Source organism: Micromonospora rubida (assembly GCF_009908295.1).
Taxonomy (GTDB): Bacteria; Actinomycetota; Actinomycetes; order Mycobacteriales; family Micromonosporaceae; genus Micromonospora; species Micromonospora rubida.
Map to the genome: position 1 here is coordinate 226,027 of NZ_JAAALO010000003.1, position 57,189 is coordinate 283,215.

46 protein-coding genes and 1 pseudogene (2 of these 47 cut by a window edge) are annotated in these 57,189 nt (G+C 74.2%); 27 read left to right on the forward strand and 20 right to left on the reverse strand.

Annotation, left to right across the window (positions count from 1 at the left end):
• Together msrA and GVV04_RS10780 are read right to left on the reverse strand one after the other, a co-directional pair.
• Positions 1-158 carry the start of a peptide-methionine (S)-S-oxide reductase MsrA gene (gene msrA / locus GVV04_RS10775; RefSeq protein ID WP_161687156.1) on the reverse strand. The gene continues 505 nt to the left of window position 1, outside the view, so the window shows 158 of its 663 coding nt (coding positions 1-158); the start codon lies at positions 156-158; the stop codon falls past the left edge of the window.
• 147 nt (positions 159-305) lie between these two features.
• A complete protein-coding gene (locus tag GVV04_RS10780) occupies positions 306-725 on the reverse strand; it encodes an HIT family protein (RefSeq protein ID WP_161687158.1) in 420 nt (139 codons plus the stop codon).
• A 198-nt stretch (positions 726-923) separates the two neighbouring features.
• Here GVV04_RS10780 and GVV04_RS10785 point away from each other — a divergent pair, with 198 nt between their 5' ends.
• From GVV04_RS10785 to ilvA, 4 genes are all read left to right on the forward strand, one after another.
• Positions 924-2,066 carry a cystathionine gamma-synthase gene (locus tag GVV04_RS10785; RefSeq protein ID WP_161687160.1) on the forward strand — a complete coding sequence of 381 codons (1,143 nt, stop codon included), beginning with the start codon at positions 924-926 and terminating at the stop codon, positions 2,064-2,066.
• Positions 2,067-2,082: 16 nt separating this feature from the next.
• On the forward strand, positions 2,083-3,492 hold the full coding sequence (locus tag GVV04_RS10790) for an amidase (RefSeq protein WP_161687162.1): 1,410 nt from the start codon (positions 2,083-2,085) through the stop codon (positions 3,490-3,492).
• Between the two features lie 133 nt (positions 3,493-3,625).
• Positions 3,626-4,651: a DUF4328 domain-containing protein gene (locus GVV04_RS10795; protein WP_328822304.1), complete on the forward strand. Its 1,026-nt coding sequence runs from the start codon at positions 3,626-3,628 to the stop codon at positions 4,649-4,651.
• The gene (gene ilvA, locus GVV04_RS10800) at positions 4,648-5,868 is read left to right on the forward strand and encodes a threonine ammonia-lyase (protein WP_161687166.1); all 1,221 of its coding nucleotides are present in this window, start codon (positions 4,648-4,650) and stop codon (positions 5,866-5,868) included. The genes GVV04_RS10795 and ilvA overlap by 4 nt, the downstream gene beginning before the upstream one ends.
• 52 nt (positions 5,869-5,920) lie before the next feature.
• On the opposite strand, the gene greA is transcribed toward ilvA, so the two are convergent.
• Both greA and GVV04_RS10810 read right to left on the reverse strand, forming a co-directional pair.
• Positions 5,921-6,421: a transcription elongation factor GreA gene (greA, locus tag GVV04_RS10805; protein WP_161687168.1), complete on the reverse strand. Its 501-nt coding sequence runs from the start codon at positions 6,419-6,421 to the stop codon at positions 5,921-5,923.
• A gap of 140 nt (positions 6,422-6,561) precedes the next feature.
• Positions 6,562-6,996: a DUF4307 domain-containing protein gene (locus GVV04_RS10810; RefSeq protein ID WP_161687170.1), complete on the reverse strand. Its 435-nt coding sequence runs from the start codon at positions 6,994-6,996 to the stop codon at positions 6,562-6,564.
• A gap of 216 nt (positions 6,997-7,212) precedes the next feature.
• Here GVV04_RS10810 and mca point away from each other — a divergent pair, with 216 nt between their 5' ends.
• The 3 genes from mca to GVV04_RS10825 all read left to right on the forward strand — a co-directional run bounded on the left by mca (position 7,213) and on the right by GVV04_RS10825 (position 11,122).
• The gene (mca, locus tag GVV04_RS10815) at positions 7,213-8,073 is read left to right on the forward strand and encodes a mycothiol conjugate amidase Mca (RefSeq protein ID WP_201753383.1); all 861 of its coding nucleotides are present in this window, start codon (positions 7,213-7,215) and stop codon (positions 8,071-8,073) included.
• 48 nt (positions 8,074-8,121) lie between these two features.
• Positions 8,122-8,403 carry a hypothetical protein gene (locus GVV04_RS10820; protein WP_161687174.1) on the forward strand — a complete coding sequence of 94 codons (282 nt, stop codon included), beginning with the start codon at positions 8,122-8,124 and terminating at the stop codon, positions 8,401-8,403.
• 229 nt (positions 8,404-8,632) lie between these two features.
• Positions 8,633-11,122 (forward strand): putative bifunctional diguanylate cyclase/phosphodiesterase, encoded by a 2,490-nt coding sequence (locus GVV04_RS10825; protein WP_328822380.1) that lies wholly within the window; start codon positions 8,633-8,635, stop codon positions 11,120-11,122.
• Between the two features lie 44 nt (positions 11,123-11,166).
• Here the strand turns inward: GVV04_RS10825 and GVV04_RS10830 are convergent, their stop codons facing one another.
• Complete coding sequence (locus GVV04_RS10830) at positions 11,167-11,340, reverse strand: hypothetical protein (RefSeq protein ID WP_235965954.1); 174 nt, start codon at positions 11,338-11,340, stop codon at positions 11,167-11,169.
• Between GVV04_RS10830 and GVV04_RS33010 the strand changes: the two are divergent.
• The 3 genes and pseudogenes from GVV04_RS33010 (at position 11,333) to GVV04_RS10840 (ending at position 13,495) form a co-directional block, all read left to right on the forward strand.
• Positions 11,333-11,526: pseudogene (locus GVV04_RS33010) on the forward strand (GntR family transcriptional regulator). The gene GVV04_RS10830 and the pseudogene GVV04_RS33010 overlap by 8 nt on opposite strands.
• A 29-nt stretch (positions 11,527-11,555) precedes the next feature.
• The gene (locus tag GVV04_RS34770) at positions 11,556-12,035 is read left to right on the forward strand and encodes a PadR family transcriptional regulator (protein ID WP_161687180.1); all 480 of its coding nucleotides are present in this window, start codon (positions 11,556-11,558) and stop codon (positions 12,033-12,035) included.
• Positions 12,036-13,003: 968 nt separating this feature from the next.
• Positions 13,004-13,495, forward strand: coding sequence for a hypothetical protein (locus GVV04_RS10840; protein ID WP_161687182.1), 492 nt, complete (start codon positions 13,004-13,006; stop codon positions 13,493-13,495).
• 405 nt (positions 13,496-13,900) lie between these two features.
• On the opposite strand, the gene GVV04_RS10845 is transcribed toward GVV04_RS10840, so the two are convergent.
• Both GVV04_RS10845 and GVV04_RS10850 read right to left on the reverse strand, forming a co-directional pair.
• On the reverse strand, positions 13,901-14,932 hold the full coding sequence (locus tag GVV04_RS10845) for a phosphatidylinositol-specific phospholipase C domain-containing protein (RefSeq protein ID WP_161687184.1): 1,032 nt from the start codon (positions 14,930-14,932) through the stop codon (positions 13,901-13,903).
• A 93-nt stretch (positions 14,933-15,025) separates the two neighbouring features.
• Positions 15,026-15,730, reverse strand: a complete 705-nt coding sequence (locus tag GVV04_RS10850; protein ID WP_328822305.1) for an NUDIX hydrolase — start codon at positions 15,728-15,730, stop codon at positions 15,026-15,028.
• A gap of 271 nt (positions 15,731-16,001) precedes the next feature.
• Here GVV04_RS10850 and GVV04_RS10855 point away from each other — a divergent pair, with 271 nt between their 5' ends.
• The 3 genes from GVV04_RS10855 to purE all read left to right on the forward strand — a co-directional run bounded on the left by GVV04_RS10855 (position 16,002) and on the right by purE (position 19,804).
• Complete coding sequence (locus GVV04_RS10855; protein WP_161687188.1) at positions 16,002-18,041, forward strand: thioredoxin domain-containing protein; 2,040 nt, start codon at positions 16,002-16,004, stop codon at positions 18,039-18,041.
• A 70-nt stretch (positions 18,042-18,111) separates the two neighbouring features.
• On the forward strand, positions 18,112-19,272 hold the full coding sequence (locus GVV04_RS10860; protein ID WP_161687190.1) for a 5-(carboxyamino)imidazole ribonucleotide synthase: 1,161 nt from the start codon (positions 18,112-18,114) through the stop codon (positions 19,270-19,272).
• Positions 19,273-19,312: 40 nt separating this feature from the next.
• Positions 19,313-19,804: a 5-(carboxyamino)imidazole ribonucleotide mutase gene (gene purE, locus GVV04_RS10865; protein WP_161687192.1), complete on the forward strand. Its 492-nt coding sequence runs from the start codon at positions 19,313-19,315 to the stop codon at positions 19,802-19,804.
• Positions 19,805-19,908: 104 nt separating this feature from the next.
• On the opposite strand, the gene GVV04_RS10870 is transcribed toward purE, so the two are convergent.
• Positions 19,909-24,825, reverse strand: coding sequence for an SCO7613 C-terminal domain-containing membrane protein (locus GVV04_RS10870; protein ID WP_161687194.1), 4,917 nt, complete (start codon positions 24,823-24,825; stop codon positions 19,909-19,911).
• A gap of 162 nt (positions 24,826-24,987) precedes the next feature.
• Positions 24,988-26,412 carry a UDP-glucose dehydrogenase family protein gene (locus GVV04_RS10875; protein WP_161687196.1) on the reverse strand — a complete coding sequence of 475 codons (1,425 nt, stop codon included), beginning with the start codon at positions 26,410-26,412 and terminating at the stop codon, positions 24,988-24,990.
• A 245-nt stretch (positions 26,413-26,657) separates the two neighbouring features.
• Here GVV04_RS10875 and GVV04_RS10880 point away from each other — a divergent pair, with 245 nt between their 5' ends.
• Complete coding sequence (locus GVV04_RS10880; RefSeq protein ID WP_161687198.1) at positions 26,658-27,821, forward strand: acyl-CoA dehydrogenase family protein; 1,164 nt, start codon at positions 26,658-26,660, stop codon at positions 27,819-27,821.
• 63 nt (positions 27,822-27,884) lie between these two features.
• Here the strand turns inward: GVV04_RS10880 and GVV04_RS10885 are convergent, their stop codons facing one another.
• On the reverse strand, positions 27,885-29,327 hold the full coding sequence (locus GVV04_RS10885) for an aKG-HExxH-type peptide beta-hydroxylase (RefSeq protein WP_161687200.1): 1,443 nt from the start codon (positions 29,325-29,327) through the stop codon (positions 27,885-27,887).
• Positions 29,328-29,413: 86 nt separating this feature from the next.
• Between GVV04_RS10885 and GVV04_RS10890 the strand changes: the two genes are divergently transcribed.
• The 4 genes from GVV04_RS10890 to GVV04_RS10905 are packed head-to-tail and all read left to right on the forward strand — an operon-like array spanning position 29,414 to position 35,895.
• Positions 29,414-29,680, forward strand: coding sequence for a hypothetical protein (locus tag GVV04_RS10890; protein ID WP_161687202.1), 267 nt, complete (start codon positions 29,414-29,416; stop codon positions 29,678-29,680).
• Between the two features lie 34 nt (positions 29,681-29,714).
• On the forward strand, positions 29,715-33,518 hold the full coding sequence (fxsT, locus tag GVV04_RS10895; RefSeq protein WP_161687204.1) for an FxSxx-COOH system tetratricopeptide repeat protein: 3,804 nt from the start codon (positions 29,715-29,717) through the stop codon (positions 33,516-33,518).
• On the forward strand, positions 33,515-34,543 hold the full coding sequence (locus GVV04_RS10900; RefSeq protein ID WP_161687206.1) for a hypothetical protein: 1,029 nt from the start codon (positions 33,515-33,517) through the stop codon (positions 34,541-34,543). Before fxsT ends, GVV04_RS10900 begins: the two co-directional genes overlap by 4 nt.
• Positions 34,540-35,895, forward strand: coding sequence for a hypothetical protein (locus GVV04_RS10905; protein ID WP_161687208.1), 1,356 nt, complete (start codon positions 34,540-34,542; stop codon positions 35,893-35,895). The genes GVV04_RS10900 and GVV04_RS10905 overlap by 4 nt, the downstream gene beginning before the upstream one ends.
• A gap of 72 nt (positions 35,896-35,967) precedes the next feature.
• On the opposite strand, the gene GVV04_RS10910 is transcribed toward GVV04_RS10905, so the two are convergent.
• The 4 genes from GVV04_RS10910 to GVV04_RS10925 all read right to left on the reverse strand — a co-directional run bounded on the left by GVV04_RS10910 (position 35,968) and on the right by GVV04_RS10925 (position 40,985).
• Entirely contained in the window at positions 35,968-38,241 is a 2,274-nt protein-coding gene (locus GVV04_RS10910) for a BREX system ATP-binding domain-containing protein (protein WP_161687210.1), read from the reverse strand.
• A complete protein-coding gene (locus tag GVV04_RS10915; RefSeq protein ID WP_161687212.1) occupies positions 38,241-39,182 on the reverse strand; it encodes an ATP-binding protein in 942 nt (313 codons plus the stop codon). Before GVV04_RS10915 ends, GVV04_RS10910 begins: the two co-directional genes overlap by 1 nt.
• A 167-nt stretch (positions 39,183-39,349) precedes the next feature.
• Positions 39,350-40,183, reverse strand: coding sequence for a hypothetical protein (locus tag GVV04_RS10920; protein ID WP_161687214.1), 834 nt, complete (start codon positions 40,181-40,183; stop codon positions 39,350-39,352).
• A gap of 133 nt (positions 40,184-40,316) precedes the next feature.
• On the reverse strand, positions 40,317-40,985 hold the full coding sequence (locus GVV04_RS10925; protein ID WP_161687216.1) for a hypothetical protein: 669 nt from the start codon (positions 40,983-40,985) through the stop codon (positions 40,317-40,319).
• 23 nt (positions 40,986-41,008) lie between these two features.
• Between GVV04_RS10925 and GVV04_RS10930 the strand changes: the two genes are divergently transcribed.
• Together GVV04_RS10930 and GVV04_RS10935 are read left to right on the forward strand one after the other, a co-directional pair.
• Positions 41,009-41,527 carry an acyl-CoA thioesterase gene (locus tag GVV04_RS10930; RefSeq protein WP_161687218.1) on the forward strand — a complete coding sequence of 173 codons (519 nt, stop codon included), beginning with the start codon at positions 41,009-41,011 and terminating at the stop codon, positions 41,525-41,527.
• 94 nt (positions 41,528-41,621) lie between these two features.
• On the forward strand, positions 41,622-43,667 hold the full coding sequence (locus tag GVV04_RS10935; protein WP_161687220.1) for an acetoacetate--CoA ligase: 2,046 nt from the start codon (positions 41,622-41,624) through the stop codon (positions 43,665-43,667).
• 56 nt (positions 43,668-43,723) lie between these two features.
• Here the strand turns inward: GVV04_RS10935 and GVV04_RS10940 are convergent, their stop codons facing one another.
• Positions 43,724-44,413 carry a TIGR03089 family protein gene (locus GVV04_RS10940; protein ID WP_161687222.1) on the reverse strand — a complete coding sequence of 230 codons (690 nt, stop codon included), beginning with the start codon at positions 44,411-44,413 and terminating at the stop codon, positions 43,724-43,726.
• A 151-nt stretch (positions 44,414-44,564) separates the two neighbouring features.
• On the opposite strand from GVV04_RS10940, the gene GVV04_RS10945 reads away from it, so the two are divergent.
• Positions 44,565-45,710, forward strand: a complete 1,146-nt coding sequence (locus GVV04_RS10945; RefSeq protein WP_161687224.1) for a glycosyltransferase family 4 protein — start codon at positions 44,565-44,567, stop codon at positions 45,708-45,710.
• 52 nt (positions 45,711-45,762) lie between these two features.
• Entirely contained in the window at positions 45,763-46,854 is a 1,092-nt protein-coding gene (locus GVV04_RS10950) for a mannose-1-phosphate guanylyltransferase (protein WP_161687226.1), read from the forward strand.
• 107 nt (positions 46,855-46,961) lie between these two features.
• On the opposite strand, the gene GVV04_RS10955 is transcribed toward GVV04_RS10950, so the two are convergent.
• Entirely contained in the window at positions 46,962-47,558 is a 597-nt protein-coding gene (locus GVV04_RS10955) for an NUDIX hydrolase (protein WP_161688343.1), read from the reverse strand.
• Positions 47,559-47,978: 420 nt separating this feature from the next.
• Here GVV04_RS10955 and GVV04_RS10960 point away from each other — a divergent pair, with 420 nt between their 5' ends.
• Positions 47,979-48,974: an ArsR/SmtB family transcription factor gene (locus GVV04_RS10960; RefSeq protein WP_161687228.1), complete on the forward strand. Its 996-nt coding sequence runs from the start codon at positions 47,979-47,981 to the stop codon at positions 48,972-48,974.
• A gap of 37 nt (positions 48,975-49,011) precedes the next feature.
• Here GVV04_RS10960 and GVV04_RS10965 read toward each other — a convergent pair whose 3' ends face one another.
• Positions 49,012-50,097, reverse strand: coding sequence for a coenzyme F420-0:L-glutamate ligase (locus GVV04_RS10965; RefSeq protein ID WP_161687230.1), 1,086 nt, complete (start codon positions 50,095-50,097; stop codon positions 49,012-49,014).
• The gene (cofD, locus tag GVV04_RS10970) at positions 50,094-51,044 is read right to left on the reverse strand and encodes a 2-phospho-L-lactate transferase (protein ID WP_161687231.1); all 951 of its coding nucleotides are present in this window, start codon (positions 51,042-51,044) and stop codon (positions 50,094-50,096) included. The genes GVV04_RS10965 and cofD overlap by 4 nt, the downstream gene beginning before the upstream one ends.
• Positions 51,045-51,144: 100 nt before the next feature.
• On the opposite strand from cofD, the gene GVV04_RS10975 reads away from it, so the two are divergent.
• From GVV04_RS10975 to GVV04_RS10985, 3 genes are all read left to right on the forward strand, one after another.
• On the forward strand, positions 51,145-52,173 hold the full coding sequence (locus GVV04_RS10975; protein WP_161687233.1) for a hypothetical protein: 1,029 nt from the start codon (positions 51,145-51,147) through the stop codon (positions 52,171-52,173).
• A gap of 165 nt (positions 52,174-52,338) precedes the next feature.
• A complete protein-coding gene (locus tag GVV04_RS10980) occupies positions 52,339-54,939 on the forward strand; it encodes a bifunctional FO biosynthesis protein CofGH (RefSeq protein ID WP_161687235.1) in 2,601 nt (866 codons plus the stop codon).
• A 715-nt stretch (positions 54,940-55,654) separates the two neighbouring features.
• The gene (locus GVV04_RS10985) at positions 55,655-55,912 is read left to right on the forward strand and encodes a WhiB family transcriptional regulator (protein ID WP_007074725.1); all 258 of its coding nucleotides are present in this window, start codon (positions 55,655-55,657) and stop codon (positions 55,910-55,912) included.
• A 100-nt stretch (positions 55,913-56,012) separates the two neighbouring features.
• Here the strand turns inward: GVV04_RS10985 and GVV04_RS10990 are convergent, their stop codons facing one another.
• Positions 56,013-56,462 carry a metallopeptidase family protein gene (locus GVV04_RS10990; RefSeq protein ID WP_161687237.1) on the reverse strand — a complete coding sequence of 150 codons (450 nt, stop codon included), beginning with the start codon at positions 56,460-56,462 and terminating at the stop codon, positions 56,013-56,015.
• Positions 56,463-56,637: 175 nt separating this feature from the next.
• On the opposite strand from GVV04_RS10990, the gene GVV04_RS10995 reads away from it, so the two are divergent.
• Positions 56,638-57,012 carry a DUF3499 domain-containing protein gene (locus GVV04_RS10995; RefSeq protein ID WP_161687239.1) on the forward strand — a complete coding sequence of 125 codons (375 nt, stop codon included), beginning with the start codon at positions 56,638-56,640 and terminating at the stop codon, positions 57,010-57,012.
• Positions 57,013-57,023: 11 nt separating this feature from the next.
• Here GVV04_RS10995 and GVV04_RS11000 read toward each other — a convergent pair whose 3' ends face one another.
• Positions 57,024-57,189, reverse strand: partial view of an NAD(P)/FAD-dependent oxidoreductase gene (locus GVV04_RS11000; protein WP_161687241.1) — the final stretch only. The gene runs 1,211 nt beyond the window's last position; the window shows 166 of its 1,377 coding nt (coding positions 1,212-1,377); its start codon lies off the right edge, out of view; the stop codon is at positions 57,024-57,026.

The following is a 57,189-nucleotide window of genomic DNA, read 5'->3' on the forward strand; positions in this document are numbered from 1 at the left end:
CCCATGCCGAAGACGGCGACCCGCGCGCCCTCCGGGAACGGCCCCTTTAGCGACGACCCGAGGACCTCGTGCCGGTCGCCGATCGGCATCGCGATCGGGCGGCCGGGCAAAGCCTGGTCGGGGGTGGGCAGTTCGGCCTTCATGCGGCGAAGGAACACGGTGGAACTCCTCTCGTACAACTCCTCGCGTGCAACACCGCCGGGCCCCGGTTCCTTACCCGCCCGGCCCGCGATCAGGCCGCGACCCGCTCCGGCGCGGCGGACCCGGGCGGTGGCGGGTCCGCCACGACGGGCCTCCGCCCCGGTTCAGCCGCCGGCCAGTGCGGCGGCGACCCGTTCGGCGTACCCCCGGGCCTCGGCGTCGTCGGCGTAACGGGTGCGGGGCCAGAAGAAGCCGCGCAGGCCGTCGCCCTTCGTCCTCGGCACCACGTGGGTGTGCAGGTGCGGCACGGACTGGGACACCCGATTGTTCATCGCCACGAACGTGCCGCCGGCCCCCAGACCCGACTCCACCGCCACGGCGAGCCGCTGGACCAGCCCGAAGTAGCCGGGAAGCGCGTCCGCCGGCAGGTCGGCGAGGGTGACCAGGTGGGTGCGCGGCACCACCAGCACGTGCCCCCGGAACACCGGCCGGGTGTCGAGGAAGGCGACCCCTTCCGGGGCGTCGACCACCCGGAACGCCGGCACGTCGCCCGCCACGATCCCGCAGAACACGCACCCGCCCATCCGGCCAGGCTAGTCCGGCGGGGGTGTCCGCCGCTGCCCGCAAGCAAGCGCATGTCGGGTCACAGGCGATGTCCCACTCGCTCCCCGGCACACCCGTCGGGCCGGTCTCGCCGTTCGCCAGGAGCGGTGTAAGGGGACCCGGCCCCGGCGGAGGCGTTGACGGGGGGCGTTCGCCTCCCACCGACTAACGTCTCGGGCATGAGTCACGGCTTCGACACGCTCGCCATCCACGCCGGACAGGACCCCGAGGCCCGCACCGGCGCGGTGATCCCACCGATCTACCAGACCAGCACCTACGCCCAGGACGCCGTCGGCGCGCCCCGGCAGGGCTACGAGTACAGCCGCTCCGGCAACCCCACCCGGGACGCGCTCCAGGAGTGCCTCGCCGCGCTGGAGGGCGGCCCCGTCGGGCTCGCCTTCGCCAGTGGGCTGGCCGCCGAGGACACCCTGCTGCGCGCCCTCTGCAAGCCGGGCGACCACGTGGTGATCCCGGACGACGCGTACGGCGGCACGTACCGGCTGTTCGCGAAGGTGGCCGAGCGGTGGGGGCTGGCGTACACCCCGGCCAAGGTCTCCGACGTCGATGCCGTGCGGGCCGCGATCCGGCCCGGCGCGACGCGGATCGTCTGGGTGGAGACGCCGACCAACCCGCTGCTCGGCATCGCCGACATCGCCGCGCTGGCCGCCGTGGCCCACGACGCCGGGGCGCTGCTGGTGGTGGACAACACCTTCGCGTCGCCGTACCTGCAGCAGCCGATCGCGCACGGCGCGGACGTGGTGGTGCACTCCACCACCAAGTACGTGGGCGGGCACTCGGACGTCGTCGGCGGCGCGCTGGTGGTGGCCGACCGCGGCCTGGGCGAGGAGCTGCGCTTCCACCAGAACGCGATGGGCGCGATCAACGGCCCGTTCGACGCCTGGCTGACCCTGCGTGGCATCAAGACCCTGGGCGTCCGGATGGACCGGCACTGCGACAACGCCGAGCGGATCGCCACGTACCTGGACGGGCACGCCAAGGTCGCTCAGGTCATCTACCCGGGCCTGCCGTCGCACCCCGGGCACGAGGTGGCCGCCAAGCAGATGCGCCGGTTCGGCGGCATGATCTCCTTCCGGGCCGCCGGCGGCGAGGAGCACGCCGTGGAGATCTGCAACCAGGCAAAGTTGTTCGTGCTCGCCGAGTCCCTCGGCGGGGTGGAATCCCTGATCGAGCACCCGGGTCGGATGACACACGCAAGTGCTGCCGGCTCGCCGCTTGAAGTTCCCGGCGATCTCGTGCGACTGTCTGTCGGCATCGAGACGGTCGACGACCTGCTAGCCGACTTGGAGCAGGCGCTGGGCTGACCGCTGGCTGGGGAGGGTGGCCGTGCAGGACATCATGCCGACCTGGGTGGGCGCGACCGCGAAGCAGATCGCCCGCGGCGTACGCCGGGGTGACGTATCCGCCACCCAGGTCGTGGCCGACCACCTCGACCACGTCGCCCGGGTGGACGCCGACCTCGCCGCGTTTCGCACGATACGCGGCGGGGAGGCGATCACCGAGGCGGAGAAGGTCGACGAGCAGGAGGAGCTGGCGAACCTGCCGCTGGCCGGGGTGCCGGTGGCGGTCAAGGAGAACACCCCCGTCGCCGGCCTGCCCACCTGGAACGGATCGGCCGCCGTGCGCAGCGCGGTGGCGGAGGCCGACCACGAGGTGGTCCGGCGGCTGCGCGGCGCGGGCGCGGTGATCCTCGGGGTGACCCGGATGCCGGAACTCGGCCTCTGGGCGCTCACCGACGACGGCAGCGCGGTCACCCGCAACCCGTGGGACTCCGGGCGCACCCCGGGTGGCTCCTCCGGCGGGGCCGCCGCCGCGGTCGCCGCCGGGCTGGTGCCCATGGCGCACGGCAACGACGGCCTCGGCTCGATCCGCATCCCGGCGGCCTGCTGCGGCCTGGTCGGGCTGAAGCCCGGCCGGGGCGTGGTGCCCTGCCAGCTCGGCGCCGACGACTGGTTCGGCCTGACCGAGCACGGCATGCTGACCTCCACGGTCGCCGACGCGGCCGTCGGCTTCCAGGTGCTCGCCGGCCGGCCGCAGGAGAAGCTGGTCCCACCGCAGCGGCTGCGGGTCGGCGTCTCGCTGCGGTCCCCGGTGCGCGGCATCTCCCCGGACGCGCCCAACCGGGACGCGGTGGCCGCCGCCGGCCGGCTGCTCGCCGCCGCCGGCCACGACACCATCCCCGCCGACCCGGTCTACCCGACCCGGCTCGGTCTCCAGGGCATCGCCACCTGGTTCGCGGCCGCCGCCGCCGACGTGCGGGCCGCCGGCCTCGACCGGCGCGACCTCCAGCGGCGCAACCGCCGGCACGTCGCGCTGGGGGAGTGGGCGCACCGCCGGGGGTACGTCCGGGAGGCCGACCGGATCGCCTGGCGCGAGCGCTCGATCGGCTTCTTCGCCGACCACTCGGTCGACCTGCTGCTCACCCCCGCGCTGGCCGGCCCGCCACCGGAGGCCGCAGGCTGGTCCGGCCGGTCCTGGAGCGCGAACATGAAGGCCAGCATCAGGTACGCCCCGTACGCCGCCCCGTGGAACATCGCCGGGCTGCCCGCGATCGTGGTGCCGGTGGGCCGCCGCCCCGACGGGTTGCCGGTGGCGGTGCAGTTCGTCGGCCCGCCCGGCTCGGAGCTGCTGCTGCTCGGTGTCGCCGGCCAGTTCGAGCTCCAGGCGCCCTGGGCCCGGCACGCCCCCGGCTACCCCCGGGTCGGGACGGGGTCGCCGGCCACCGCTTGATCGTCTAGCGTGTGCGCTCCTGACCGACGCACACACCCGGACGGACCACATGCGGTGCCAGACCTGCGGGGGCGGGACATCCCCGGCCCTCAACGAGTGCTCCACCTGCCGAACCCCACTCGGGCAGCCAGCCGTGGCGCCCGGGGTGCCGACGTACCCGGTGGGCGGGCTCGGCCGCGCGGTGGTGGCCGCCGTCGCCGCCACGGCGGTGCTCTACACCCTGGTGGCGTTCTACCCGGCGGTCGGCGCGGTGCTGGCCCGCCGCGCCGCCGAGGCGCAGGACACCGACGTGCTGCTCGGCGCCGTGCTCCTCGAGGTGCTGTTCATCCTGCCGTTCGGCGTGGCCCACCTGACCGCTGCCGTGCTGATGATCATCTGGACCTGGCGGGCCCGCAAGAACCTGGACGCGTTCCCCGGCGCGCTGCCGCAGCTCAACCCGGGCTGGGTGATCGCCGGGTGGCTGGTGCCGCTGGCGAACTTCGTGGTGCCGGTGCGGGTGATGGCGGGCATCGCCCGGGACAGCCTGTGGCGGGCCCGCACCCCGGTCCTGGTGGGCGTGTGGTGGGCCGCCTGGCTGGCGTTCAGCCTCAGCGAGCGGCTTGTCAGCTGGACCGACAACCAGGAGTACGAGCGGCTGCCCGAGGACCCGTTTAACGACATCGGATTCCAGGCGTACGTCGGCTACTACCAGGACGCGCTGGTCCGCAACCTCGTCCCGCTGGCCGCCTGCCTGATCGCCGCGGCGTCGCTGATCGTGCTGGTCCGCCGGATCACCGCCGCCCAGCAGGCCCGAATCGCGCTCGCCGTCCCCGCCTGGCCGGCCCCGCCCGGCTGGCCGGGCGCCCCCGTCCCGTACGGCTGGCCGGGCGCCCCTGCCCCACACCCCGCCGCCCCACACCCCACCGCCGCGCAGCCCGCCGCGACCCCGACGGCTGCCGAGACCCCGCCGGCCGTCGTAGCCCCGCCCGCTGGGGTGTCGCCTTCGGGGGTACCCGCCGGTTCGCCGGTTGCCGGGGCGTCGCCGTCGGTGACCGTCGGCCCTCCGGTCGCGGCGTCTCCGGAGCTGCCCGTCACAGACCCGTCGCCGCAGGTAGCGGGCGCGTTGAGCGCGGTGTCGCCGCCGGCCGCCGGGGCGGCGGGTGGCACGATCGGGGCATGACGGAACTGGTCGGTCTCGCCGACGTGCGGGCCGCGCGGGAACTGCTCGCCGGCATCACCCGCACCACCCCACTGGAGCCCTCCCGCCCGCTGAGCGCGGCGCTCGGCGGGCCGGTCTGGCTCAAGTGTGAGAACTTGCAGCGCGCCGGGTCGTACAAGGTGCGCGGGGCGTACGTGCGGATCTCCCGGCTGTCGGCGGCGGAGCGCGACCGGGGCGTGGTTGCCGCCAGCGCCGGCAACCACGCGCAGGGGGTGGCGCTGGCCGCCGGGCTGGTCGGCACGCACGCCACCGTCTTCATGCCGGTGAACGCGCCGCTGCCGAAGGTCGCCGCCACCAAGGGATACGGCGCCCAGGTCGAGTTGGCCGGCCACACGGTCGACGAGTCGCTGGTCGCGGCGCAGACCTTCGCCGAGCGGACCGGGGCGGTCCTCATCCACCCGTTCGACCACCGGGACGTGATCGCCGGGCAGGGCACCGTGGCGCTGGAGATCCTCGAACAGTGCCCGGACGTGAAGACGATCATCACCGGGGTCGGCGGTGGCGGCCTGATCTCCGGGATGGCGGTCGCGGCCAAGGCGCTGCGGCCGGACGTGCGGCTGATCGGCGTGCAGGCGGCCGGGGCGGCGGCGTACCCGCCCTCGCTGGTCGCCGGCGAGCCGGTCCGGCTGCCCGCGTTCAGCACGATCGCCGACGGCATCGCGGTGGGCCGCCCGGGGGAGATCACCTTCAGCCACGTCCGCGAGCTCGTCGACGAGGTGGTGACCGTCTCCGAGGAGGACATCTCCCGGGCGCTGCTGATGCTGCTGGAGCGGGGCAAGCAGGTGGTGGAGCCGGCCGGCGCGGTGGGCGTGGCCGCCCTGCTGGCCGGCGTGGTGCAGGTCGAGACGCCGGTGGTGGCGGTGCTCTCCGGCGGCAACATCGACCCGCTGCTGCTGCTGCGGGTGATCGAGCACGGGCTGGCGGCGGCCGGCCGGTACCTGCGCGTCACCGTGCGCTGCTCGGACCGGCCGGGGCAGCTCGCCTCGCTGCTCAGCGAGATCGCCGAGCACCGGGCGAACGTCGTCGACGTGGAGCACCAGCGGGCAAACCCGCACCTCGGGCTCGGCGAGGTGGAGGTGGCGCTGTCGGTGGAGACCCGCGGCGTCGAGCACTCCGACACGCTGATCAGTGCCCTGCGGGCCAGCGGCTACCAGGTGGTCTTCGCCGCCGAGTCCTGACCCGTGGCCCCGGGGCCGGGCGTCGGCCCCGGGGGTCATCGTCGGGGGTGGCTCAGCCCGCGAACGGCTCGAACTTGACGATGGTCACCTTGATGTCCGCGCCGCTGGGGGCGGTGTAGGTGACGGTCTGCCCGGGCCGCGTGCCGAGGATCGACTTGCCCAGCGCCGACTCCGGGCTGTAGACGGTCAGCTCGGTCGTCGCCGAGATCTCCCGCGACCCGAGCAGGAACGTCTCGGTGTCGTCGGTGTCGTCGTCGAAGTAGATCGTGACGACCATGCCGGGGGAGACCGAGTCGGCGGTCGGCGCCTCGCCCACCTTGGCGGTGCGCAGCAGTTCCTTCAGGTAGAGGATCCGCCCTTCCGCCTTGCCCTGCTCCTCGCGGGCGGCGTGGTAGCCGCCGTTCTCCCGCAGGTCGCCCTCCTCGCGTCGGGCGTTGATCTCGGCAGCGATGACCGTCCGGTTGGCGATCAGCTCGTCGAGCTCGCCCTGGAGGCGGTCGTGCGCGTCCTGGGACAGCCAGGTGGCGGGCGCCTCGTTGTCAGTGTTGGACACAGGCGGTCTCCTCGGTTGTGCGGACTGGCTGACAGGTGAGCTACCAAGTTACCAGTGTGCCGCCCGTCGGGGTGCCGACGATTACCGCGGGTGCCGACGACGGGACCCGCAGTGCGCGTGGTGTGAGGCGTTCCGGCAGTTCAGCCGGCTGGTCGGCAGCGCACCACCTCGCCGATGAAGGGCCGGGCGCTGGTGGTCAGCCGGTGCCGGGCGGTCACCTGCGACTCGCCTGCGGGGGCAGTCACCGTCACCTCCTCGCGGGCGAGCTCGGCGCCGTCGTGCGAGCGGGCCCGCAGCGCGCAGGTCGCCGAGCCGCCCGCCGGTACGGTCACCCGGAAGTCGACCACCACCTGAGAGTCGGTGATGTCGGTGTAGGTGATCACCTGGGCGTCGTAGTCAGGGTCGCCGTACTTGCCGTACTGGCTGAACGCGGCGACGCCGAGCACCGCCACCAGGGCGACGGCGAGCAGGGCGACCAGCGCCGGCCGGCGGCGGGCGGGCTCGCGGCGGCGGCCGTAGCGGCCCGGTGGGAACACCGGCGCGCCGGAGGTGATTGTGGCGTGCGTCTCGGTCACCGGCGGGTATCTCCTGGCGTTGTTGTCGGGGGCATCGGCAAGAATGGCAGAGTCCATCCTTCCAGCCCGGCGCTGACTCATCGGACGAGTGCTGAGTCACCGATGATGAGTCAAGCGATGATGAGTCAAGGATGACAGGTCGGCCCGCGTCGTCGACAGGTCAGCGCCGGTGGGCACGAACAAGGAGCGCCGCAAGTGGCAGAAAAGCTGCGTCTCATGGCCGTCCACGCACACCCTGACGACGAGTCGAGCAAGGGTGCCGCGACCATGGCGAAGTACGTGGCCGAGGGGGTGGACGTCCTGGTCGTGACGTGCACCGGCGGCGAGCGCGGCAGCGTGCTCAACCCGAAAATGGACCGGCCGGACGTCTGGGCCGACATCGGTGAAATCCGCCGCGCCGAGATGGACGCGGCCCGCGCGGTCCTCGGCGTCGAGCAGGCATGGCTCGGCTTCGTCGACTCGGGGCTGCCCGAGGGCGACCCGCTGCCGCCGCTGCCCGAGGGGTGCTTCGCCCTCCAGGACGTCGAGGTCGCCGCCGGCCCGCTGGTGCGGCTGATGCGCCAGTTCCGCCCGCACGTGGTCACCACGTACGACGAGGAGGGTGGCTATCCGCACCCCGACCACGTCATGACCCACAAGGTGGCCGTCGCCGCCTTCGAGGCCGCCGGTGACCCGGCGCGCCACCCGGAGCTCGGCGAGCCCTGGCAGCCGCTCAAGCTCTACTACGACGTGGGGTTCTCCAAGGGCAAGATCCTGGCGCTGCACGAGGGCATCCTCGCCGCCGGCTTCCCCTCGCCGTACGAGGATTGGCTCAAGCGGTGGGACGACCGCCCCGACAAGGGCCCGCGGATCACCACCCGGGTCGAGTGCGCGGAGTACTTCCCGGTCCGCGACGACGCGCTGCGCGCCCACGCCACTCAGATCGACCCGGACGGCTTCTGGTTCCAGGTGCCGATGGAGCTCCAGCAGCGCGCCTGGCCGACGGAGGACTTCCAGCTGGCCCGCTCGGTGGTCGACAGCCCGCTGCCCGAGTCCGACCTCTTCGCCGGGGTGCGCGAGACGGCCCATGCCCGCTGATCCGGCGGAGGGTTACCCTGGTCACCAGCCGCACAACGGAGGAACGCCATGCTGACCGCTGCACAGGTGCTCGCGGAGAACAACTTCGGTGACACCCGCACGGGTGGCCTCGCCGGCCCGATGGGCCTCTTCCTCATCCTGGTGCTGGCCGCCGCAACCGTGCTGCTGATCCGCAACATGAACGCCCGGCTGCGCCGGCTGCCCGACCGGTTCCCGGCGCCGGACGGCGCCGACGCGGGCCGGGTCGAAGCGGGAGTCGTCGATCCGACAGACGGGACCGCGATGCAGGACTCACGCCCGAACGCTCCCAAGCGGCCCCAGCAGGGCTGAAACGTATGATCCGCGCGTGATTCACGCCGAACCAGGCCGTCGCCCCCTGTTGCGGCCACCGGCTTTGGCTTAGCCTTCCGCCGGGGGACCAAAAGTCCCCGAGCCGCGCGCGGGAAGGGGCGCCGATGACCGGGTCAGCGACGGCCGCCCGCCGCGCCGTGCGACGACCTGCGGACGGGGGAGGTCGGTGACCTCCAGCCGGTCCGGCGGTCAACTCGACCGGTTCGGCGTGCGCGGCACCCCAGGCCGGGTCCTGCTGCTGACGGCCGCCGTTGCCTCGACCGCCCTGGCGGCGGCCGCAGTCGGTCTCACCCTTCCGACGGGCCTGCCCGCCGACGATTCCCTCCCGGGGCCCGCCCGGTTCGGCATCGGCGTCGCGGCGTTCGCCGTGGCCCAGCTCGCCCGCCTGCGGTTCCGCGTCGGTTCCGGGATGGTCAGCATCACCTGGGGCGAGGCCGCGCTCATCATCTGCCTCTACCTGGTGCCCGCCGGCTGGCTCCCGGCCGCCACGCTGCTCGGCACGGGGGCGGCCTGGACAGCGCTGTCCCTGGCCGCCGACCGTCGGCCGGCGCTGGAGACCGTCCGCATCGCGACCTCGCTGACCGCCGCGACCGCCCTTGCCGTCACCGTCGCCACCGCCCTCGGCATGCCCCTGCTGGCGGCCCCCACGCCGGAACTTGCGCCTGCCCTGGTGGCCGGTTCGGTGACCTACCTGCTCGTCAGCGCCTGGCTGGGCGGGGTCACGGTGGCGCTGCGGCACGGCGTGCCGTTCGGCCCGCCGCTGCTCGCCGCGCTGCGCGGCAAGCTGCTGATGTTCGTCGGGAACGTGGCCGTCGGGCTGGGCGTGGTGGCGCTGCTGGAGATCGACGCCCGCTGGCTGCTGCTGCTCCCGCCCGTGCTCTGGCTGCTCCAGCAGACCTACCGGCACCGGCTCGGGGCCGACCAGGAGCGGCGTAGCTGGCGGGCCTTCGCCGAGGCCACCGCCGCGCTCAACCAGCTCGACGAGCGGGGCGTCGCCACCGCTGCGGTGACCGGCGCGCTGACCCTCTTCGGCGCGGAACTGGTCGACGTGAACGTGGCCCGCGGCGACGGCCGGTGGCGGCGCTACCGGGGCGACACCGGCGGCCAGGTGGTCGACCGGGAGGTCGGCCCGCCCGCCCGATCCGGCCCCGACGCGCACGAGCTGGTCCGGCCGCTGACCGTCGGCGCCACCCGGGTCGGCGAGCTGCGGGTCCGCTTCCCCCGCACCGCACCGCCCAGCGCCCGCGAGCAGGACGCCGTCGCCGCGTTCTCCGACGCCCTCGCCGCCGCCCTGCACGACGCCGCGACCCACCGCGAGCTGCGGCTGGTCACCGCCCGCTCGTCGTACGAGGCGGTGCACGACCCGCTCACCGGGCTGCTCAACCGGGCCGCCATGCTCGGCAAGGGCGACCAGGCGCTGCGGCAGCGCGCCCACGACCACCCGGTGGCGTTGCTGCTGCTCGACATCGACCAGTTCAAAGAGGTCAACGACACCCTCGGGCACGCCGCCGGCGACCAGCTGCTGCGGCTGAGCGCCAACCGGCTCGGGGGGCTGACCCGCTCGGGCGACCTGCTGGGCCGGCTCGGTGGCGACGAGTTCGCCATGCTGCTGACCAGCGTCCCAGTCCTCGGCGGCCGGACCGCCCCGATGGCGTACGCGCTGCGCCAGGCCCGGGAGATCGCCGAGCGGCTGGCCGCCCCCACCGAGGTGGCCGGGGTGCGGATGTCCGTCGAGGTCTCCGTCGGGGTGGTGGTCGCCGACGCCGGCACCGCCGACCTGACCGAGCTGCTGCGCCGGGCCGACATCGCGATGTACCAGGCGAAGGAGGGCGGCGGCAACGTCGCCGCGTACGACAGCTCCCGGGACGCCGCGAGCACCGACCAGCTCGCGCTGCTCGCGGAGCTGCGGGAGGCGCTGGCCACCGACGACCAGCTCGTGCTGGCCCTCCAGCCGGCGGTGGACCTGGCCACCGGCGCGCCGATCGGGGTCGAGGCGCTGATCCGCTGGCGGCACCCGCGCCGGGGCTGGCTCGGCCCGACCGACTTCATCCGCCCGGTGGAGAACAGCGAGCAGCTCGGCACCTTCACCCGGTACGTGCTGGACAAGGCGCTCGGGGTGGCCGCCGACTGGGCCCGGGCGGGCCTGGACGTGCCGATCTCGGTGAACCTGTCGGCCCGCAGCCTGCTCGACCCCCGGCTGCCGGCCGAGATCGGCGAGGCGCTGCGCCGACACCAGGTCCCGCCGCGCCGGCTGGTGCTGGAGATCACCGAGACCGTGGTGATGAGCGAGCTGGAGATCATCGACGAGGTGCTCGCCACGCTCCGGTCGATGGGCGTGCAGCTCGCGGTGGACGACTTCGGCACCGGGTTCTCGTCGCTGGCGTTCGTGACCCGGATCGCCGTGGACGAGCTGAAGGTCGACCGGTCGTTCGTGATCCGGATGGCGGACTCGCCGGAGGCGGCGGCGATCGTCCGGGCGACCGTCGGGCTCGCCCACGAGCTGGGCCTGCGGGTGGTCGCCGAGGGCGTGGAGACCGCCGAGCAGCGGCTGGCGCTGGCCGAGCTGGGCTGCACGGCCGCCCAGGGGTACCACTTCTTCAAGCCGATGCCGGCCGACAAGATCGGCGCGGTGCTCGGGTCGCTGCTCGACACCGCCCAGGGCAACGTCTTCCCGCTGCGCGCCGACGGCGCCTCCTGACCCGTCCCCGACCCTGCGCGGGGCGGGGAGGGCCACACTCGGTCTCAGACGAGCCGCTGGATGCGGACTTTGGGCTGATCGTTGACGAGGTGGCATTGCTTGTGTTGGCGGACTTGCTCGTCCCAGACCTCCTGGTCGTAGTCCGGGTCGGGCGCGATCCACTTGTGGGAGCCGTCGCTGTATTGGAACTTCCCGTCGCCGCGTTGAACGATGCTCATCGGGTCCAGCCGCGGCGAGTTCCCGCCGGGCTCCAAGCCGCCAAGCCGGCGGAGCTGATCGAGCACTATGGAGTCACAGAGCCGGTGATCGACCGCGCCATGCAGGTCCTGCGAATCAGGGGCATGACCGAGACGCTGCCGGGCGTAGGCGTGCTCGTCACGGAGCAGCCTCGCTCAACTGCCTGAGGCATGCGTCGAAACTCAGCAGACGCACGATGGCCTTCTGGATCCTGACCACGCTCACCGGCCGGCCGCTGCACGGTTACGGCATTGTCGGCGAGGTGGCCGTCCTCTCCGAGGACCGACTATCCCTGCGCCCCGGCACCCTGTACGGCGCGCTCGACCGGCTGTTGGAGACTGACCTCGTCCAGATCGACCGGGAGGAAGTGGTCGATGGCTGCCTGCGCCGCTATTACCGCCTCTCGCGCGATGGCAACATCGCCCTGACGCCGGAGACCGAGAGGATGCGACGCAACGTCAGAGCCGTCACCGCGCGCCTGCGGAACCGAATGCCCGAGACCTGGCCCGCGACGCCGCAGGCCACCGGGGATTTGTATGAGGGATTGGAACGCCGCCACAGTATCGGCGACTGCTCTGGGCTTACCCCGCCGCTTACCGGCGTTCGCGCGGGCCGGAGTCGTCGGGACGGCTCCTTCGACTTCGTCTCATCAGCGGTACCGCCGCCGTCGTTGTAATCATGGGCACCTTGGTCTTGGTCGTGGCATTGGCCATCCGGCGCCGTGCGCGTCCCAGCCCCACGATTAGCATCCCCGCCGCGCCGATCCACCGGCAGTGCCCGACCGGCGGTAGGTGGCGGTCCGCAACAGGAGCTACCGCCATCGCGTCACCAGGGCTCAAACTTCGGACGGACGTTTCCCCTCCCGGCATCGGCGCAACCGCTCTCCTGCAGGGGCAGAGGAACTCGCAATCTGCCCGACCCTTTTTAGCTCAATCGCGCCCACCCTCAGGCAACTCTTGCGGCCATAAGCCAAGTCGGCCCCAACTCAGAACAGCGGCGTCAAGATGGTCGATTTCGGCGTAAGGCGCAAGGCGGCGAGACGCAGAGTCTGACGCTCGGGACCGTCCTAGCTGTCCAGGTCTGCCCGAATCTACCCGGTAGGGGCGATAGTGGGCGTAGTGTAGCCCTTGATCGGGATAGCGACCCCCGGGGACGCTTAGGCGGTGGACTGTCGGATTTCGGACACTACCTTTGGTAGGTCATTGGTAACTTCATGCAACCCCTGACCGATGAAGTTACAAAGGTGGACCCGAGTGGCCCGTGGTAAAGGCAGCGTAGCCGAGGTCCAAGAACTACGGGACGACGTCGAGCTCACTCAGTACGGAGAGGATGGCGAGGGTTTCCGCAACTGCCTTCGGGTAACAATCGGTGAGACGGAGATGTCTTTGATCATCGGTCGGCAGTCGAGGATGGCGGTTGCTCTCCTGGTCACCAAGGCTGCGCCACCTTGGGCAACGGCTCGATACACCACCGTGCGGGCCCTCAGGCAAGCTGGCTTCCAAGTCGTCCACTCACCCACCCGAGGCAATCCCCTCCACGTCTCGGTTTTTCCACCGTCTGGGCTGCACGGGCCTGACGAGTGGGACGACAGTATGGCGATGAGCTTCGACAAGTGCTTCACTGAGTCCACGGGAGGTGATACTCGTGAGTAAGTCCGTTCTGCCGGAGGTAGGCAACCTGGCATGGGCACCAGTTACCTCAGTGGAGGAGGTTGAGATATTCGACCGCTACAACGGTGTACCTACGCTGGGCATCTTTAGGACGGGCGGTCAGGCCCATCTGTTCTGGCGCGTGCTTGGCTATACCGGAGATATCTCTCTTTGGCTGTACGTCCCGCTCACGGCCGGGGACGAGCAAGCCCTTGATGACGACGAGGGTCCAGGCCTTCTTGACGGAATTGTCTACCAATCGCCGAGGCGGCGCTACGTAACTGTTGGAGTAGCCAACTTCTACAGGCTGATATTCGAGCGTGAGTGGAGTATTCCTTCAGAGGCGAAGCACTCAAGAATCCTTCTCGCCTTGATGGAGGACGTCAGAGAAGCCCTTCAGCTAGCAATTGATGAAGGGTTGCCTGCCAGTAGGAGAGAAGAATTCGAGAAGGCGCAAGAGGCCGTGCGCAATCTTGTATCTTGTTAACCATCTCAGCGAGCCGCTCCTAGCCCTCAACTGGGTGGGGAGCGGATCGTTTTGCACTGCGTCGTAGCGAACAGTTCGCCTGTCATCCCGTCCGCAGTCGACCCGCAGACCGGACCCGGCAGCTTCTCCTGGAGTCGTTACGCACCCGCCGGAGGTCGCTCTGACCCCAATTCCGCCCTTACCTCTGATGAGGAGCCGAGGGAGGGGCCTGATGGTCTTCGCAAGACCCCTGCCGGCCGTCAACGCGTGCGCTGGCGTGACCCAACGGTCGAAGACGTAGCTGCCTTCTCGCTGCCGCTGGGGGCCAGTGATCGTCAGGAGCGAATCAAGGTGCCTCCGTGGAGGTGTCGTCGGCAGGATAGGTCTTGACCTGCTTACCTCTGGTCAGGGTGGCCGGATACACCTCTAGCCGCGCGGGAGCACGTCGTCCACCACGCTCGGCAGGGTCGCCCAGTCGGCCGAGGCGACGCTGGCGTGTGCCCGGGCCAACTGGGCCACCCGGGCCGCCGCTGCGGCGGGGTCGGTGTTCCCCGTCGCCGGGGGCACGTTCTGCGCGTCGGTCATCACCAGCAGGTAGTGGTTGGCGTCGTACCAGGCGGTGTCGATGCCCCCGGTGACGTACGCCGAGGCGTCGCCGTCGAAGACCACGAACCAGGGCCGCAGGCCCGCGTCGGCGTACCGGGTGCGGGGGTCGCCGGCCTGGGCCTTGTGCACGGCCGGGAATGCCTGCGCCGAGGCGAGCGTCCCGGCGGCGGCGAGCCCGGCGAGGTGGCGGGCGTACTCGACGTCGGTCCACAGGGTGTCGGTGGGGTTGCCCTCCTCGACGGTGCCGGGGATCAGGTGCACGATCACCCGGCCGGCGAGTTGCTGCCGGGTCGGCCAGTTGTCGGCGCGGGCGGCGGCGTCCAGGGTGGCGTGCCCGCCCCTCAGGTCGGCGGGACGGAACACCGCCGACCCGAGCCGGGCGGCCAGCAGCGCGTCGAGTTGCACGGGCCCCTGCCCGGTCCGGCTGCTGAAGCCGGTCTTCAGCTCCAGTTTGAGGTGCAGCGGGCCGGCGTCGGGGTGGGCGGCGAGCCAGAGCCGGATGTCGTCGAGGCAGTGTTCGAGGTTCCGGTTGCGGGTGCCGGTGTAGAGCTGGGCGGCGCTGGTCGCGGCGACGCAGTTGTTGGCGCTGCCGAGCGGGTTGGAGTGGCTGACCCGCCACTGCCTGGTGATGATGTCGGGCCAGACGTCCAGCTCGATCATCCCCGGCCGGGCGTCGAGCGCCTGGGCCAGGTAGGCGTACGTGCCCTGCTCGTACACGTTGTGGGTGCCCACGGTGGTGGTCGCCGAGACCCGGGCGGCCGGGTCGACGGCCGCTTCCGCCGGGCCGGCGGCGAGCACGGCCGCGACCAGCGCGACCGATGCGAACGCTGACAGGGGACGGGATCCGCGCATGCGTGCCTCCTCGGAGGGGCCGGCGACGGTCGCCGGGCATGCACCGATATAAATACATGAACGTCAATGGCGGAAGGCCCGCCGGGGCAAGGTCTACCGTCGAGCGGTGCCGGGGCGCAGCATCGCCGGGTGGAGCATGGTCGCGTCGCCGCGCCGGTACAACGCCGCCGGGCGGCCGGTGGGCGGGTTGCGCCGCTCCCCGGTGGGCACCACGAACCCGCTCACCCCGGTGACCTTGCGGTGGAAGTTGCGCGGGTCGAGGTCTACCTGCCAGACGGCCTCGTAGACCGCGCGCAACTCGCCGATGGTGAACGTCTCGCCGCAGAACGCTGTGGCCAGGGGCGCGTACTCCAGCTTGGCCCGAGCCCGTTCGAGCGCGTCCCGCAGGATGGTGTCGTGGTCGAAGGCGAGCCAGCCGTCACCCAGCCGCTCGTGGTCGATCGGCTCCCACCGGGCCCGGGCCGCGTCGGTGCCGGCCACCGGCACCGGCAGGTCCGGGGCGATGGCCAGGTACGCGACCGAGGCGACTGCGCCGCGCGGATCCCGCCCCGGCGCGGCGTACGTGCGGACCTGCTCCAGGTGCAGCGCCCGGCCGTCGAGCCCGGTCTCCTCGGACAGCTCCCGTACCGCCGTGCCGTCCAGGTCCTCACCGTCCCGGACGAAGCCGCCGGGCAGCGCGGCCCGGCCCTCGAACGGCGGCTTGCCGCGCTCGATGAGCAGGACCGCCAGCCGACCGTCACGGATCGTGAGGATCGCCAGGTCGATGGCGAGGCGGAAGTCGGTCGGCCGGTCGGACACACCGGAAGGGTATCGGCCGTGCCTGCGGGCGACGGGTAGGCGTCGACCAGGTGGGGTGCGGGTCATTCCCGGGCTTCGCCGCCGGCCCAGATGCGGTCGAACTCCCGGGCGAAGTGCCGATACCACACCGGATCGCGGTCGGGGCGGAGCGTGACCGTCGCCTCGCGCCCGTCCGGTCGAGTGACTTGATGTCAACAAGACGATTACCCGCCGCCGATCGTCCCCGCAGGACCGGGGTGCCACCGTGCCACCCGGTGGATATGGTCATCCGGTGAACCGACTCGCGACCGCCACCAGCCCCTACCTCCTCCAGCACGCCGACAATCCGGTGGACTGGTGGCCGTGGTGCGACGAGGCGTTCGCCGAGGCGAAGCGGCGCGACGTGCCGGTGCTGATCTCGGTCGGCTACGCGGCCTGCCACTGGTGTCACGTGATGGCCCACGAGTCGTTCGAGGACGCCGCCGTCGGGAAGCTGCTCAACGACGGCTTCGTGGCGATCAAGGTGGATCGCGAGGAGCGGCCGGACGTCGACGCCGTCTACATGACCGCGACCCAGGCGATGACCGGGCAGGGCGGCTGGCCGATGACGGTCTTCGCCACCCCGGACGGCACCCCGTTCTTCTGCGGCACGTACTTCCCGAAGCCGAACTTCGTCCGGCTGCTGGAGTCCGTCGGCACCGCGTGGCGGGAGCAGCGCGAGGCCGTGCTCCAGCAGGGCTCAGCCGTGGTCGAGGCGATCGGCGGGGCGCAGGCCGTCGGCGGGCCGACCGCCCCGCTCACCGCTGAGCTGCTCGACGACGCCGCCGCCCAGCTCGCGAGGGAGTACGACCGGAGCAACGGCGGATTCGGCGGGGCCCCGAAGTTCCCGCCGCACATGAACCTGCTCTTCCTGCTGCGCCACCACCAGCGCACCGGTTCCGCCGAGAGCCTGGAGATCGCCCGGCACACCGCCGAGGCGATGGCCCGGGGCGGCATCAACGACCAGCTCGCCGGCGGCTTCGCCCGGTACTCGGTCGACGGGCACTGGACCGTGCCGCACTTCGAGAAGATGCTCTACGACAACGCCCTGCTGCTGCGGTTCTACACCCAGCTCTGGCGGCTCACCGGTGACCCGCTGGCCGCCCGGGTGGCCCGGGACGTCGCCCGGTTCCTCGCCGACGAGCTGCACCGCCCCGGCGAGGGCTTCGCCTCCGCGCTCGACGCCGACACCGAGGGCGTCGAGGGGCTCACCTACGCCTGGACCCCGGCCCAGCTCGTCGAGGTGCTGGGAGAGGAGGACGGCCGCTGGGCCGCCGACCTGTTCGGAGTCACCGAGGCCGGCACCTTCGAAGACGGCATGAGCGTGCTGCGGCTGGCCCGGGACGTCGACGACGCCGACCCGGCGGTGCGCGGCCGGTGGCAGGACGTCGTCCGGCGGCTGCTGGCCGCCCGGGACAACCGCCCCCAGCCCGCCCGCGACGACAAGGTGGTGGCCGCCTGGAACGGCCTGGCGATCACCGCGATCGCCGAGTTCGTCCGCCTCGTCGAGGCGCAGGGGGCGGCCGGCGGGGACGAGGCCGCCGCCAACCTGCTGGAGGGCGTCACCATCGTCGCCGACGGCGCGATGCGGGACGCCGCCGAGCACCTGGCCACCGTGCACCTGGTCGACGGTCGGCTGCGCCGGGTCTCCCGGGACGGGGTGGTCGGCAAGCCGGCCGGGGTGCTGGAGGACTACGGCTGCGTGGCCGAGGCGTTCTGCGCGATGCACCAGGTCACCGGCGAGGGGCGTTGGCTGGAACTGGCCGGCGGGCTCCTGGACACCGCGTTGGCCCGGTTCGCCGCCCCGGGCGGCGGGTTCTACGACACCGCCGACGACGCCGAGCAGCTCGTCACCCGGCCGGCCGACCCGACCGACAACGCCACCCCGTCCGGCCGGTCCGCGATCGTCGCCGCCCTGGTGGCGTACGCGGCGCTGACCGGGGAGACCCGGTACCGGGAGGCCGCCGAGGCGGCCCTCGCCACGGTCGCTCCGATCGTCGCCCGGCACGCCCGGTTCACCGGGTACGCGGCCACCGTCGGGGAGGCGCTGCTCTCCGGCCCGTACGAGATCGCCGTGGTGACCGACGACCCGGCCGGCGATCCCCTCGTCGCCGCCGCGTACCGGCATGCCCCGCCCGGCGCGGTGGTCGTCGCGGGCCGCCCGGACCAGCCCGGGGTGCCGCTGCTGGCCGACCGGCCGCTGGTCGACGGCCGACCCACCGTGTACGTCTGTCGGGGCTTCGTCTGCCAGCGCCCGGTCACCACCGTCGAGGACCTGCGCGCCCAGTTGTGAGGGTGCCGTCCCGACCGCCCCGGACCTCGGCCCGGGCCGGTCGGGACGCGCCGCTAGGCTGGCGGGCGAGATGGATACCCGAACCGGTCTGCCTGTTGTCGGCATGGTGGGGGGCGGCCAACTGGCCCGGATGACCCACCAGGCCTCGATCGCCCTCGGTCAGTCGCTGCGTGTGCTCGCGCAGGCCCCGGACGACGGCGCGGCCCTGGTCGCCGCCGACGTCCGGTACGGCGACCACACCGACCTCGCCGCCCTGCGTGCCTTCGCCAAGGGCTGCGACGTGGTCACCTTCGACCACGAGCACGTGCCGACGGAGCACATCCGCGCCCTCGCGGCCGAGGGGGTGAAGCTCTTCCCGCCGGCAGACGCGCTGCTGCACGCGCAGGACAAGCGGATCATGCGGGAGCGGCTCGCCGTGCTGGGCGCACCGAACCCGGTGTGGCGACCGGTCGCCGAGCCCGCCGACCTGGTCGCCTTCGGCGAGGCCCAGGGCTGGCCGGTGGTGTTGAAGGCGGCCCGGGGCGGGTACGACGGCCGGGGCGTCTGGCTGGTCGACGACGCCGCGCAGGCCGCCGAGCTGGCCGCCACCCTGCTCGCCGGGGGGACCAGCCTGATCGTCGAGGAGCGGGTGGCGCTGCGCCGGGAGTTGGCCGTGCAGGTGGCCCGCTCGCCGTTCGGGCAGGTCGCCGCGTACCCGGTGGTGGAGACGGTGCAGGTCGACGGGATCTGCGTCGAGGTGCTGGCCCCGGCTCCGGGCCTGGACGAGGAGCGGGCCGTCGCCGCCCAGCAGCTCGCCATCGACCTGGCCACCGCGCTCGGCGTGGTCGGCCTGCTCGCCGTGGAGCTGTTCGACACGCCCGCCGGGCTGGTGGTCAACGAGCTGGCCATGCGCCCGCACAACTCGGGCCACTGGACGATCGAGGGGGCCCGGACCTCGCAGTTCGAGCAGCACCTGCGGGCCGTGCTGGACTACCCGATGGGGGACACCGCGCTGACCGCCCCGGCGGTGGCGATGGCGAACGTGCTCGGCGGCGAGCCGGGCGGGATGTCGATCGACGAGCGGCTGCACCACCTCTTCGCCGCCGAGCCCGGCGCGAAGGTCCACCTGTACGGCAAGCAGGTGCGCCCCGGCCGCAAGATCGGCCACGTCACGGTGCTCGGCGCCGACCTGGACGACGTACGGGCGCGGGCCGCCCGGGCCGCCCGCTGGCTCCGCGAGGGCCACCAGTGAGCCTGCGACCCCCGCAGTCGTCAACGAAAGGCAGACCAGCATGAGCACCGTCGGGTTGATCATGGGCAGCGACTCGGACTGGCCGACCATGAAGGCCGCCGCCGAGACCCTGGCCGAGTTCGGGGTCGGCTACGAGGTCGGCGTGGTCTCCGCCCACCGCACCCCCGGCAAGATGATCGAGTACGGCCGCACCGCCGCCGACCGGGGGCTCAAGGTGATCATCGCGGGGGCCGGCGGGGCCGCCCACCTGCCCGGCATGGTCGCCTCGGTCACCCCGCTGCCGGTGATCGGCGTGCCGGTGCCGTTGAAGTACCTCGACGGGATGGACTCGCTGCTGTCCATCGTGCAGATGCCCGCCGGCGTGCCGGTGGCCACCGTGTCGATCGGCAACGCCCGCAACGCGGGGCTGCTCGCCGTCCGCATCCTGGCAGCCGCCGACGAGGAACTGCGGGCGCGCATGGTGGCGTACCAGGAGAGCCTGGAGGAGTTGGTCGCCGAGAAGGAGGCCGCCCTGCACGCCAGCCTCGGCTGACCCCCACCGGCCACGGGCTGACCCCCCACCGGCCTCCGGCGCTCACGTTCGTGGCCGGCCCACTCGGCGCGACACGGCAGCCACGCCCCAGGGCCCCTCCGTTTTCATCGCATGCCGCGCAGGGCGGTCTGGAGGCGCTCCTGGGCGCGGCGTCGGCGCTCGTTGCTCGCGCCGAGGATCAGCAGGACCAGCCCGACCGGGATCAGCACCAGCCACGGGCCGAGGCTGAACAGCGCGTGCACCGCTGTGATCGCGGTGACGGCCGCCCCGACGATCACCGGGGCCTGCTGCTGGCTGGTGGTGCCGAAGATCAGCACCGCCGCCGCGCCGAGCAGCAGCAGCACCTGACGCAGCATGCTGGAGTCGGTGGCCAGCACGATCGCCAGGGTCGGCACGAACGCGGCGACCAGCGCCGGACCGTACGCCACCCAGCTCGACAGGTCCGGTCGGTGCCGCAGCTCCAGCACCCCGACCAGCAGGGCCAGGGCCGCGAACGGCAGCGTGTACGCCTCCGGCAGCGCCACGTCGGCGACCCGCATCAGGATCCACCAGGCGACGATCTCGCAGAACACCACCGCCCAGAACAGGATCTGCCGCTCCACCGGCCGGCGGCCCGGCCGGGCGGCGGCCACCCCGAGCACGGCGCCCCAGGCGGCGAGCAGCGCGGCGATGTGCCGGGGCGAGTCGAAGGCCAGCGCCAGGGCGATCAGCGCGGCAGCGTACCCGCTCCACTCCACCGTGGCCGCCTCGCGCTGCGCCTCGGGGCGGCGCAGCCGGGGCAGGGTCGCGGCAAACACCTGTAGGGCCGCCCCGACCGCCAGCACCCCGAACGCGGACCAGACCGCGGCCAGCCCGGCCACCAGGCCGGCGACGAGGACGAACAACTGCGCCATCAGCGAGGCGAACAGCCAGCCCAGGATGCGGGCCCGCTGGGTGGTGCCGTACAGGGCGGCGACGGTGCCGACGCCCACCGCCCCACCCAGGGTGAACAGGGTCAGCTCCCGGGTGGCCAGGCTGCCGAGCAGCCCCGCCCCGCCGCCGGCCAGCCCGATGACGAAGACCAGCACCCGGGCGGTGCGCAGCGACCGGGCCCGCTCCGCCAGCGGCGGAGGCGGGGTGAGCGCCAGCCCGAGCATCGAGATGGTGAACACCGCCAGCGCCGCAAGCGTGCTCACCGGCCAGCCGTGCCCCAGGGCGATCGGGGTGATCAGCAGGGTCATCGCCGCGCCGGGCAGCACCACCGGCACGGCCCGGGACCGCCGCCCGCCGCTGAACCCGACGGCGGCCAGCGCCGCGGTCACGGTGAGTAGCAGCACGGTCAGCACGTGCGCCGGGTCGACCGCGCCGGCGGGCGGGATGATCAGCTCCGGCGGCGGCCCCTGCCACACCCGGCCCAGCGACCGGTACGGCTCGACCAGCGCCACCACCAACGTGGGGGCGAGTGACGCCACGGCCAGCGCGGTCGGCAGCGCGGCGGCGGCCAGCGCCCCGGCAGCCGGGCTGACCCGCCAGCGCGCCACCGTCGGATCGTCGTCCGGCGCCCGGCGCAGGGCGCCGTCGAGCAGCACCGACCAGCGCCGGACCGGCTGGGCCGAGCCGGCCGGCGGGACGGTGGCGGCGCGGACCAGCTCGGCGAGCACCCCGAGCAGCGCGCCCGCCGCCGCGTACACGCCGGCGGGCAGGCCGGTCACGATCGCGGCGACCGCACTGACCGTCGCGCCGCCCACCACGGCCGCGCTGGCGTACGGGAGATACTGCGGAACCTGCCGGCGGACCGCGGCGATCGCGGCCAGGCCCAGGCTGGACGCGGCCAGCGCGGCGGTCAGCACCACCTCGGGCGACCGGCCGAACTCGGCGGCCAGGGCGGCCACCGCGCCGGGCAACGCGAGCAGCGCGGCCCCGGCGGCGGCCCCACCGATCTGCACCAGGTGCGGCGGCATCCCCTCGGTGTCGACGTCCTCGACCAGCGGGGCGGCGAACACCCGGGCCAGGGTGGCCACGACGACGCCGATCAGCGCGATGCCGCCCAGCGCCAGCGCGGTCGTCCACGGCCGGACCAGACCGGCGCCGGCCGCGTGCAGGGCGACGGCCCCGGCCACGGTGGCCCGGGACAGCCCGGCACGCGGGTCGATCGAGGCCGCCGCGGCAGTGCCGAAGGCCGTGGCGACGGCCAGGCCGACCAGCACCGGCGACCACCAGGGCAGGTCGAAGGCGGCCGCCGCCCCGACGGTGGCCAGGGCGGCGGCGACGCCCGACACGTCGTACTTCCAGGGGGCCGGCAGCAGCACCCCGGCCGCGACGCCGAGCAGCGCCAGCGCGACGGGCGCCTGCCAGGTGGACCCGCCGACCGGCGCGGCCGGCCACCCGGACAGGTCGCCGGCCCAGATCGGGCCCGGGGTGGCCAGCACGCCCCACCCGCCGCGCAGCGCGCTCCAGCCGGCGAGCAGCCCGATCAGGGTGCCACCGACGGCGAGCCCGAGGATGGGCCCGCGTCGCCACTGCTCGGGCATCGCCCGGGCCGCGACGGCGACCACCGCCACGAGCGCGGCGGCCACCACGAGCTGCCCGCCGGGGGTGAGCACCGCCCCGATCCGCACCAGGGTGGCGACCAGCGCCGCGGTGACCGCGGCGGCGGCCAGGTCGGAGCCGTCCATGGCCAGGTCGGAGCGGCGGCCCGCGTCGATCGAAGGGGCCAGGAAGACCAGCACCCCGGCCACGAACAGCAGCCCGCCCACCCAGGCGTCCGCGACGGTGGCCCCGGGAGCGCCGAACGCGGCGGCGGTCACCGCCAGCGCCCCGAGGCCGGTGCCCACGGCCAGCGGCGCCGGGATGTGCCGCTCGGACACCTGCACCATGGCGGCGTACCCGAGGGTGACGCAGACCGCCAGGAAGCTCGCCGCCAGCACCGGCACGGTCGCCTCGCGCAGGCTCGCCGGGGTCGGCGTCGGGTCGGTCGGCACGGCCGCGGCGACGAACGCGGCGACCGCCCCGGGCAGGGCGAACGCCGCACCACCGGCGGCCCAGGCGGAGACGACGCCTGCCGTGGCGGGGGTGATCCGGATCCGGGGTGCCACCGCGACCAGCGCGCCGGCCAGGAAGAGGGCGAGCAGCACAGCGGCGGTCAGCGCCGGCCTGGCCAGCCCGGCGCCCGCGCCGAGCAGGCCCACCACGGCTGCGGCGACCGCGTGCACCGTGGCGGCCCGCGTCGTGCTCGCGGTGAGCCCGGCCGCGCCGATGCCGATCGCGACCAGCACCATCGGCCACGGCGCCGCCACCCAGCCCAGGCCGAACGACGCCGGCACGGCGAGCGCGGTCAGCGCCGCCCCGACCACCGCGAACTCGCGGCGGATCTCCGGCGGCAGGGCCAGTATCGCGGCGACGGTGAGCAGGAAGGCGCTGGCGGCGAGCTGCCAGGCCGCTGGCCCGACCGAGGCGGCCAGCTCGGCCGGGTAGCGGGCGAGGTCCGCCGCCCAGGCCGGGATGGCGGCCCGCGCCGGGGCCAACCCGGCACGCAGCGCGCCGCCGGCCACCACCAGGCCGCTGACCGTGAGCGCCGCGGCCGAGGCGAGCTGCGGCCCACGCCGGGCGGCTTCGGGTACGGCCCGCACGGCCAGCCCGGTGAGGGTGATGACGGCGGCGATCAGCAGCAGGGCCCGGCCGGGGAAGGCCACCGAAGCGACCCGGCCCAGCGCGCCGATCACCGCGAGGGTGAGGATGCCGGCGGCCACGTCGGGCAGCGGCGGGCGGCGCAGCACCAGCGCCCCGCCCAGCCCCACCAGCGCGGCCAGCAGCAGCACCGCGCCCGCCCCGGCCGCCGCCGGCACCGTGTCGGCGCGCAGCAGCGCGGTCACCGCGTACGCGAGGGCCAGCGCCACCGCCACGGCGTGCAACAGCCAGGTCAGCGCGCCCAACGCCGGGACCGGGCGGGCCGGCGCGGCGGCGACGGACGCGCCACCGGTGCCGAGCACCTCGCCGGACTCCTCCGGCGCGCCCTCCGGCCGGCTGTCCTCGGTGGGGCGGCGGGGCGGCGGGGCGGTGGAGGCGTCGGAGGCGGCCAGGGGAGTCGGCAGGTCCTCGCGCACCGGCCGCTCGACGGTGACGGGGGAACGGGCCAGCACCAGGTCCACGACGGCGACCACGGTCAGCACCAGCGCCCAGCCGGCCGGCCCGGTGACCCACCCGTAGGCCAGCAGCGGCAGCACCGGCTGCGCGGCCAGCACGGCGGCGAAGCGGGGGGCGCGCAGCCCCGTCCAGAGCGCGTAGCCGAACCCGACGGCGGCGGTGACCGCGAAGACCGCCCCGGCGAAGACCGCCCCGGACGCGCCCCCGCCGCCGATCCGGTCCACCGCCCACAGCGCGTACCCGGCCAGCGGCACCAGCAGCAGGCCGACGGCGGCGATCGTCTCGGCGGTCGAGGTGAGCCCGCGCCGGGCCAGCGCCGGTGGGGCGAGCAGCAGCAGCACCGTCGCGACGAGCAGGATGCCCAACCGGGACAGGGCGCCCATCGAGCTGGTGGCCACCGCGGCGAAGACCACCGCGGCCACGGCGAGCAGCAGCGCGCCCAGCCCGAGGGGGATGTTCTGCACCTCCCGCGAGGACGCCTCCGGCGGGTGCTCGGGGTTGTCGGCGTCCAGCCAGCGGGCCGCCGACTGCGGTGGCGGGTCCTCCGACCCGGGCGGCGCGGCGCCCTGCCGTGGCACTCGGGGCGGCGCCCCGGCGGCGGCGGTGGGTGGGCGGCGACCAGGCCGGCGGCGCAGCACCCGCCGGGGGCGGGCAGCCTGCTTGGTCCGCTCCTCACCGGCGTGCGTGAGGATGTCCCGCTGGAAGAGCGCGGCCTGCATCTTCGCGGCGATCTGCCGCTGCTCGGCGGCGATGGCGGCCTCGCGGGCCTTCATCTCCGCGATCGAGCGCTCGACGTCCGCCAGGTGCCCGGCCCACTGGGCCTGGTGCGCGCCGCAGTGCGGACACTGGGCGGCCGGCTTGATCTCCCGGCCGCACGAGGAGCACTGAAAGGTCTGCACGACACCCCTCCACCCGCTGGCCCGCACTGTGGACTCCCACTGTCGCAGCATGCCCTGAGCCGGCGCGGATTTCGACACCTGTCGGCGGGTTGACGGTGACGAACAGCGGACGGCCGGCCGCGGCGGGTCGCCGCAGCCGGCCGTCGCCGGTGTCGGGGTGGATCAGGGGCGGCCCATGCCCCGATATTCCCACCCGGCCTGCGTCCACAGTGTCGAGTCGAGGCAGTTTCGGCCGTCGACCACCCGACGGCCTGCGACCAGCTCGCCGAGGGCCACCGGGTCGGCGTTGCGGAAGTCGGCCCACTCGGTGAGCACGCAGACCAGGTCCGCCCCGGTCACCGCGTCGGCCATGCTGGACTCGTACGTCAGCTCGGGGGCCACCCGGCGGGCGTTCTCGGTGCCCTGCGGGTCGTACACGTGCACGTCCGCCCCGGCCTTGCCGAGCAGCCCGGCGACGGCGAGCGCCGGGGCGTCGCGTACGTCGTCGGTGTTGGGCTTGAAGGTCGCGCCGAGCACGGCGACCCGGGTGCCGGACAGGTCCGGGCCGGCCGGCCCGGAGCGGCGGCCGAGCAGCTCGGCGGCGAGCCCGACGACCCGGGTACGGCGACGCAGGTTGATCAGGTCGACCTCGTGCAGGAAACGCAGCGCCTCGCCGGCGCCCAGCTCCTGGGCGCGGGCCTGGAAGGCCCGGATGTCCTTGGGCAGGCAGGCCCCGCCGAAGCCGAGGCCGGCCTGGAGGAACCGGTTGCCGATCCGGGGGTCGTACCCGATGGCGCGGGCGAGCTGGGTGACGTCGCCGCCGGAGGCCTCGCAGACCTCGGCCATCGCGTTGATGAACGAGATCTTGGTGGCCAGGAAGGCGTTCGCGGCGACCTTGACCAGCTCGGCGGTGGCGAAGTCGGTGGCCACCAGCGGGACCTCCCGGTCCTCCGTGGCGGCCAGGTCGAAGACGCCCTTGTGGGCGGCGTAGAGCATGCCGTTGGCCCACTCGCTCTTGACGCCCACCACGATCCGGTTGGGACGCAGCACGTCGTCGACGGCGAAGCCCTCCTGGAGGAACTCCGGGCTCCACGCCACCTCGACCCCGAGGTTGGCCGGGGTGTGCTTGCCGACGAGCTGCTCCACCCACTCGGCGGTGCCCACCGGGACGGTGGACTTGCCGACGATCAGCGCCTTGCGGGTGAGGTGCTGGGCCAGGCTGGTCACCGACGCCTCGACGTACGACAGGTCCGCGCCCATCCCGTCGGCGCGCTGCGGGGTTCCGACGCAGATGAAGTGCACGTCGCCGAACTCGGCGGTCTCGGCGATGTCGGTGCTGAACCGCAGTCGCCCGGCGGCCAGGTTGCGCCGCAGCAGCTCGTCGAGGCCGGGCTCGTGGATCGGCACCTCGCCGGCGTTGAGCTTGGCGATCTTCTCCGCGTCGACGTCGAAGCCGAGCACCTCGTAGCCGAGCTCGGCGTAGCAGATGGCGTACGTCGCACCGAGGTACCCGGTGCCGAGGAACGTGACCCGGGGGCGGGCCGCGCCCGACGGCGGCGTCACCGCGGCGATGGCCGGCATCGGTTGGTTCGGGTACGGGATCGTCACGCCTGTCTTCTCCGCTCGCGCTGGCGGCGCTTCCTCGCGTCGCATTCGGCTGCGGCGCCGGGCCGGGCACCGAAGGGAATTGTGTCGTTTTGTGCGCGCCGTGCCGCATCGACGTCTCCGTCAGGCCCGAGCCTACGCGGCGGTAAGGATCACCCGAGCTCTGGTGGCTATCCTTCAGTCTGCGCGGTCGGCGGTTCCGAGACGCTACAGACTGCGCATGATAGCGGTGAAGGGGAGGGGCCGACATGGCCGCAGAGCAGTCGTTCGACGTCTACCGGTTGCCCGAGGAACACGGGGCGGTCCGCGAGGCGGTGCGTGAGGTCTGTGCCGCGAAGGTGGCGCCGCACGCCGCCGAGGCGGACGAGACGAGCGAGTTCCCGAAGGCGTCCTACGACGCCCTCCGCTCGGCGGACTTCCACGCCCCGCACATCCCCGTCGAGTACGGCGGCGCCGGAGCGGATGCCCTGGCCACGGCCATCGTGATCGAGGAGGTGGCCCGGGCCTGCGCCTCGTCCTCGCTGATCCCGGCGGTGAACAAGCTGGGCACCCTGCCGCTGATCCTGGCCGGCTCCGAGGAGCTCAAGCGCAGGTACCTCACGCCGGTCGCCGCCGGGGACGCGATGTTCTCGTACTGCCTCTCCGAGCCGGAGGCCGGCAGCGACGCGGCCTCGATGACCACCAGGGCGGTCCGCGACGGCGACCACTGGGTGCTCAACGGGGTGAAGCGGTGGATCACCAACGCGGGCGTCTCGGAGTACTACACGGTCTTCGCCGTGACGGATCCCACAGCGCGGTCGAGGGGCATCTCCGCGTTCGTCGTGGAGAAGTCCGACCCGGGGGTCAGCTTCGGCGCCCCGGAGAAGAAGCTCGGCATCAAGGGCTCGCCGACCCGCGAGGTCTACCTCGACAACGTCCGTATCCCGGCCGACCGGATGATCGGCGCCGAGGGCACCGGCTTCGGCACCGCGATGAAGACCCTGGACCACACCCGGGTCACCATCGCCGCGCAGGCCGTCGGCATCGCCCAGGGCGCGCTCGACTACGCCAAGGGGTACGTGCGCGAGCGCAAGCAGTTCGGCAAGGCGGTCGCCGAGTTCCAGGGCATCCAGTTCATGCTCGCCGACATGGGCATGAAGCTGGAGGCGGCCCGGCAGCTCACTTACACGGCCGCCGGCAAGTCCGAGCGGGGCGACGCCGACCTGACGTACTTCGGCGCGGCGGCCAAGTGCTTCGCCTCCGACGCCGCCATGGAGATCACCACTGACGCGGTGCAGCTCCTCGGCGGCTACGGCTACACCCGCGACTACCCGGTCGAGCGGATGATGCGGGACGCCAAGATCACCCAGATCTACGAGGGCACCAACCAGGTCCAGCGCATCGTGATGGCCCGCCAACTGCTCCGCGACTGACCGCGCCGACGCGGTGGCGGCGTCCGGTTGCCACCGCGCTCACCGGGTGGCGGCGTCCGGCCGTCACCCGGGCGACCGCCGGGCCAGCGCGGCGGCCCGCCGGGGCACCGTCTCCCCGCGCCAGCCGGCCAGCACGTCGTCGAGCTGCGCCACGAGCAGCCGCCCGTACGGGGTGAGGCCGTCGCCGGCCAGCAGCCGCCCAGCGACGTCACGGCAGGCCAGGCGGACGCGCTCGAACTCGACCTGGGCCCGCAGCAGCGGGCCCGGCTCGGTCTCGACGTGGCGCTGCCGCCGCCAGAAGTCGGCCACCCGCACGTGTGCGTAGAGGCCCTGCACCAGGGCCGGCAGCGGCCGGAGGCCGGCCCGCCACGGCACGGACAGCCGGACCCCGTCGGCCGGCTCGACGAGCGCGAAGAGGTCGTCCAGCGCCGCGAGCTTGTTGTGTGCCAGCTCGTGCACGAGGGTGGCGGCCAGCGTCTGGGCGTCGCCGTGGCCGGCGAGCGCGATGCAGCCCACCCCGGCCGGGAAGGTCCCGCTCACCAGCCCCGCGCCGCGTTCCCGGGACGTGCCGTCCCGCCCGCCGCCGGCCAGGGCCGCCCGTCCCGCACCGTCCCGGGCCAGCGGCATCAGCATCGCGACCGCGGCGGCCAACTCGGCCGCGTACCGGCGGTGCCGGGTGGCCAGCAGCCGCCAGGCCGGCGCCAGGCGGGCCCGCCAGACGGCGGCGTCGGCCGGGCCCACCGGGACGACGGCGCCGGGGCGGGCCACCGACCCCAGGTCGTCGAGCCGCAGGCGCAGCCCCGCCCGCCCACCCGCCCGCAGCACGGGCGTCCGGAACCAGACCGGCGGCCCAGGCTCCGCGCCGGGGCCCGTCGTCCGACCGGGCCGATCGGCCGCTGCCGGGACGACGGTGACGCCGTCGATCGCCACCGTGCCGTCGGCGCCGTCCACGGCCAGCTCGACGACCTGCGAGCCGCCGTGGGCACCGGGCGGGGCGGGCGGGTGGGCCGGCCGGACGAGGCCCAGCGTCGGTAGGGCGAACGCCGCCGCGCCCGTCGGGCCTGTCGGAAAGGCGACACGCAGCGGGAGGCCCGCGCGCAGGGCCGCCGCCGCGACCACCGGGCCGAGCATGGCCGGCTGCGCGACCGGCCCGTCGCCGGCCCGCAGCGCGGCCAGGGTCTGCGCCACCCAGGCGCTCACGGCGGGGTAGGTGAGCACCTGCCGGGCCGGCTGCGGGGCCGAGCGCCGCAGCTCACCAAGGTCGTGCCAGGCCCGCCGGACCAGCTCGGCGTGCGGGTGGCGGAGGTCCCCGGTCAGTTCCACGACCTCCCGCAGGGCGAGCAGGTTCCGGCTGTACTGACCGGCCAGCAGCCGCCGGACGGCGGAGGGCCCGCCACCGCCACGGGCGATCGCCAGGAACGTCCCGGGGGGCATCTCGTGCCGGTCGGCCCGCACCCGCGCCCTCCCCCGGCCATGCGACAGTCCACCGAAGCGACGGGTGAACATCGATGAACGCTACGATATGTTACTGGCGGAACGCTGGCTGTGCGGTTCGAAGTGGTGGCCTCGATGGATCGAAGGTTGGACGAGACATGTCGGAAGGGATGAGCAGCCGCGACGAGCCGCTGATATCTCATCTTCTCAATGCCGAAGAACTCGATCCGGCGGACCTCGACGCCGTGCCACGGAAGCTGCTGCTCCGGTCGTTGCGCCGGCTGATCGACGAGACTGGTGACCCGACGGCCGAATTCCTGTGGTTCCCCAACCAGACCAGCGATCCCGGGGGGCTGCGGAGCGGCCGGCGGGGACGATCCGGGTCCGGCGGGGACACCGGCGGGGACGGGGAGGGAAAACGATGAAGGGTGACCGTTGCCGGGTCGGGTCGGTCCGCCGGTGACCGGGTGGCCGGCGTCCTGGTCCGAGGCCGGTCCCACGGAGACCAGGGTCATCGCCTTCCTGGCCGGCACCAGCCTGACCGGCCGCACCAACGTGGCCAGCAACCTGGCCTGGGCCCTGGCCCGCGCGGGCCGGCGGGTCCTGGTGGTCGACGCAGGCCGGGGCGCGGTGCGGGTGCACGAGCACCTGCGGATGTTCCACACCGGTGAGTCGCCGGTGACCGACCACCTGCCGGCCGGGCTGGCCCGCCTGGTCTTCTCGCTGCCCGGGCTCGCCGGCACACAGACCACGCTGCGCGGGTATGCGGCCCTGCCCGGCCGGCTGGACGTGGTCTGGATCCCGGAGACGGCCGCCTGGCCGTCGGTGGCCGAGCTGGGCGGCGTGACCCGCAGCGAGCTGCGCCGGCAACTGCGCTTCACCGAGTACGACTACGTCCTGCTCGACCCGGCCGAGTCCACGGACGTCGTCGCGCAGTGGCTGGCGGTCCTCTGCGACGTGGTGGTCGTCTGCTTCCCGCACCGCTCCGCCCGGCTCGCCGACGCCGTGGCCGTGGCCGGGCAGGTGCACCGGGCCGCGCCGGCCGGCGTACGGATCATCGCCACCGCGACGGGCATGGACGAGAGCGACCCGGAGCGGGTCCGTAGCCGGGCGGAGGCCGTGCGTGCGGAGTTCCTCGGCGCGCTCGACGAGGCCACCCTCGGCGTCGACTTCGCCCAGGTGGACCTCCCCGGCGGCCCGGCCGGGCAGCCGCTGGCGCCGCTGCTGGAGGAGTCCCCGCACCGGGACCGCCTGCTGGCCGCCTACGGCGAGCTGGTGCGACTGGTGACCGACGGCGAGCTGCGCGACGTCCAGCCGGAGCCGGAGACGGCGCGCGGTCGATACCGGTACGGGCTGGGCCGGCAGGCCGCCGAGGAGTCCGGCGACGTGTTCCTCGCCCACTCCCCGCCGCAGCGCCCCTGGGCGGACTGGCTGCGGGCGGAGCTGGCGGCGGTCGGCCTTCCCGTCCGGCCGTGGAACGCGGCCGACGCGGCGCGGCGCGACGGGCCGATCACCGTGCTGGCGCTGGCCCCCGCCGACGACCCGGACGACCGCTGGCTGACCGGGATCGCCGAGGCGGTACGCGCCCGCGGCGACGCCGAGCTGGTGCTCGTGCGCACCTCGCCCGAGGCGGGCGGCAGCGACCCGGCCGGCGTGGACTCGAACGGCGTGGACCGGGTCGTCGACCTCACCGGCTGCACGGAGGAGGCGGCCCGCCAGCGGCTGCGCGGGGCGCTGGGCCTCGCCGTGGTCGCGGCCGTGCCCGTCGAGCGGGCCTGGCAGGCGGGCTTCCCGAGCGGTCGGAGCACCCTGCCCCGCGAGTTCCGGGTGCCCGCCCGGCCGAGGCTGTTCGTGGGCCGGGACCGGGAGCTGGGCGTGCTGCGCGACCTGCTGCTGGCCGGCCGGGAGGCCGAGCCCGTGCTGGTCCGCGGGCCGGCGGCCGCCGGCAAGACGAGCCTCCTCCGCGAGTACGTGCACCGGTTCCGCTGGGACTACGGCCTGATCGTCTGGGTCGCGGCGGGCAGCCGGCACGAGACGCGGTCGGTGCTGGCCGAGCTGGCCGACGAGCTGGGCGTCGAGCCGAGGGGCCACCCGGCCCAGGAGCTGCTGCACGAGCTGTCCCGGCGCACCGAACAGTGGCTGATGGTCTTCGACGGCATCGACGACCGGGAGCTGACCGGTCTGCTGCCGCCCGTCGGCAACGGGCACGTGGTGCTCACCCGCCGGGCAGACACCCCCGAGCCCTCCGACGGCGATCGTACGGTCACCGTCGGTGAGCTGACCGAGCCCGACGCCGTGCGGCTGCTCACCCGGCAGGTGGAGGGGCTCTCGCCCGGCCCGGCGGCGGCGGTCGTCGGAGCGGTGGGCGCCCTGCCGCTCGACCTGCGGCTCGCGGCGGGGCTGCTGGGGCAGGCCGGCATCCTGCTGCACGCGCGCCGGGCGATCACCGAGTCCCGGGCGGCGGACGCCGCCGTGCCGGCCTTCCGCGCGGCGGTCGCGCCGGCCCCGCCGGCCCCCGACGAGCCGGCCCTGCCCCGGATCGTCCGGGTGGCGCTGGCGCTGATGGGCGAGGAGTTCAGCGGCCGGGTCGCGGTGGTGCTGGCACAGCTCTGCGCGTTCGTGGCCCCGACGGGAATCTCCCTGGCGCTGGTGCAGTCCCGGCCGATGCGCGACCAGGTCGCGGCCGGGCTCTCCGCCGAGGACGCCGCCCTGCTGCGGGCCGACGGGTGGGAGATGGACCGGGCGCTGGCGGTCGCCACCCGGTTCCGGCTGGCCGACGTCGTCTGGGGTGGCGGCGGGACCGTCCGGGTGCACCCCGCCGTGCAGGCCGCCCTGCGGGACGGGATGACCGACGCCGAACGGGCCGCGCGGCGGGATCAGCTCCTGCGCGGCCTGGCCGCCAGCGCGCCCCGGACCGTCGCCGCGGCGTCGGCCCCCCGCCGAGAGCTGCACCGGCACCTGGTCAGCTCCGGCGCGCTCGACGTGACGGAACCGGACGAGGTCAGGCGCTGGCTGGTCGAGCAGCTTGAGCACCTGATCGCCCGGGGCGACGGGGAGGTCGCCGAGGCACTGCGCCTGTGGCGACCGGTGCTCGACCGGTGGCTGGCCCGGCACGGCTGGGACGACCGGCTCACCCTGCGCCTGGCGACCCGGCTCGCCGACGTCACCCGGGCGCTGGGCCGCAGCGACGAGGCGCTCGCGCTGAGCCAGGAGGTGCTCCGGCACGGCGCTTCGCTGCTCGGTCCCTACCATCCCAGGGTCCTGGTGACCCGCCGGGGGATGGCCGGTGACCTGCGTGGTCTGGGCCGGTTCCGGCCGGCCCTGATCGAGGACCAGACGACCTGGCGGGGCTTCCGCGACCAGTTCGGCAACGCCCACCCGGAGACCCTGATCGCCGCGCACAACCTGGCCAACTCCTACTACCTCGCCGGCCGGACCGACGAGGCGGCGCGGGTCGGTTTGCGGACCAGGGCCCGGCGGCTGCGGCTGTTCGCCGCCGACAACCCCGACACCCTCTGGCTGACCAGCGACATCGGCCGGTTCCTGGCCGAGCTGGGCGACCTCGACGAGTCCCGCCGGCTGCTGGACGACGCCTACCGGCGCCGGCTGGGCGGCGGCGGGCAGGGGGACGAGGACACCCTGCTGCTGCGGATCATCCGGAGCCTGGCGGTCACCGACCGGCGGCGCGACCAGCTCCCCCGGGCCAAGGACCTGAACAGCCGGGCCTACCTGGCGTTGCGCCGGCTGCTCGGCGAGGACAGCCCCCGGACCCGGTCGTGCCGGCTCAGCCTCGCCGTCGACTACCACCTGGCGGGGGAGAGCGAGCGCGCGGTCCGGCTGGCCGAGGACAGCCTCGCCGGTTACGAGCGCGACCTCGGCCCGGCGCACCCGTTCACCCACCTGGGCCGCAGCCTGCGGGCGGTCCTCGTGCGGGGCGCGGGCGGCGGGGAGGAGGCGGTCGTCGACGGGGAGAAGGCGGCGGCTGGCCTCATGGCGACGCTCGGTGAGTCGCATCCGTGGACCCTCGGCGGGCTGGTGAACCAGGCCGGGAACCTGGCGTTCGTACGCCGCGCCGCGCCGGCCGAGCAGCTCCTGCGCGCCGTCGTCGAGCAGGGCCGCGACCTGCTCGGCCCCGACCATCCCTACCTGCGTGCCGCCCGCCGGCTGCTGGCGACGGTGGTCAGCGACGGCGAGATCAGCGGCGGACACCCCTACGGCGGCGTCCCGCTCCACTTCGTCGACATGGAGGTGCCGGAGACATGAGCACGGACACCCCGGCCGGCGTGGCGGCGGCCGGCACCGGCGACCGCCGCATCGGCGTGGCGCTGGGCGGCCACCTGGACGGCCGGCGGCCCGCCGCGGTGGACGGCTGCGAGGAGCTGATGCAAACGGTCACCGGCATCGCGCACCTGGGCCGGTACACCAACGGCGTCTGCGACTTCGCCCTGGACGCCGATCCGGCCCCGGCCGCGACGGGATGCGCCGGCCTCGCCCCCGAGGAGCGGCAGCTCGTCGACCGGGACGTGGTGCACGTGACGACCGACCTGGACGCCCAGCTCCGCCCGGCGCGCAGCGGGGACCTCATCCGGGTCGTGCTGCACACCGCACTCGGTGCCCTCTTCACGCTCCAGGTGCGCCGGGAGCAGCATCTGGTCTGCGTGAGCGGGCCGGACGACCCGCCGGGGCCGCTGCCGCCCCGGGAGGAGGGGGTGCGCGCCGCAGACGTGGGCCTGTCCCGGCTCGCCAACCAGCTGCGCGAGGCCGTCAGCCAGCAGCCCACCGACTACGGCGGCTGGCTGAACGTCGTTGGGGCCGCTCCCGACCCCCCCGATCCGGCCGACGCCGCCGCCCCTGTGGTCACCAGCCCCCGGACCTGGGTCGGCGACGAGTCGTACGCCGGGCTGGCCGCCGCCTGCGCCGGCCGCCTCGGGGCCGACGACCTGCACTACGCGGCCGTCTGCCGCCCCGGGCGGGTGGAGGCGACGGCCGACCTGCTCGACGACCCCCGGCTGGCCCGGTTCTTCGACGACATCACCCCGACCCGCCGCCGGGACTTCTACGCCCTGGTCGGCCAGCGGATCGACGTGCTGCTGCGGGCCCTGGTGCGGGCCGCGCACCCGGTGGTCGGCTCCCGGGTACGCCGGCTGGTCCTCGACGTGGAGGAGGGGGCCCTCTACTGCTACCCGGTCGGCCTCGACCGTTACCTCCTCGGGGTCACCCTCGACCAGCACCGGGTGTGGGCGGCCGACGAGAAGGCGGCGCAGCTCAGCCGCGACCTGCTCGGATGAGCCGGCCGGCGGACCCGCCCGTCACGCCGCCCGCCGGGCGGGGGCCGGCCGCCGCCCCCGCCTCCGCACCGGCCGCGCCGGCCGTTCCCGCCGCACCGGCCGCGCCGGCCGTTCCCGCCGCACCGGCCGTCCCTGCCGCACCCGCGCCCCCGGCCCGCCCCGGCCGTGCCGGGGTGGTCGAGGCGGTCCTGCCATCGCTGCGGCGCAGTGGGCTCTTCGTCCTGGTGGCGGCGGCCGGCTGGGTCCTCGCCGGGCAGGCGGGCTGGACCGCAGCCCACCGGTCGGAGGGCTACCTCACTGTGGCCGGCGCCCTGCTCGCGGTCGGGCTGTTCGCCAGCACCCACGGCATCGACCTGCGGGCCGCCCGGGGAAACCTCCGCCTGGTCGGGCTGGCGATCACCCTCGGCGTGCTGGTCAAGGCGTCGCTGATCTCGGCGGTGATGTACCTGGCGTTCCGGGAGCCCGCCTACCTGGTCCTCGGCGTCGCGGTCGCCCAGATCGACCCGCTGTCGTTCGCGGCGGCCCGGTTGCAGTCCCGGATGTCCGGCCAGGCCAAGGCGATCCTCAGCGCCTGGGCGTCGTTCGACGACCCGGTGACCGTCCTGCTGACCGTGTACGCCGCCGCCTGGGTGCTGCCCCTGCTGCCGGCGGACCCGGCCGCGTCGTCCGCGCCGCCACACACCGGCATCGGGTCGTTCGGCCTCTCCCTCGCGGAGAACCTCGCCCTGGCCGCCGTGGCCGCCCTGCTGTGGTGGGGCACCGAGCGGGCACGCCGGACGGCGGCCGACCGGTCGCCGCGCTCCGGCCGGCTGCTGCGGCTGCTCCAGGTGCTCATCCTCGTGGGGCTGGGCGCGTTCGCGGTCTGGCAGTTCCTCATGCTGGGGCTCGCGCTGGCCGGGCTGGTCTACCGGCCGCCCATCGCGCCCGTGCTGGACCGGCTCACCCGGCTGGCGTTCCTGGCCGCCTCGTTCGCCCTCGGGCTGGTCCTCGTCGGGGGGCCGCACCTGGTGCCGGGGGTGGTGCTGGGGCTGTCCGCGGTCGCCGCGCACATGCTGGTGGCCGTCGTGATCGGGCGCCGGCTGCCGCCGTCGGACCGGCTGGACGTCGTGCTCGGCCAGCAGAACGGGATCACGGCGGTGCTCCTCGCGCTGGTGCTGGAACGCCAGTTCGTCGGGACGGTGGCCGTCGTCGCCCCGGCCATCGTCACCGTCAACCTGTTGCACGCGTTCGGCAACGGCCTGCGGGAGGCGTACCGGCGCGAGGCGCCCTCGACGGCCCCGACCGCCACCCCGCTGCCGGGTCAGCCCGGCCCCCGGCCCGCGCCGGCCCGACCCGACGCCCGCCCCGGCTGAGCGACCGACACCGGCCGGTCAACGCTGGCGGCTGCCCGGTCCCGCGAGCATCCGCCGCCGGCCCGGCGGCTGTCAGCGCTGGTCGGTGCCGAGGGCGGTCAGCAGCTCGCGGTGCACCCGAGCGCTGAAGTCGCCGAGGACGTCCTCCGCCTCCTCCTGCTGCTGCCGGGCCGCCCCGGCCGGGCCGACCAGCTCCCGCAGGCTGCGGACCTGGTAGAGCGGCAGGTACTCGTAGACCGCGTCGAAGATTCCGCACATGTTGGCCAGCCGTTCCCGTTCCCGGGGCGTCGGCCCCCCGGCCCGCTGGCCGACCGGCCGGTACCACTCGACGAGCGCCCGCCCGAACGCGTCGACGAGGGCGTCGAGCAGCCCCGCCACCCCGGCCGCCGACTGGATCTCCGGGGCCCTGATCCGGGCCCGGACGGTCTGCCGGGCGCCGCGCCCACCGGAGTCGTCCTGGAACGCCCGCCGCAGCAGCTCGCCCGCCGGGGTGAGCAGGTCCACCGCCGAGAAGGCCCGGTCGAACAGCTCGATCACGGCGACCGGCAGGGCGGTCAGCTCCCCGCGCCCCGTGCCGTCGCCGGTCGGCGCGGCGACCCCGCGCTGCACCTCGCGCAGCTCCCGGTGGATCGCGGCGAGCTGCTGGTCGTTGTGGACGCGCAGGTCCTCCAGCGAGCCGGTCAGCAGGCTCAGCATGTGCTGGGTCGCGGACTGCCGCCGGTCGAGGCGGGACAGGTGCGGCGCCACGGAGGCCAGCGGCCCTTCCAACGGGTAGCGCTCCTCCAGCCGGGCGGCCATCGCCTTGAACTCGACCGCGAGCTGGTCGGCGAAGGACCGGGGGCTGTAGTGCAACGGTTCCCGGCCCACCGCGTCGCGGATCCGTGGCAGGAACCGCTCCGGGGGCGGCTCCAGGACGACGAGGAGCAGCTCGCAGTCGCGGTGCGCGCGGACCGACCGCGCCCGGTGCTCCACCGCCGCGACGTCGCTCTCCTCCAGCAGTGGCCCGGCCAACAGGATTCCGCAGCCCGCGTCGTCGCGGCCGATCGGCACCCAGTAGTCGACCCGGCCGCCGGGGGTGTCGTCCAGGAAGTACTCCGGAACGTATGTCTCGTAGCCCACGGCGACCAGCACCTGGCGGATCTCCGCACGGACGTTCTGGGCGCTGCCTGCGTCGTAGATCTCCCGAGCGACCTGGCGGACCATCGGGTGGGTCACCGCGCCGCCCTGGTCCCGGGCGCGGCGCCACAGCCGGTGGCACAGCGAGATCACGCCGCGGGGGACGCCGTTGGTCAGCTCGACGACGTACCCCACGGTCTGCTCGGTGAACGGCTCCAGCCGGCCGCCCTGGCGGGCCAGGACGTAGTCGTGCACCTCGCGGGCGGTCAGCGGGGACATCCGCACACGCTCGCCGATCCGGTCCCGCACGTCCCGGCGCATCGTGGTGATCAGGTCGGGCAGGCCGGCGAGGATCAGGAAGGTGCTCGACGCGGCGAACACCCGCAGCATCTCCTTGAACGCGTCGAGCGCCTCGTCCTCGCGGCGGCCCGCCGCCGTGAGCAACTGGTCCAGCTCGTCGATGACCAGCACGAAGGGGCGCGAGCCATGCCCGAGGAGCAGGGCGAAGACCCCCATCGCCTGCAGGGCGGTGGCCTCGCTGCCGGTGATCGTGCCGGTGATGCCCCGCTCGCGGAGCACCTCGGAGGGAGGCCGGCCGGTGAACCACTCCCACACCGCGTCCTCGAAGCCGCCGCGCAGCAGCAGGGTGAGCGCCTGGGCGAACTCGGTGTTGTCGGTGACGTCCCGCAGCCGGCCCCGTAACCGCCCGAGGAGCTGGTTCTCCGGCAGGCTGAACGTGTCCACCACCTGCACGGGGTCGATCGAGCCGGCCAGCAGCGAGTCGGCGAGGGGCGCGGTGGCCCGGGACGTCCGCAACTCGGTGGCGAGGATGTCGGCGTACAGGCCCCGGACCCGCTCGTGGACCAGCTCCCGACGGTCGGCCAGCTTGTCGGCGAACGCCCGGTAGAGCGAGACGAAGGTGTCCGGCGGCGCGTTGAGGTGCAGCGACTGGACCGAACCGGCCGACTGCTTCGTGGCGTGCCGGATCAGGTATGACGCCAGGTGCGTCTTGCCGGTGCCGTAGTCGCCCACCACGGCGAGCACCCGGCCGGGGGACGCCTGGGGGCGGGCCTGCACGGCGGCCAGGTAGGAGTCCATGACGGCGGTCGCCCGCCGGACGGCGGCGGTGGGGATGGTGAGGACGGTCGACCCGGCGTCCGCGATCTGGGCGACGGCACTCGACGGGTAAGGATTGACCTCACCGCCGGGGTCCCGGTCGAACGCATCCATCAAGGCTGCCCCTCCAGGTCGCGCAGTCTCCTAATGAAGTGTCTGCTGATGTGCTCCCAGGTCACCTCATCCGGTCGGTCATCTTGCACCCGGAGTTCCTCGTACAAGCCGTAGAGTAACCATTGCATCTCGCGAATGGTTGCCAGTCGACCGTTGTCGATGAAGTCTTCCAGTGCGGTGGGTGCCAGCCGGGGGAGGGTGCCGGCCGGCAGCCGGTCCAGTCGGTGCTGGGCGAACTGGTCCGCGTGCCGGTGGTCGAAGCCGCTGACGTGCAGGTAGACGGGCGGCACCGGGCTGTCCCGGTCCAGCGCCTGGCGGTGCTCGGCGGGCAGCGCGTAGGCCGTCTCGGCGAAGAAGACGACCCGCCGGGGTGCCCGGGTCCCGTAGTAGACCAGCTCCTCGGTCAGGTCGGCCGAGGGCGGCAGCAGCACGATGAGGACCTGGTCGCGCTCCAGGCAGCCGGGCAGGTTGCGGTACGCGTCGTCCGGGCTGTCCCGCATCTCGTACGCGAGGTTCGTGGTGAGCAGCTGGAGCTCGAAGAGCTTGTCCATCAGCGCCCGGCACACGTTGCCCCGGCGCTGCGGGATGGCCTCGTTGTCCCGCGCCTCCCGGGTGAGGTCGACCACCTCGGCCGTCAGGTCGGCCTTGCCGAGCTGCTCCCGCAGCCAGTACGCGCAGCGGTTGATCAGCGCGGTCTTGCCGCATCCCCGTTCCCCGGTGACCAGCACCAGTCGGCCCTCATGGTGCAGGTAGGAAGGGTCGCCGAACTCCTCCTGGCACTGCTCGAAGGATTCCTCGGTGTGGTCCACCGGCACGTAGAAGTGCACGTGGTCGCGGTGGCGCAGCGGGTTGAGCGGGTCGACGTCCCGGCGCAGGCCCGGCACGGCGAAGGGGTTCGGCGGTCGCGCCGCCCGCCGCCGCCGACCGTTCCCGGCGGGCACCGACCCGCCGTTCCCGGTCCGCTCAGCCCCGCCGTTCCCGGTCTGCGCCGGCCCGCCTGCGCCTGCCGGCGCCGGCCCGCCGGCCGGGCGCGGAGCGTCGGCCGCCCGGTCCGTCCTGGTGGCGTCCGGGCTGGGGCCGAGCGGCTCGTCAGCGGTCGGGGCGGCGGTCACCGCACGCCCGCCGGGGGTCGACCGGGAAGGAGCCCGGAGTGCTGTACGGCCTGGGCCACCTGCTCCACCTCCGTCGCGAGCTGGCTGAGGGCGTCCCGCTGCCCCCTGATCCACTCGGCCCGGCGCTCCGGGTCCCGTCCAGCCGGGACGGCCCGGGACTCCACCGGGTTCTGGTCGAGGCCGGCGCTGAGCCGGCGCGGCAGCTCCCAGCCCCGGCGGGCGTCGGTCACCGCGTTCAGCCGGTTGACGAGTTCGAGCCGCCACTTCCGCGCCTCGCCGTCCTCCGGGGGAAGCCCCGGTCGGGCCTGCTCCAGCTCGCGCAGCAGCGCCTCGGCAGCGCGCCGGTACTCCCGGCCCGCCGTGCGCAGCGAGTCGGCCTCGGCCCGGCGTACCCCGGCCGTGGCCTGCCGCCCGCTGAACCAGGCGGCGAGCACCGCGCTGGCGGCGGCGAGCACGAGCGAGGGCGCCACCGTCGACCAGGGGGACGAGTTGCCGCCCGACGACCCGCCCTGCCGGCCGGCGGCGAGCAACCCCAGGCAGGCCCGGTCGAAGTCGGCCCGCCGGTCCGCCCGCCACTGCTCGATGTCGCCCTGCCCGGTCCGCCAGGTCAGCAGGCCGGTCGACGGGCCGGGTTCGACCAGGTCCAGCGCCACGGCGGCGTCCGCCAGGCTTGCCCGGTGCTCCGCGGACAGGCAGTGGATCCGGGCCCCGTCGTCGACCTTCGGGCCGGCCGTGGCCTGCCAGTACGCCAGCCCGACCGCGACCAGCACGAGCAGGACGGCACACGTCGCCACGACGGCCGGACGGCCGATGACGGATGGCACTCGCATAACGGCTGACTGTAGTGAAACCGAAGCATCCATGGATACCGCCGCCCGGTCGGAGATCCCGCTGACGCGCCGGCCCGGTCTCATCCGTAGGGCCTACCACCGGTGCCTCCGCCCGCCTGCCCCCTGCCGTCGATCAGCGGAGGTCGGTCGTGGTGTCCTCCGGCCGGTTCGCCGGACGCGGCGGCGCCGACCACGGCGACTCCCCGCCGGTACGCCGGGGCAGCGGCTCGGGCGCGCTCTGGTCCGGGTAGCCCAGGGTGAGCGGGCCGCTGTCCCGGTCGGGGCCGCTGTCCCGGTCCGGGCCGTTGCCGGGCGGCGGCCAGTCGGTGAGCGTGAAGGTGTTCTCGTCCGGCTTTCCGGCCGGGGCGGTCGCCGGCTGCGGCCAGCGCCGCCACCGCTGCCGGCTGGCCGTGGCCATCAGCAGCAGCACGCCGAGCAGGAAGAGGGTGCCGTTCTGCACCGGCAGGTGCAGCGGCAGCGGGTCGCTCAGCACCTTCCGATCCCCGGGGAGGAGGTCGCGCACCTCGAACGGCGTGACGAACATCCCGACGTACGGGGCGACCAGCAGCAGCCCCGCGACCAGCGGGCCGAGCGGCGAGACGCGCAGGGTGCCCAGCAGGCCGAGCAGGATGCCGGCGACGGCCAGGTAGACGGCCGGCTCGATCAGGTTGGCCGTGTTGAACGTGCCGATCTCCACCCACCGGGTGATCGTGCGGCTCGACCCGTCCTGTCCGAGGGTGACCAGCACCCAGGTGACGGGTGCCACCACCAACCCGGCGAGGAAGCTCCAGAGATGTCGCATCCGCGCACCGTACCGTTTCCCGCATGACAGATCATCCCTCCGCCTCGCCGCAGGGCAAGCCCACCTCGTACTCCCGCGTCACGCTCAGCCGAATCATGACGGCGGTCGATGTCAATCTGTACGGGACCGTGCACGGAGGGGTGTTGATGAAGTTCGTCGACGACGTGGCGGGCGCGGCGGCGGCCCGGCACAGCGGCGGCACGGCGGTGACCGCCGCGATCGACGAGATCATCTTCTCCGAGGCGGTCCGGGTGGGTGACCTGGTGCACGCGCACGCCCAGGTCAACTGGACCGGGCAGACGTCGATGGAGGTGGGCGTGCGGGTGGTCGCCGAGCGCTGGGACTCGGCCGAGGACGCGCCCGTCCGGGTGGCCACCGCGTACCTGGTCTTCGTGGGGGTGGACGTGGGCGGGGCGCCCCGCCCGGTCCGGCCGGTGCTGCCGGAGACCCCGGAGGACGAGCGCCGCTACCGGGAGGCCGAGATCCGCCGCGCCCACCGGCTCGCGAAGCGCCGCGCCATCCAGGCGCATCGGGAGAGCTGACCCCGCTCGGCGGACAGTGCCGCCGCGAGGTAGGGCAAGATGGCGCCAGGGCCCATGTCACAAGGTGGTGCGGGGCCCGGAGGAGGGTGGAGCAGTGGGTGACGTGCTGTGGACGCCGCCGGCGGACGTGCGTGAGCGGTCCCGGATCGGCGGCTACCTGCGCTGGCTGGCCGAGCACCGCGGGCTGGAGTTCGCCGACTACGACGCGCTGTGGCAGTGGTCGGTCACCGACCTCGACGCGTTCTGGCGCTCCGTCTGGGACCACTTCGGCGTCGTCGCGCACACCGAGCCGACGGCCACGCTGACCGACCCGGTGATGCCGGGGACCCGCTGGTTCCCCGGGGCCACCCTCAACTACGCCGAGAACGTGCTGCGGATGCCGGGGCTGGGCGACGACGACCCGGTGGTGATCGCGCACGGCCAGACCCGCGCCCCGGAGACCCTGACCGCCGCCGAGTTGCGCGAGCGGGTCCGCCGGGTGGCGGCCGGGCTGCGCCGGCTCGGCGTCGGCCCGGGCGACCGGGTGGCCGCGTACGCGCCGAACATCCCCGAGACGTACGTGCTGCTGCTGGCCACCGCCAGCCTCGGCGCGGTCTTCTCGTCCTGCGCCCCCGAGTTCGGCACCCGCAGCGTCACCGACCGGTGGCGGCAGATCGAGCCGAAGGTCCTCGTCGCCGTCGACGGCTACCGGTACGGCGACAAGCCCGTCGACCGGCGTGCCGAGGTGGCCGCGATCCGGGCCGCCCTGCCGTCGCTCCGGCACACCGTCAGCGTCCCGTACCTCTACCCGGCCGGGGCCGGCGGCCATGATTCGGCCTCGGCGCCGCTGGGCGGCGCTCCGGACCGGATGAAGGCCGCGCCCGGGGGCACGGTCTCCTGGGCCGAGCTGGCCGCGCCGACCGACGAGCCGCTGGCCTTCGTCCCGGTGCCGTTCGACCACCCGCTGTACGTGCTCTACTCCTCCGGCACCACCGGGCTGCCCAAGCCGATCGTGCACGGCCACGGCGGCATCCTGCTGGAACACCTGAAGATGCTCGCCCTGCACCACGACCTGGGCCCGGGCGACCGGTTCCTCTGGTTCACCACCACCGGCTGGATGATGTGGAACTTCCTGGTCTCCGGGCCGGCGGTGGGCGCGGCGATCGTGCTGTTCGACGGCAACCCCGGCCACCCCGACCTGGGCGGGCTGTGGCGACTGGCCGAGGAGACGGGCACCACGTACTTCGGCACCTCCGCGCCGTACCTGCTGGCCTGCCGCAAGGCCGGGCTGGTGCCGAGGGAGATCGCCGACCTGTCCGCGCTGCGGGGGGTCGGCTCGACCGGAGCGCCGCTGCCCGCCGAGGGCTTCACCTGGGTGTACGCCAACGTCGGCGACGCCCTCCAGCTCCAGTCCCTCTCCGGCGGCACGGACGTGTGCACCGGCTTCGTCGGCGGGGTGCCGCTGCTGCCGGTGCACGCCGGGGAGATCACCTGCCGGGCCCTCGGGGCGAAGGTGGAGGCCCGTTCCGCCGACGGCACCCCGGTGGTCGGCGAGCTGGGCGAGCTGGTGATCACCGCGCCGATGCCGAGCATGCCGGTCGGGTTCTGGAACGACCCGGACGGCGCCCGCTACCGGGAGGCGTACTTCGACGTCTACCCGGGGGTGTGGCGGCACGGGGACTGGATCACCATCAACGACCGGGGCGGCTGCGTGATCACCGGCCGCTCCGACGCCACCCTCAACCGGGGCGGGGTCCGGCTCGGCACCGCCGAGTTCTACTCCGTCGTCGAGGGCCTGGACGAGGTCGTCGACTCGGTGGTGGTGCACCTGGAGGACGACGAGGGCGGCGCGGGGGAGCTGCTGCTGTTCGTGGTGCTCGCCGAGGGCCTGGAGCTGGGCGACGACCTGCGCAAGAAGATCTGCCGCGAGCTGCGTACCGCCCTCTCGCCGAGGCACGTCCCCGACGAGATCCACCAGGTGCGGGCCGTCCCGCGCACCCTGTCGGCGAAGAAGCTGGAGGTCCCGGTGAAGAAGATTCTCACCGGCACCCCGGTCGACAACGCGGCGGCCAGGGGCGCACTGGCCAACCCGGAGTCCCTGACGGCCTTCGCCGCCTTCGCCCAGCGCCGCTCGGAGTCGGGCTCCCAGACCCCCGCCTGACCCCGTCGATCATCCAGGGGCGGTGCCGCGAAAGCGGCGCACGCCGCTGATCGGCGTCAGGTCAGGGCCAGGGTGACCTTTTCCGTGTCCGTGCGGGAGGGGACGCGGGCCGGGTCGAGGTTGGCGCAGAGGACGACGGTGGCGCCGGCCATCAGCGGGGCCAGCAGCCAGTCGACCGGGTCGGGGTGGGCGGCGGCGTCCAGCAGGACCCGGTCGCCCCGGGCGATGCCCAGCTCCGTCGCGCGGGTGGCCGCGCGGGCCAGCAGCTCCGCGTCCTGCGGCCCGCCCTTCGGGTACGGGGTGAAGTGGTCGCCGTGCGCCCGGACGGCGAGCACGTAGTCGGCGAAGCCGGCGGGCACCTCGCGCAGCGGCTGGGCGAACGGGGCGAGCGCGAGCACGTACCGCTCGCCGGCCGGCCAGGCGTCCGCCTCGGCGACCCGGTCGACGGCGGCGAAGAGCACCTCGGCCGGGCCCGGGCCGCCGGCCACGGTCAGCCCCACCGACCAGCAGCCGAGCAGCACGGCGGCGGTCTGCCAGTGCGGTGGCAGCAGCACCGCGGCCGACTCGCCCGGCCCGGTGCCGATTTCGTCGACGAGCAGGTTGGCGGTCTTGGCCACCCAGTTGGCCAGCGTCGCGCCGGACAGTTCGGCGCGCTCGCCGGTGGCGTCGTCGTACCAGGTCAACAGGGGGCGGGTGGGGTCGGGCGCGATCGCGTCGGTGAACACCAGGGCAATGTTGTCGGCCATCGGCGCGAACGATACGCCCCCCGCGCCCGCAGTCGTTGACAAGGACAAGTCGGCGTACCGTCGGGTCGCAGTCAGCGCCCGGCCCTGGCTCCGGCGTAGGCTTGCCCGGAGTGTTGTTCCCCACAGATTCGCCACTGCAAGGAGTCGCCCCGTGACCGCCGGTCGCCCGCCCCGCGTACTCATCGACGCCACTAGTGTCCCCGTCGACCGCGGTGGCGTCGGTCGATACGTCGATGGCCTGCTCGGCGCCCTCGGCAAGGTGTGCGGCCAGGGGGTCGACCTGGCCGTGGTCAGCCTCCGCACCGACCTGGAGCGCTACAGCCGGATGCTGCCCGGCGCGGAGATCGTCGCCGCCCCGGCCGCGGTGGCGCACCGGCCGGCCCGGCTCGCCTGGGAGCAGACCGGCCTGCCCCTGCTGGCCCAGCAGGTCGGCGCGCAGGTGCTGCACTCGCCGTTCTACACGTGCCCGCTGCGGGCGGGCTGCCCGGTGACGGTGACCGTGCACGACGCGACGTTCTTCACCGAGCCGGAGCACTACGACAAGTCCCGCCGGACGTTCTTCCGCAGCGCGATCAAGACCTCGCTGCGCCGCGCCAGCCGGGTGATCGTGCCGAGCAAGGCCACCCGGGACGAGCTGATCCGCCTGCTCGACGCCGACCCGACCCGGATCGACGTCGCCTACCACGGGGTCGACCACGCCGCCTTCCACGCCCCGGGCGAGGAGGAGAAGGCCCGGGTCCGGGCCCGGCTGGGGCTCGGCGACAGCAGCTACATCGCCTTCCTCGGGGCGAAGGAGCCGCGTAAGAACGTCCCCAACCTGATCCGCGGCTGGGTCCGGGCGGTGGCCGACCGGGTCGACCCGCCGGCGTTGGTCGTCGCGGGCGGCCAGGGGCACGACGACGACATCGACCGGGCGGTCGCCGAGGTGCCGTCGCACCTGCGGCTGCTCCGCCCGGGTTACCTGCGCTACGCCGACCTGCCGGGCTTCCTCGGCGGGGCGCTGGTCGCCGCCTACCCGTCGTACGGTGAGGGCTTCGGCCTGCCGATCCTGGAGGCGATGGCCTGCGCCGCCCCGGTGCTGACCACCCCGCGGCTGTCGCTGCCGGAGGTCGGCGGCGACGCCGTCGCCTACACCAGCGAGGACCCGGCCCAGATCGCCGCCGACCTGGTCGCCCTGCTGGACGACGAGCAGCGACGGTTGTCGCTGGCCAAGGCCGGTTTCGACCGGGCGAAGGAGTTCACCTGGGAGTCCAGCGCCGAGGTGCACATCGCGGCGTGGAGCCGGGCCCGCGCCTGAGGCTTCGGCCGACGGTGCGTCCGTAGCGTGGCGGTTCGGGCATGATGTGCTGATGCTCTACGCCGTCATCCCGGCGGGCGGCAGCGGCACGAGGTTGTGGCCGTTGTCCCGCGCGGGCCATCCCAAGTTCCTCCACCCGCTCACCGGCACCCCCGCGTCCCTGCTCCAGGCGACAGTGGACCGGTTGGCCCCGCTGACCACCCCGGAACACGTCCTGGTGGTCACCGGAGCCGCGCATGTCACTGCGGTGGCGCGACAGCTTGCCGGCCTGCCCGAGGAGAACATCCTTGTGGAGCCCTCCCCTCGGGACTCCTGCGCGGCGATCGCACTCGCCGCGGCGGTGATCGCGCTGCGCGAGCCGGACGCGGTGATGGGCTCCTTCGCCGCCGACCACCTGATCCGGGACGTCGACGCGTGGGTGGCCACGGTCCGCGAGGCGGTGCGCGGCGCCGAGCAGGGGCTGCTCATGACGGTGGGGATCACCCCCACCCGGGCCGAGACCGGGTACGGCTACCTGCACACCGGCGACCCGGTCGGCGACGGGCCGCTGCGGCCGGTGCGGGAGTTCAAGGAGAAGCCGGCCGCCGAGGTGGCGGAGGCGTACCTGCGCTCGGGGCACCATTTGTGGAACGCCAGCATGTTCGTCTGGCGGGTCGACGTGTTCCTGGCCGAGCTGGCCCGGCAGCAGCCGGCGCTGCACGCCGGGATCACCGCGATCGCCGCCGCCTGGGGCACCCCGGAGCAGGACGACGTCCTCGGCACGGTCTGGCAGACCCTGCCGAAGATCTCCGTCGACTACGCGGTGATGGAGGGCGCGGCGACCGCCGGCCGGGTGGCGACGGTCCCCGGTGACTTCGGCTGGAACGACGTCGGCGACTTCCACACCCTCGGCGACGTGCTCCCGGCCGACCCGGCCGGCAACGTGGTGCTCGGCGTGGACGCCGAACCGGGCGTGCTGTTGCGCGACAGCACCAACCTGGTTGTGGTCCCGCATTCCGGCCGGCTGGTGGCCGTGCTCGGCGTGCACGACCTGATCGTGGTCGACACCCCGGACGCGGTGCTGGTCTGCCCCCGCGACCGCGCCCAGGACGTGAAGGCCCTCGTCGACGAGCTGAAGGACCGGGGCGAGGAGAGCTACATCTGACCCGTCCGACCCGGGCGGCGGCGGCCGTTGCCCGGACCCGGGGCGGCCCTGGATCAGCCAGGGTCAGCCTGGGGCCGGCTCGTCGCCGGGCCCGGGCCGGCCCGGGTTCAGCGGGCTCGGCGGCGCAGGGCGGCCAGGGCCGGGGCGACGAGCTGGGCGGTGCCGCCGGCCAGCGGCTCGGGCAGCCGGTCCGGGGGGAACCAGCCGAGCGCCTCGGACTCGTCGCTGACCCGTTCCGTCGCGCCGGCCGGGGCGAAGACCGCGAAACGCACGTCGTGGTGCAGCGAGCCGCCCTGGCAGGCCACCGGGTGGATGTCCACGTCGATCGGGACCGGGTCGACGACCAGGCCGGCGATGCCGGACTCCTCGCCCGCCTCGCGCAGCGCGGCCCCGGCCAGCGTCCGGTCGCCGGGCTCGCAGTGCCCGCCGAGCTGCACCCACCGGTGGAACTTGCCGTGCAGGCAGAGCAGGATCCGCTCGCCGGTGGCGTCGAGGACCAGCGCGCTCGCGGTGATGTGACCGGCCCGGTGCTCCCGGCCCAGTGCCGCCGGCCCGTCGGCCAGCAGGTCGAGGGTGCGGTCCCGGGCCCCCCCGGCCGCCGCGCCGGTCGGCGTCCATCCGGCCAGCAGGGCCGTCGCGTCGGCGTGCAGGGCCGCGTACGCCCCGACGCCCGGGGCACTGTCACGAGAGGATTCCTGCTCCACCGGAGGCGTCACCAGGGGCCCCTTCCGCACGGCTGGCACGGGGAAACTCTAGACGCGTGCGTCCGCTGCCTACCTTCGCCCCGTGACCCTGCGACCCGTCGAGTTCGGATCGCGCTCTGGGTCGGCCGGCCGCCCCGGCCTGGCGGGCGGCCGGGGCGGTGGCCGGGTGGCACCCCTGCGGAACAAGGGCCGCAGACCCTCGTGGTGCCGCCCGGCCGCCGGATCCTCCCCGGCCCCGGTGCCCCGGGCCGACGTCGATCGACGGACCGGCCCGTTGCGGGGCAGACAGAGCATGCCGAAGTCGGGCCCGGGCCGTCGAGGTTTTTCAGCCCACGCTTAAAAATGGAGATAAATGCCGTCCGGGTACAGTGCGAACGGTCAGCGGGCCCGCTCGCTGTCCACCGGCACGGGAGCGTTCCAATGCTGAAGATCCACTTTTCCCCCGAGGACATCCTTCGTACCCGGGTCGCCCCGGGTGCGGATCCGCTCTGGGAACTGACCCTCAGCATGCACGTGCTCCAGGTGCGCCGTCAGGACCCGCTGACCTCAGGCTGGCGTCGCGGCGTCTCCCGGGAGCTGCGCCGGCACGTCGGCAAGGAGCAGCTCCGGCTGCTGTTCGCGCTGAACCCGGGCTGGGGCTACTTCCCCGACTTCCTCACCCCGCACGACAGCGTCCAGGGCTTGGAGGCGGGGCTGGACGCGGTGCGGAGCACGCCCGTCCCGCTGCTGCAGCGGGACCTCACCCGGGTGATCGCGGAGAATCCCCTGCCCTCCTCGGCGGCGGCGCTGGCCCGGGGCGAGCCCGAGATGCTGCGCCACCTCACCGAGTCGATGGAGCAGTACCGGGCGCTGGCGCTCAGCCCGTACTGGTCGCACATCCAGGCCGCGGTGGAGGCGGACCGGACTCGGCGGGCCCGGTCCCTGCTGAACCAGGGCGTCGAGGGGCTGTTGGCCAGCCTCCGCCCGATGGCCCGGTGGGAGGAGGGGGTGCTGGAGATCCGCGGCTACCCGGACAGCCGGGAGCTGCACCTGGGCGGCCGGGGCCTGCTGTTGGTGCCGTCGTTCTTCTGCGCCAGCATTCCGGTGGCGCTGCTCGACCCGGCGCTGCCGCCGGTGCTGGTCTACCCGGTGGACCGGTTGGGCGGGCTGGCCCCCGCCCCCGGCGAGGGCGGCGCGACCGGCAGCGGCCGGGAGGCGCTGGCCGCCCTGCTCGGCCGGACCCGGGCGGCGGTGCTGGAGGCCACCGGCGAGGGCTGCACCACCGGCGAGGTGGCCCGCCGCCTGCGCATCTCCCCGGCCGCGGCGAGTCAGCACGCCACCGTGCTGCGCAACGCCGGCCTGCTGGTCAGCCATCGGGACCGCAACACGGTGCTGCACACCCTCACCCCGCTGGGCCGCGCCATCCTCGACGCCTGAGCGGAACCGCCGCCAGCCGGCGGGCAAGGATCAGGTGTCAGAGGGCGAGCGCGGCGCTGGCCGTGCTGCCGGTCGGCGGTGACAGCAGCGCCGACGGAATCCCCTCGGCGGCCAGCGCGGTGCGCAGGCGTTGCAGGTCCGCGCCGAAGCGCACCAGGTCCGCGGGGTCCACCGGGGCCGGCAGCTCGCCGAGCACCAGGGCGGTGGCCCGCTCCGGCCAGCGGGGCACGGCGGCGACCAGCATGGCGCGTACGTCGTCGTCGGTGACGTGGGTGAACACCGCGCCGGGGGCGACCACGCCGGCCACCGCGGCGATCGCCCGCCGCACGGCGGCCGGGTCGACCGGGGCCTCGCCCGGGCCGTCCGGCAGCACCGCGGCGGCGGCCAGCCCGGCCGCCGTCGCCTCGGCGGTGCCGAGCGAGAAGAGGTCCAGCTCCGCGTCGCGGACCAGCTCCCGTGCGCCGGGGCCGTCGTCCCGGGCGGCCGTGAGGTACCCGCGGACCACCGCGACCGGCACCTGGTCGCACTTTCCCTTGATCAGCTCTCCGGCACCGGCCAGCTCGTCCACCACGGCCATCTCGGTGAGGTGGAGCTCGTTGCCGTACGGGTCGACCTCGCCCCGGTGGTCGCGGATCGCCGGCATCCCGGCGACCCCGAGCGCCACGTCGGTGAGCCCGTTGCGCCAGGGCCGGCCCATGGTGTCGCTGACGATCACCGCGACGTCCAGGTCGTAGCGCTCGCGCAGGGCCGCCCGCAGGGCCCGCGCCGAGGCGTCCGGGTCTTTCGGGAGCAGCACCAGCCGGGTCTTGTCGACGTTCGAGGCGTCGATCCCGGCGGAGGCCATCACGAAGCCGTGATGGGTCTGCACGATCCGGGTCGCCCCCCTGGCGGCCACCACCCGGGCGGTCTCAGCGGCCAGCACCTCGTCCCGGGCGGCCAGCCGCTCCGGCCCGTCGGCCGGCACGTCCACCAGCCTTCCCTCGGACTTGGAGACGATCTTGCTGGTGACCACCAGCACGTCGCCGTTGCGCAGCCACGGCGCGGCGGTCGCGATCAGCGCCGCCAGGTCGTCGCCCTCGGTCACGTCGCCGATGCCCAGCACCGGCAGAATCTCCAGCCTCACACCAGCTCCAACGCGGCCCGGACCATCGCCGCCGTCGCCGCCTCGTCCGTCATCAGCAGCGGCACCGCCCGGACCGTCACGTCCGGCACCACGGTGCCGGCATCCTCGGACGCCACGAGCCAGCCGTCCAGCAGGCCGCCGGAGGACCGGCTCCCGTACAGCCCGCCCACCCCGGCGGCGCTGCACTCGACGCCCACCACGGCCAGGCAACGGTCGGCCATCCCGCGCACCGCCGCGCCGTCGATGATCGGGGAGACGCCGACGACCGGGGCCGGCCCGTCCGTGACCGCCTCCCGCAGCCCCGGCACGGCCAGCACCGGGGCGACGCTCACCACCGGGTTGCTCGGCGCGACCAGCACCACGTCGGCCGAGGCGATCGCGTCCAGCACGCCGGGCGCGGGCTTCGCGGTCTCCGCGCCGACGAAGACGAACCGGTGGGTCGGGACGTCCGCCCGGTGCCGTACCCACCACTCCTGGAAGTGGATCGCCCGCTGGCCACCGGCGGGATCGTCCACCACGACGTGCGTCTCCAGCCGGTCGTCGGTCGCCGGCAGCAGGCGTACGCCGGGCTGCCAGCGGGTGGCCAGCGCCTCGGTGACCGCCGACAGCGGGTACCCGCCGGTCAGCATGGTGGTGCGGACGAGGTGGGTGGCGATGTCCTTGTCGCCGAGCCCGAACCAGGCCGGCTCCGCCCCATACGCGGCCAGCTCCGATTTCACCGTCCAGGTCTCGCCGACCCGCCCCCAGCCCCGCTCGGGATCGGCGCCGCCGCCGAGCGTGTACATGACGCTGTCCAGGTCGGGGCAGACCTTCAGCCCGTGCAGGTAGAGGTCGTCGCCGACGTTGACCACGGCGGTCACCTCGGCCCCCACCTCGCGGGCATAGGCCCGGGCGCCGAGCAGGAACCGGGCGCCCCCGATGCCGCCGGCCAGTACGACGATGCGCATGGCGTCCATCCTTCCCCACGCCCCGCCCCGGCGGCGCCGGTGCTCGGGGAGACTAGGCTCACGTCGGCAACTGTCCGTTACCGCCTCCGAGGGGGAGTTCGTGACCAGCCCCGCCGAGCCCGCGTCTGGTGACGCGGCGCCCGCGTCCCACCCCGCCACCCCGGCTCGCCAACTCACCGATCCGCTACGCGAGCTGATCGCCTTCGTCCTGCTCGGCGCGAACACCGTGCTGCTCTTCGTCGGCGTCATCCAGTTGCTCGCCCCGACCGACTACAGCACCTTCTACAGCCGGGCGGGCAGCAGCTTCTTCTCGTTCGCCGGGCTGGAAGCGACCGTGCTGCCGGTGCTGGCAGTGCTGCTCGCCACGCACGTCGCCCCGGTGGCGCCCCGGGCCAAGCTGATCACCCAGGTGGCGTTGGGCCAGTACGCCTTCGGCGCCCTGCTCGGTGCGCTCACCCTGCTGATCTGGACGGTGGACCGGCTGGCCAAGGCGGAGGTGCTCGACGCGTTCCTCGGCCTGCTCACCCGGATCGCCTGGCTGGCGATCTTCGCGACCGCCGCGTACGTCGTGGTCCGGATCTGGCGTGCCCACTACTTCACCCCGAAGCCCAAGCCGGCCCCGGGCATGTACGGGCAGCCGCAGCCCGGCTGGCCGCAGCAGCAGGGCCAGCCCGGCCCGCAGGGCGGCTGGGCCCCCCAGGCGCAGCAGGGCGGTTGGCCCGCCCCCGGCCAGCAGGCCGGCTACCCGGCCCCGAACCAGCCCGGCGGCCAGTTCGGCCAGCCCGGTCAGCCCGGTCCGGCAGCCGGCCAGTACGGCCAGTCCGGCCAGCAGACCCCGCCGTTCGCGCCGGCCCCGCAGTACTCGGCCCCGCCGTTCACTCCGCCGCAGTCGGCCCCGCCGTTCCCGGCCCCGGCCCCGCAGTCGGCGCCGCCGTACTCGGCCCCGCCGTTCACCCCGCCGCAGTCGGCACCGCCGTTCCCCGCAACGCAGCCCGCGCCGCCGTTCGGCCAGCCGCCGTCGGCCGAACCGACCCAGGCCATCCCGCGTCAGCCCACCGAGCCGGGCACGCCCGGCGGGCAGCAGGACTCCGACAGCGACCGCACCCAGCGCTTCCACCGCGAGGACTGACCGCCGCCGCACTTCGGGCGCATCTGCCGTCACTGCGACAACAGATGCGCCCGAAGGCCCGGGTGGCGTGGGGCTTCGCGTGCCGCCGGGGCCGGTTTCCTCCGCCGCGCAGAGTGGGCGCGGGCGCGGTAGAGACGCGTGCGAACCAGCGCATAGGCTGGGTGGATGGTTGATCGCACCGAGCCCCGCCCCACCGCGGCCAGCATCGAACGCGCGCTGCGTCGGGCCGGGTCCGGGCTCGCGCTGGACGTCGACGAGGCCGCCGCCCTGCTCGCCGCCCGGGGCCCGGCCCTGGACGAACTGCTCCGCGTCGCCGGTGACATCCGCGACGCCGGCCTGCGCGAGGCCGGCCGCCCAGGCGTGGTCACCTTCTCCAAGAAGGTCTTCATCCCGCTGACCCGGCTGTGCCGGGACCGCTGCCACTACTGCACCTTCGCCACCGTCCCGCACCGGCTGCCGGCCGCGTTCCTCGACCGGGACGAGGTGCTGGCCATCGCCCGTGAGGGCGCCGCCCAGGGCTGCAAGGAGGCGCTGTTCACCCTCGGCGACCGGCCGGAGGAGCGCTGGCCGGCGGCCCGGGAGTGGCTGGACGAGCGGGGGTACGACTCCACCCTCGACTACCTGCGCGCCTGCGCGGTGGCGGTGCTGGAGGAGACCGGCCTGCTGCCGCACCTCAATCCGGGCGTGCTCTCCTGGTCGGAGTTGCAGCGACTCAAGCCGGTCGCGCCGAGCATGGGGATGATGCTGGAGACCACGGCCACCCGGCTCTGGTCGGAGCCGGGCGGCCCGCACTTCGGCTCGCCCGACAAGGAGCCGGCCGTCCGGCTGCGGGTGCTCGACGACGCAGGACGGGTCGGCGTGCCGTTCACCACCGGCATCCTGATCGGCATCGGCGAGACCCCGGCGGAGCGGGTGGACGCGATCTTCGCGATCCGCCGCGCCCAGCGCGGGTACGGCCACCTCCAGGAGGTGATCGTGCAGAACTTCCGCGCCAAGCCGGACACGGCGATGCGCGGCATGCCCGACGCCGAGCTGCTTGACCTGGCCGCCACGGTGGCGGTGGCCCGGGTGCTGCTCGGGCCGAAGGCCCGCATCCAGGCCCCGCCGAATCTCATCGCGGGCGAGTACGACCTGCTGCTGCGCGCCGGCATCGACGACTGGGGCGGCGTCTCGCCGGTCACCCCGGACCACGTCAACCCGGAGCGCCCCTGGCCGCAGCTCGACGAGTTGGCCCGGCACACCGCGCAGGCCGGCTTCACGCTGCGCGAGCGGCTGACGATCTACCCCGAGTACGTCCGGGCCGGCGACCCGTGGCTGGACCCGCGCCTGCTGCCGCACGTGTCGGCGCTGGCCGATCCGGCGACCGGGCTCGCGGTCGAGGCGGCCCGCCCGGTGGGCCTTCCCTGGCAGGAGCCGGAGGAGGTCTTCGGCGGCGGCCGGACCGACCTGCACGCCACCATCGACACCACCGGCCGCACCGACGACCGGCGCGGCGACTTCGACAGCGTCTACGGGGACTGGTCGGAGGTCGCCCTCCAGGCCGACGCCAGCCTCGCGGGGGCGGCCCGGCCCCAGCCCGCTCTCGCCGGGGCGGCCCAGTCCGACGCGGGCCCCGGTGCGCCCGGCGTGGCTGCGGGGGCGTCCGCCGGCTCGGGCGACGCCGACCTGCGTACCGGGCTGCGGTTGGCCGCCGACGACCCGGCGGCGCTGCTCGACCCCCGGCACGCCGACGCGGCCCTGGCGCTGTTTGCCGCCGACGGCCCGGCGCTGGACCGACTCTGCCGGCTCGCCGACGACGTGCGCCGTGACGCCGTCGGCGACGACGTCACCTACGTCGTCAACCGCAACATCAACTTCAGCAACGTCTGCTACGTCGGCTGCCGGTTCTGCGCCTTCGCCCAGCGCGAACGTGACGCCGACGCGTACCGGCTCTCCGCCGGCCAGGTCGCCGACCGGGCCGAGGAGGCGTGGGCCGGCGGGGCCACCGAGGTCTGCCTCCAGGGCGGCATCGACCCCAAGCTGCCGGTCACCGGGTACGCGGATTTGATCCGGGCAATCAAGGCCCGGGTGCCGGGGATGCACGTGCACGCGTTCTCCCCGATGGAGATCGTCACGGCGGCGGCGAAGGCCGGTGTGCCGGTGAAGGAGTGGCTGACCGGGCTGCGCGAGGCCGGCCTGGACACCATTCCGGGCACCGCCGCGGAGATCCTCGACGACGAGGTGCGGTGGGTGCTCACCAAGGGCAAGCTGCCGGCCGCCGCCTGGGTCGACGTGGTCAGCACGGCGCACGAGCTGGGAATCCGGTCCAGCTCCACCATGATGTACGGCCACGTCGACCACCCCGGGCAGTGGCTGGCCCACTTCCGGGTGCTGGCCGGCGTGCAGGACCGCACCGGCGGGTTCACCGAGTTCGTGGCGCTGCCGTTCGTGCACACCAACGCCCCGATCTACCTCGCCGGGATCGCCCGTCCCGGGCCGACCTGGCGGGAGAACCGGGTGGTGCACGCGATGTCCCGGCTGCTGCTGCACGGCCGGATCGCCAACATCCAGTGCTCCTGGGTGAAGCTCGGAGACGAGGGCACGGTGGCGATGCTCAACGGGGGCTGCAATGACCTGGGTGGCACCCTGATGGAGGAGACGATCTCCCGGATGGCGGGCTCGGGCAACGGCTCCGCGCGCACCGAGGAGCAGTTGCGGGGCATCGCCGAGGCGGCCGGGCGGCCGGCCCGCAAGCGGACGACCGCGTACGGCCACGCGCGGCCGTAGCGTCGAGCCTCGCGGCGCCGGTGAAGGTGACGCCAGCGACCGGCCGGGCTGGTCAGGGCCTCTCCGCGCGGGAGAGGCCGGGCGGGGCGGTGCCCTCCACAGTGCCGGTCGCCCCCGTCCCGCAGGCGGGCGTCTATACCGCCTGATGGGACGCGGTGGACCCGTCGGTCCGGTGATCGTCTCAGGTGGAGCGGTGGCCGAATGGTCCTGCGCGAACAGGGAACTATCGGCCCTTCGCTGATCCTCCGATCAGGTTCGGCCGCCGCGCCAGGCCCACGATGTGGACGGGGCCTGGTTGGCGGTCTCCGCTCGACGGGCGATCGCGGCCGAGTCGCGTTAACCTGTGCCCCACCAAGATCAGCATTGTGGGTGGGGCACCTCGTCGGGGCTGCCGTCGGCGCGTCCGATGGCGTCGGTTGGTGGACCGCCACGGCAGAAAACTCGGGCAACTCGCCGAGGAGGGCGTTACTCGTCCGGGGTCTGAATCGATAGGGCAGGTTGCGAGGCTGGGCGGCCGGAGCGGTCGCCTGTGGCGTGTCGGGAGGGCGACTCCATTATCAAGTCCGGCTTGACGGCGCACGCATTACACGCGTGTAATTTGAATGGGGTTGTTCGCGCGGAACGCAACAAATCGGAACCGTACGGACAAGCACGCCTTCCGTGTGGGGGGTTGCAGCGGCGACGACGCCGGTGCGCGACAAGGAGGCATCTTTAGATGGACGGCCAGCTTGAGGTGGCCGACCTGCTCGGAAACGCGCCGGAGTGGCAGGAGCAGGCACTCTGCTCCCAGACCGATCCGGAGGCGTTCTTCCCCGAGAAGGGCGGCTCGACCCGCGAGGCGAAGCGAATCTGCTCGCGTTGCGAGGTCAAGACCGAATGCCTGGAATACGCTCTCGGCCACGACGAGCGGTTCGGGATCTGGGGTGGGCTCTCGGAACGGGAGCGGCGCAAGCTCAAGCGGCGGGCCGCCTGAGCGTTGCCGGGCCGAGGCGGTGGGGGCCGCCCGGCTCAGGCAGTCGGCCCGGGGCGATGCGGGCCGCCCGACGAGGCCCACGGCCCGGCGTCGGGTGGGCTCAGGCCAGCTCGTCCGGGTCGACCCCGAGCAGGTTCGCCACCTGCTCGATGATCACATCGTGCACCAGGTCGGCCAGGTCCTCCCGGTCCATGGCACGGAACTCCAGCGGACGGCGGTAGAGCACGATCCGGGGCGGCACCTCCTGCCGGCCGGGGCGGCCGGGTAGCAGCCGGGCGAGCGGCACCTCGCCGTCCTCCAGCACGTCGGAGTCGTACACGTTGAGGTCCGGCGGCACGTCCTCCACCGCGAACTCGACGCCGGCCAGCTCCTTCGCGAACCGTCGTTCCAGGGTCTCCACGGTGTCCAGCACGAGATCGTCGAAGACCTCGGCCTTGGTCCGGGCCAGCGGCACCGTCGCCGGCACCAGCCGCCCACGCAGACCCCGCCCGTGCCGGTCACGGTGGGCGCGCCGGCCGGAACTGGGGCGGCGGTGTTCCGGACTGGTCATGCGCACAGGGTAGCCCGCTGCGCGGCCCGGCCCCCGGCTGTACCGCTCCTGCGGCGCGCCGCCCCGCCCGGGCCACTGTCCTGCTCGTCGGATGTTGCGAATTGTGATCTCGATGACGGGCGTGTCGCAACGCGAACCAGTGCGTCGGACCCGGTAAGGGAGATACCCTCCCGCCGTGAGGTCACCACGGCGCTGCTCCCGAAACGCCTGCCCCCGGCAAGCGGTCGCCACATTGACCTATGTCTACAACGAGTCGACGGCCGTGGTCGGGCCCCTCGCGGCCTTCGCCGAGCCGCACACGTACGACCTCTGTGAGCAGCACGCCCGCAGTCTGACCGCCCCCCGGGGCTGGAACGTGGTCCGCCACGAGGGCGAGTTCGAGCCTCCGCCGCCCAGCGCCGACGACCTCGTCGCCCTCGCCGAGGCGGTCCGCGAGGCGGCCCGGCCCGCGCCGCCCCGCCCTCCGGACGAGCAGCACCACCAGCAGTACCCCCAGCACCCGCAGACCGGCCGTCGTGGCCACCTCCGGGTGATCCCGCCCAACCACTGACCGCGCCGGGGTCAGTGGCCCAGGAAGCGGTTGAACAGGGCCGCCCGGCGGGACGGCCGGCCCGTCCGCAGCTCCGCCCGGTCGGCGGAGAACATCACCTTCAGGCCCGCGTTGACGGCCAGCCAGCGCACCGGCTCCGGCTCCCAGCGCGGCGAGCGGTGCCCCACCCACGGCAGC

What these genes read in the sequence shown, in the direction of transcription:
- ilvA (WP_161687166.1), top strand. Translation starts at nt 4,648, where the DNA reads ATGACGGAACTGGTCGGTCTCGCCGACGTGCGGGCCGCGCGGGAACTG.
- GVV04_RS10860 (WP_161687190.1), top strand. Translation starts at nt 18,112, where the DNA reads ATGGATACCCGAACCGGTCTGCCTGTTGTCGGCATGGTGGGGGGCGGC.
- GVV04_RS10920 (WP_161687214.1), bottom strand. Translation starts at nt 40,183, where the DNA reads ATGCGAGTGCCATCCGTCATCGGCCGTCCGGCCGTCGTGGCGACGTGT.
- GVV04_RS10845 (WP_161687184.1), bottom strand. Translation starts at nt 14,932, where the DNA reads ATGCGCGGATCCCGTCCCCTGTCAGCGTTCGCATCGGTCGCGCTGGTC.
- GVV04_RS10910 (WP_161687210.1), bottom strand. Translation starts at nt 38,241, where the DNA reads ATGGATGCGTTCGACCGGGACCCCGGCGGTGAGGTCAATCCTTACCCG.
- cofD (WP_161687231.1), bottom strand. Translation starts at nt 51,044, where the DNA reads ATGCGCATCGTCGTACTGGCCGGCGGCATCGGGGGCGCCCGGTTCCTG.
- GVV04_RS10960 (WP_161687228.1), top strand. Translation starts at nt 47,979, where the DNA reads ATGCTGAAGATCCACTTTTCCCCCGAGGACATCCTTCGTACCCGGGTC.
- GVV04_RS10990 (WP_161687237.1), bottom strand. Translation starts at nt 56,462, where the DNA reads ATGACCAGTCCGGAACACCGCCGCCCCAGTTCCGGCCGGCGCGCCCAC.
- GVV04_RS10950 (WP_161687226.1), top strand. Translation starts at nt 45,763, where the DNA reads ATGCTCTACGCCGTCATCCCGGCGGGCGGCAGCGGCACGAGGTTGTGG.
- GVV04_RS10890 (WP_161687202.1), top strand. Translation starts at nt 29,414, where the DNA reads ATGTCGGAAGGGATGAGCAGCCGCGACGAGCCGCTGATATCTCATCTT.
- GVV04_RS10985 (WP_007074725.1), top strand. Translation starts at nt 55,655, where the DNA reads ATGGACGGCCAGCTTGAGGTGGCCGACCTGCTCGGAAACGCGCCGGAG.
- GVV04_RS10830 (WP_235965954.1), bottom strand. Translation starts at nt 11,340, where the DNA reads ATGAGCATCGTTCAACGCGGCGACGGGAAGTTCCAATACAGCGACGGC.
- GVV04_RS10925 (WP_161687216.1), bottom strand. Translation starts at nt 40,985, where the DNA reads ATGCGACATCTCTGGAGCTTCCTCGCCGGGTTGGTGGTGGCACCCGTC.
- GVV04_RS10885 (WP_161687200.1), bottom strand. Translation starts at nt 29,327, where the DNA reads ATGTTCACCCGTCGCTTCGGTGGACTGTCGCATGGCCGGGGGAGGGCG.
- GVV04_RS10820 (WP_161687174.1), top strand. Translation starts at nt 8,122, where the DNA reads ATGCTGACCGCTGCACAGGTGCTCGCGGAGAACAACTTCGGTGACACC.
- purE (WP_161687192.1), top strand. Translation starts at nt 19,313, where the DNA reads ATGAGCACCGTCGGGTTGATCATGGGCAGCGACTCGGACTGGCCGACC.
- GVV04_RS10785 (WP_161687160.1), top strand. Translation starts at nt 924, where the DNA reads ATGAGTCACGGCTTCGACACGCTCGCCATCCACGCCGGACAGGACCCC.
- GVV04_RS10880 (WP_161687198.1), top strand. Translation starts at nt 26,658, where the DNA reads ATGGCCGCAGAGCAGTCGTTCGACGTCTACCGGTTGCCCGAGGAACAC.
- GVV04_RS10900 (WP_161687206.1), top strand. Translation starts at nt 33,515, where the DNA reads ATGAGCACGGACACCCCGGCCGGCGTGGCGGCGGCCGGCACCGGCGAC.
- GVV04_RS34770 (WP_161687180.1), top strand. Translation starts at nt 11,556, where the DNA reads ATGGCCTTCTGGATCCTGACCACGCTCACCGGCCGGCCGCTGCACGGT.
- GVV04_RS10940 (WP_161687222.1), bottom strand. Translation starts at nt 44,413, where the DNA reads ATGGCCGACAACATTGCCCTGGTGTTCACCGACGCGATCGCGCCCGAC.
- GVV04_RS10980 (WP_161687235.1), top strand. Translation starts at nt 52,339, where the DNA reads ATGGTTGATCGCACCGAGCCCCGCCCCACCGCGGCCAGCATCGAACGC.
- GVV04_RS10930 (WP_161687218.1), top strand. Translation starts at nt 41,009, where the DNA reads ATGACAGATCATCCCTCCGCCTCGCCGCAGGGCAAGCCCACCTCGTAC.
- GVV04_RS10905 (WP_161687208.1), top strand. Translation starts at nt 34,540, where the DNA reads ATGAGCCGGCCGGCGGACCCGCCCGTCACGCCGCCCGCCGGGCGGGGG.
- GVV04_RS10780 (WP_161687158.1), bottom strand. Translation starts at nt 725, where the DNA reads ATGGGCGGGTGCGTGTTCTGCGGGATCGTGGCGGGCGACGTGCCGGCG.
- mca (WP_201753383.1), top strand. Translation starts at nt 7,213, where the DNA reads ATGGCCGTCCACGCACACCCTGACGACGAGTCGAGCAAGGGTGCCGCG.